This window comes from Albimonas sp. (assembly GCF_055129145.1).
Window position 1 is genome coordinate 1 of sequence record NZ_JBSRTQ010000009.1, and the last position, 53,904, is coordinate 53,904.

A 53,904-nucleotide genomic window follows, 5' to 3' on the forward strand; every position below is an offset into this window, starting at 1 on the left:
GATCGGCAAGATCATCGCCAAGGGCAAGCTGTACCAGCAGCGGCGCGAGGCGCGGCAGGCTCGGGCAGGGGCCGAGCGGCGGCCCGCAGCGTCCGGACACGCCCGCCATGCCCCTGCCCGCCCCGCGCCTCCCGCCCCCTCCGATGCCGCGCCTCCTGGCCTTTCTGGCGCTGGCCGCGCCGATCGCCCCCGTCGCGGCCAGGGATCTGTCCTGGGTGGTCGTGACAGGCGTGGAGGCGGGCGACGCCCTGACCGTGCGCGACGCGCCGCGCGGCGACGCCGCCGCCGTCGGCGCGATGGCGCCGGGGGCGCTCGTCGCCTCCACCGGCGAAACTGCGCAAAGCGCCGTCGAATGGACCCGCATCGCCTCGGGCGAGATGCAGGGCTGGGTGGCGAGCCGCTTCCTCGCCCCCGCCCGCTTCCGCATGCTGGAGGGCAGCGACATGCCCGTCGCCGGCATCTGCCATGGCTGGGAGCCGTTCTGGGACGTGCGCTGGCAGGACGGCATGATTTCGACGCGGACCATGACCAGCGAGGTCGAGGAGACCATGCCGATCACCGGCGTCCCCAAGGCGGAGGGCTGGACCCACGGCATGATCGAATCCCTCCGCCCGGACGGGACCCGCGTGCTGATCCGCTATGAGGAAGCTTCATGCGATGCCCTCCCGCTCGACGCCCCCGTGCTCGGACGCGGGTTCATGGTGGTGATCGCGGACGGTCGGACCAGCTGGCATTACGGATGCTGCCGGCCGCTGGAAGCGGCCCTGGCGACGGATTGACCCTACGTCGCAAGCCCCGGCGCGGAAACCGTTGCGGAAAGCGCCCCGGAGCCCTTGCGACTCCGTCCGCCCTTCGCTAATGCACGGGCTCCGAATTCACCTCGCCGAGATGAGGCGCCCGGCGTGGCGCCGAAGGAGACGCACGATGAAGGTCAAGAACTCGCTGCGGTCCCTGAAAGCGCGCCACGCGGACTGCCGCGTCGTGCGCCGCAAGGGCCGCGTTTACGTGATCAACAAGACCCAGCCCCGCTTCAAGGCGCGTCAGGGCTGAGCACGGCTGCCAGTCCCTTCCGGGGGCGGGTCGATGGATCTTGAAGGGGCCGCGTCCGATGGGGCGCGGCCCCTTTCGCTTGCCCGGTCCCTTTCGCTTGCAAGGGCGGCGACGCGGGGATGCCGCCGAACCGCCGGGAATCGCGCGGGCTTTCCCGGCCCGCCTTCACGTTTCGCCAACCCCGCCCCCTGCATCCTGCGTCTCGGCCGAAGGATGCAGGGGGGCTGCGGGATGAAGCTGTTCGCGATGTTCGATGTTGAGACATGGGCCGACCGGCTGCTCGACCGCCTGCTGGGCGAGCCCGCGCCGGGCCCCGAAGATGAGGCGGCCCTGCGCGGCTGAGCCGCGCACGAAAGCGCCCGCCGCCCGGTTCGGGGCGGCGGGCGTTTCAGGGGCCGCGGAGCCTTCAGCCGTAGGTCCGCACGTCCTCGATGACCTTGCCGTCGTTGGGCAGGCTGCCCGGGGCGACCAGTTCCACCGCACCCTTGAGCTTGAGCACCGCGGCGACGGTTTCGGAGACCCGGGCCGCGAACCCCTCGCCGGCCTCGGTCTCGACCAGCACCTTCATCACATCCTGCTCGCCATCCCGGCCCGCCACCACGCGGGCGCGAACGATCTCGGGGTGGCGCCTGACCAGGTCGGCCACCTGCTCGGGCCGCACGAACATGCCCTTGATCTTGGTGGTCTGGTCGGCGCGCCCCATCCAGCCCTTGATCCGCATGTTGGTGCGTCCGCAGGGCGAGACGCCTTCCAGCACCGCCGACATGTCCCCCGTCGCGAAGCGGATCAGCGGGTAGTCGCGGTTGAGCGTGGTGACCAGCACCTCGCCGACTTCGCCCGCCGGGACCGGATCGCCGGTGCCGGGGCGCACGATCTCCACGATCACGCCCTCGTCGACGATCATGCCCTCGACCGAGCCGTCGGGGCCCGGGCTCTCATAAGCGACATTGCCCAGATCGGCGGTGCCGTAGGACTGGTAGCAGGCGACGCCGCGCTCGGCGTATTCGGCCCGCAGGCTCGGAAACAGCGCCCCGCCCCCGACCGCGGCGCGCTTGAGCCGGGTCAGGTCCAGCCCCAGTTCGTCGCCCTTGTCGAGGATCACCTTCAGGAAATCGGGGGTGCCGGCATAGGCGGTGACCCCGCAATCGGCCATGGCGCGGGCCTGCAGTTCGGTCTGCCCGGTGCCTGCGGGCAGCACGGCGGCGCCGACCGCGGCGGCGCCGTTCTCGAACATCATGCCCGCGGGCGTCAGGTGGTAGGAGAAGCAGTTCTGCACCAGATCCCCCGCCCCGATGCCGATGGCGTTCAGGAACCGCCCCGCCCGCCACCAGTCGCGCGCGCCCCCGCCCGGCTCGTAGATCGGGCCGGGGGACTGAAAGACGTGACGGAAGCCCGCGGGGGCGAGCGTGGCGAAGCCGCCGAACGGGGGGGCGGCCTTCTGCTTTTCCGACAGCGTCGACTTGCGCAGCACCGGCAGGGCGGCGAGCGCCTCGGGCCCGGTGATCGCGTCGGGGTCCACGCCCTCCAGATGCGCCGCCATGGCGGGCGCGGCGGCGATGGCGTGGGCCACCAGCGCCGGCAGCGCCGATGCGAGGTCCGTGGCCCGCTGGTCGGCGGAGCGGGTTTCGAGGGCGTCGAAATAGCCTTCGGTCATGGCGTCTCTCCCGGTGGGGGCAAGATCTTCAGGGGGCGGGCGGCCCCCAGGGCGGTTCGGGGGCGAGCGGACGGCCCATGCGGAACATGCCGTCGGCCTCATGCCCGGTGCGCGCGAAGCCGAGGCCGAGATAGAGCCGCTCCGCCCGCACGTTGCCGTGCCTGACATTCAGCGTCATGTCTTGCGCCCAGGGCATCAGCGCCCTCGCGGCCGCTGCGGTCAGGCGGACCAGCGGGCGCGAAAGCCCCGTGCCGCGCCGGGCGGGGTCGGTGACCAGGTAGCCCAGATGCGCGGCCTCCCCGTTCGCCCGGATGCAGAAATGGGCGATGGGGACGCCGTCGGCCTCGGCATAGAGAAAGGCGAGGTCGGGCTGAGCCAGCAGCGCCGCCCACTCCGCGTCCACGAAGGGGAAGCGCGCCAGCGGATTGACCCGCAGCAGATCCTCTTCGTCGGTGAACCAGCCCGAAAACGGCGCCAGCGCCACCGGGCGGTTGCGCCGCCAGACCAGCCCCTCGGCCTCGCCGGAGACGGGCAGCTCGGCCGGAGGGGCCCCGGGATCGACCGCCATCGCCTCAGCTCAGCCAGCGCTTGCGGCGGCGGTAGGAGCGCACGTCGCGGAACGACTTGCGGCCCTGGTCGGACATGCCGAGGTAGAATTCCTTGACGTCCTGGTTCTCGGCCAGCGATTTCGCCTCGCCGTCCATCACCACCCGGCCGTTTTCGAGGATGTAGCCGTAATGGGCGTAACGGAGCGCCACGTTGGTGTTCTGCTCGGCCAGAAGGAAGGTCACGCCCTCCTTCTCGTTCACCGATCTGACGATCTCGAAGATCTGCTCGACCAGCTGCGGGGCGAGGCCCATCGAGGGCTCGTCCAGCAGCACCGTCTCGGGCCGGGACATCAGCGCGCGGCCGATGGCGCACATCTGCTGCTCGCCGCCCGAGGTGTAGCCGGCCTGGGAGGAGCGGCGTTCCTTCAGGCGGGGGAAATAGGCGTAGACCATCTCGAGATCCCGCTTCACGTCGGCGGAACTGTTCCGGGTATAGGCGCCGGTGAGGAGGTTCTCCTCCACCGTCAGATGCTCGAAGCAATGCCGGCCTTCCATCACCTGGATCAGGCCGCGCTTCACGCCCTCGGCCGGGTCCTGGGCGGAGATGTCGGCGCCCCGGTAAAGGATGCGGCCCTTGGTGACTTCGCCCCGTTCGGATTTCAGCAGGCCGGAGATCGCCTTCAGCGTGGTGGTCTTGCCGGCGCCGTTGCCGCCGAGGATGGCGGTGATGCCGCCCTTGGGCACGGTCAGCGACACGCCCTTCAGAACCAGAATGACGTGGTTGTAGATGACCTCGACATTGGAGACCTGCAGCAGCGGCTCCCCCTTGGCCGGATCGGCGGGGGTGGAGACGGGGGGCTCGGCGATGGCGGCTTCGGTCATCTGGCGTCGATGTCCCTTGCTGTCCGGGTCGCGCGCGGCGTGGCGCGCGGGGTCCGGCGAGAAAATCCGGGTCGGGGTGGGGGGGGGGCCGCGCGGGCCCCCGCCCCGTCTCATGAGGTCAAGATCACTCGCAGCTGCGCGGGGTGATGTTGTTCTCCTTGGCGAAGGCCATGGAGTCCTCTTCGATCAGCGGCTGCACGATCTCGTCGTCCGGCGCGATGAAGTCGGTGATCAGCGTCCACTTCTTCGCCTTCGCGTCCCATTGCTGGATCGCCGCGAGATGCGGGGAGCCGTGGTCGGCGCAGGTGGTGGCGATCGCCGGGGCGAAGTTGGGCAGACCCAGCTCGGCCCAACGCTCTTCGGTGATGGTCAGCGTCTCGAGCGCGTCGCGCATGTCGGAGGGCGTGATGTCGGCCTTGCCGGTGGCCGTCTGGGCGCTGCGGATCGCCTCGGCCAGCACGGCGCCGGTGTAGATGCCGCGGGCGTAGAGCACTTCGCCGACCTTGCTGCCGTCGCCGGCCGCCTTGCCCTTGTCCAGCACGTAGGACTTGATGTCCTCATAGATCGGGAAGTCGGTGCCCGAAGCGTGCCAGGTGGCCGCCTTGTAGCCGTCCGCGCCCTCGCCGACCGGGGTCACGTCGGCCTCGGAGCCGGAGAACCAGGTGCCGATGAAGTGGTCCATCGGGAAGCGGATGTTCGCGGCCTCCTGCACGGCGGCCTGGTTCATCACGCCCCAGCCCCACATGAAGACGTAGTCCGGACGCTCGCGGCGGATCTGAAGCCACTGCGACCGCTGCTCCTGGCCCGGGGCGTCGACCGCGATCAGCGTCAGCTCATAGCCGTGCTTCTTGCTCAGGTCCTCGAGCGTGCGGATCGGCTCCTTGCCATAGGCGGAGTTGTGGTAGAGCAGCGTGATCTTCTTGCCCTTGAGGTCGCCGCCCTCCTTGTCGAGCGCATGCTTGATCATCACCGAGGCCGCGTCCCAGTAGGTGCCCGGCGTGATGAAGATCCACTTGAAGACCTTGCCGTTGGCGGCCGAGGTGCGGCCGTAGCCCACCGACCAGACCGGGATCTCGTCGGCTTCGGCCTTGGGGATCAGCTGATAGGTGATGCCGGTCGACTGCGGGATGATGACCAGCGGCTTGTCGCCCTTCAGCGACTCGTAGCACTCCACGCCCTTCTGGGTGTTGTAGCCGGTCTCGCATTCGGGGAAGGCGATCTTCACGCCGCCGATGCCGCCGTCACGCTCGTTGAGCATGGTGAAGTAGTCGCTCATGCCGTCGGCGTAAGGGATGCCGGAGGGCGCGTAGGCGCCGGTGCGGTAGCTGAGCAGCGGAATGGTCAGATCGGCGAGCGCGGGGCCCGCGGTCATCATGGCGGTCGCGGCCATGGCGGCGATGGTGGACAGTCTCATTTCAAGCCTCCCTTGAGTCGTCCGGGTTCAGATGGTCTCGCCCGGTTGGATCCGGGCTCGGGTTTCTGGGGGCGCGCGGCCGGCCTCCCGCCGGCCACGCGCCCTGCGGCGTCCGCGTCAGTGCGGGAACGGCCAGAGCCGCAGCTTCTCCTTCGCCAGCCGCGCGAGCTGGGCGAGGCCGTGCGGCTCCACGATCAGGAACAGCACGATCAGCCCGCCGACGATGATGAATTCGAAATGGGTGGCGAGCGTGGTGTCCCAGCCGAACTGGCCGACCATCACGTTCTTCAGCAGCACCGGCATCATGATCATGAAGGCGGCGCCGGCGAAGCAACCGAAGATCGAGCCCAGGCCGCCGATGATGATCATGAACAGCACCAGGAACGACTGCTGGATGCCGAAGGCCTCGGTCGGCTCGGCGGCGCCGAGATAGACCGCGAAGAACAGCGCGCCGGCCACGCCCACGTAGAACGAACTGACCGCGAAGGCGATCAGCTTGGTCTTGAGCGGATGCACCCCGATGATCTCGGCGGCGATGTCCATGTCCCGGATCGCCATCCACTGCCGCCCGACCTTGCCGCGGGTCAGGTTGCGCATCAGCCAGGCCAGCAGCACCACGAAGGCGAGGCAGAAGAGATAGGACGCCCAGGCCGGCACCTCGGCCCCGGTGACCGGGATGCCGAAGACCGTGCGCTCGGGCGCGGTGATCTGGCCGGTGGCCGAATAGTTGAAGAACCACGGCGCCTTGTTGAACAGCCACACCAGAAAGAACTGCGCCGCGAGCGTCGCCACCGCGAGGTAAAACCCCTTGATGCGCAGGCTCGGCAGCCCGAAGGCCGCGCCGACCAGCGCGGTGATCCCCCCCGAGATCAGCACCACGAAGAAGATGTTGAGGTCCGGGAACGAGGTCATCAGCTTGTAGGACGCGTAGGCCCCCACCGCCATGAAGCCGCCGGTGCCCAGGCTCACCTGACCGCAATAGCCGGTCAGGATGTTGAGCCCCATCGCGGCGATGGAGAACACCAGGAACGGCACCATGATCGACTTGGCGTAGTAGCTGTCGATGACCAGCGGGATGATCCCCGCCGCCACGATCAGGATGGCGTAGTAGCGCCAGCGGTCGAAGGCGATGGGGAAGGTCTGGGCGTCGTCGACATATGTCGTCTTGAACTCGCCCGCTTCACGGTAAAGCATCTCAGACCCTCTCGATGATCTTGTCGCCGAACAGGCCCTGCGGCCTGAACACCAGGAAGACGAGCGCCAGCACGTAGGCGAACCAGTTCTCGGTGGCCCCCCCGACCAGCGGCCCCACGTAGAATTCGAACAGCTTTTCGCCGACCCCGATCATCATGCCCCCGACGATGGCGCCGGGGATCGAGGTGAACCCGCCCAGCATCAGCACCGGCAGCGCCTTGAGCGCGATCAGCGACAGCGAGAACTGGACGCCGGATTTCGCCCCCCACATCGACCCCGCGACCAGCGCCACGAGGCCGGCGATGGCCCAGGTCACCACCCAGATGTAGCGCAGCGAGATCCCGACCGAGAGCGCGGCCTGATGGTCGTCGGCCACCGCCCTGAGCGCCCGCCCGGTCTTGGTGTACTGGGAGAAGGCGGTCAGAACGATCACCAGCGCGATGGCGACGCAGGCCGCGATCACGTCGAGCGTGTCGACATACATCCCCCAGTAGCCGTCGTCGGACGCCCAGGTCCGGGTCATGTCCTCGACCCAGATCGATCCGCCCTGCGGCAGCCCGAGGTCCATGGTCTTGATGTCCGACCCCCACATCATGTCCCCGAACCCCTCGAGGAAATAGGCGAGCCCGATGGTGGCCATGAACAGGATGATCGGCTCTTGGTTCACCAGATGCTTGAGCACCACCCGTTCCACGAGGATGGCGAACAGAACCATCACCGCCAGCGCGCAGAGCGTGGCGAGGATCGCGGGCATGGTGAAGCCGAAATTGTGCACCTCTGTGCCGAACACGGCGTTGATCAGTTCCGCGAACGGGATCTGCCCGTTCTGGAAGCCGACCAGCGTCAGCGCGGCGAAGAGCGACATCACCCCCTGCGCGTAGTTGAAAATGCCCGAGGCCTTGAAGATCAGCACGAAGCCCAAGGCGACCAGCGAATAAAGCACGCCGGTCATCAGGCCGTTGATGATCACCTCGATGGTGTTGAGCAGTCCGATGCTCATGCCGCGGTCCCCTCCCTGTCAGGATCGCGTTGAAGAAGATCAGTCGTGAGAAACGCCGAGATAGGCGTCGATCACATCCTGGTTGGCGCGCACCTCTTCGGGGGTCCCGTCCCCGATCTTGCGCCCGTAGTCGAGCACCACCACCCGGTCCGCAATGTCCATGACCACGCCCATGTCATGTTCGATCAGCGCGATGGTGGTGCCGAATTCGTCGTTCACATCGAGGATGAAGCGGCACATGTCCTCCTTCTCCTCCACGTTCATGCCGGCCATCGGCTCGTCCAGCAGCAGCAGCTTGGGCTCCGCCGCCAGCGCCCGGCCGAGCTCGACCCGCTTCTGAAGACCGTAGGGCAGACGGCCGACCGGGGTCTTGCGGATCGCCTGGATCTCGAGGAAATCGATGATCTCCTCGACCCGGCGGCGATGCTCGACCTCTTCGCGCTCGGCCCCGCCCTTCCAGAAGGTGTGCTGCCAGAAGTTGGTCTTCATCAGGGTCATCCGACCCGTCATGATGTTGTCGAGCGTCGACATGCCCTTGAACAGCGCGATGTTCTGGAAGGTCCGCGCGATGCCCTGATGGGCGATCTGGTGCGGGCGCATCGGGCCGCGCTTCTCGCCGCGGAACCAGATCTCGCCTTCCTGCGGGTGGTAGAACCCGTTGATCACGTTGAGCATCGACGACTTGCCGGCGCCGTTCGGGCCGATGATGGCGCGGATCTCATGTTCGCGGATGTCGAAGGAGATGTCCTTGATCGCGGTCACGCCGCCGAAGCGCAGCGTGATGTTCTTCATCTCCATCACCACGTCGCCGACGCGGCGCGGATCGATCCCGTGAGCCTGCTCCTGCGCGGCGTAGGACGCGTCGTCCTTCGCCGCCTCGACGGCTTCGATGCTCATGCGGCCTCCCCCTGGCGCCCGCGCGGACGGCGGGCGCCGGCGCGTGTGTCAACTTTCATTCAGGCATTCCCCGACGCCGTCCGGCTCCTCCACCGCGGCGAAGAAGACGAAGCTGTCGTTCTGGCCGATCTCCATCACGATGGAGACCTGCACGCCCGGACGCACGTCGTCCCGGGTCTTGATCTTGCGGGCGTAGACGCGCGGACCGAACTGGCAGTCGATGTCGCGGAACTCGCGATTGGAGACGTTGTTGGCGATCCAGCTTTCGAACTTGTCGCGCAGCTCGGTGATGTTGAGGTTGACCGAGGTCCAGGTCTCGTCCGGGTAGCCGATGCGGCAGCCGCGGAAGGTCTCGCCCTTGATGGCGACGGTCATCGGGATCAGACGCAGCCAGCCGGCCGGGCTGGTCCAGACGTCGCCCTGGGACCGCAGATCGATGCGGTTGGCCTCTTCGGTCGACAGCTTGGTCAGTCCCTCGATCACCAGCGGCCTGGCGCTCATCACCGGCGTGGCGCAGCGGTCCATGGCGTAGCTGAACCACTCGTCCTCCACATTGCCGGCGCGGGCGGCGGCGGGGACGAAGAGGGCGCAGACCCCGACGAGGGCGAGCAGAAGGCCGGCGCGATGGACGGGACGTTGCGGGAACAGGGGCGATTGCGGCATCACGGAACTCCGAAGCCTGCGGAGACGCCCGACCGGGCGGCGCCGCGCATACGCGATCGTCCCCGCGCGGTCCCCGGCCCCCTGCCCCGGCGACGCCGCCGGGGTCGAGGGCCGGAGCCGCGACGGCGACGACTGAACAGGTTCGGAATACCGGATGCGACCGCCGGACTGAACCGGATTTTCAGCCGGACGCGCCCGACCGCCCGCGTTCCCGCTCGGGTCGCTTGCGGTCCCTCTGGCTGCCCGGCGGAGGCTCATTCGGCGGCGACCTGCGTCGCGGCCGGGAACACGCGCGCGTCCCGGATCTCCAGCGTGCCGTTGATCTGACCCTTGCGCCCGTCCTCGTAAGTCACCTCGACCGAGGCGTAGACCGACGGGCTGCCGTCATAAAGCGCCGCGATCAGGGCCGCGTAACGCTCCGCCACGAAGCGGCGACGGACTTTCCGGGTGCGGGTGATCTCGCCGTCGTCGGCATCCAGCTCCTTGTGCAGGACCAGGAAGCGCGAGATCTGGCAGCCCGACAGCATCGGGTCGGCGGCGAGGTCGGCGTTCACCTCCTCCACATGCTCCTGGAGCATGGCGTAGACCTGCGGATGCGCGGCCAGTTCCTGATAGGAGGCGTAGGAGACGGCGTTGCGTTCGGCCCAGTTGCCGACCGCGGTCATGTCGATGTTGATCATCGCGGCGCAAGTCTCGCGGTCGGCGCCGAACAGCACGACTTCGAGGATCGCCGGATAGAACTTCAGCTTGTTCTCGACGTATTTGGGCGCGTAGAGGCTGCCGTCGGCCATCTTGCCCACGTCCTTGGCCCGGTCGATGATCTTCAGATGGCCCGAGGCTTCCTCGATATAGCCGGCGTCGCCGGTGGCCACCCAACCGTCGGCGTCCTTGGTCTCGGCCGTCGCCTCGGGATTCCGGAAGTATTCCACGAAGGCGCCCGGCGAGCGGTAGAAGATCTCGCCCGACTCGGCGATGCGGATCTCCACCCCCGGCGCGGGCACGCCGACGGTGTCGGCGCGGACCTCGGCGTCGGGCTGGATGGTGATGAACACCGACGCCTCGGTCTGGCCGTAGAGCTGCTTGAGGTTGATGCCGAGCGACCGGTAGAACTGGAAGATCTCCGGCCCCACCGCCTCGCCGGCGGTGTAGCCGACCCGGATCCGGGAGAGCCCCAGCGCGTTCTTCAGCGGCCCGTAGATCAGGACCTCGCCCAGCGCGTATTTCAGCCTGTCCCCGCCCGAGACCGGCTTGCCGTCGAGGATGCGGGCCCCGACCTTGCGGGCGTGGTTCATGAAATAGTCGAACATCTTCTTCTTGAGCGCCCCGGCGTCCTCCATGCGGATCGAGACGTCGGTGAGCAGCGTCTCGAAGATCCGCGGCGGGGCGAAGTAATAGGTCGGTCCGATCTCCTTGAGGTCGGCCATCATCGTGTCCGGGCTCTCGGGGCAGTTCACGCAGAAGCCGGCGACATAAGCCTGGCCCATGGAGAAGATGAAGTCCCCGACCCAGGCCATCGGCAGATAGGCGAGCACCTCGTCCGCGTCCGACAGCTTGTCGAAAGCGACCGTGGCCCGCGCGGTCTTGACGATGTTGTCGTTGGACAGGACCACGCCCTTCGACCGCCCGGTGGTGCCGGAGGTGTAGAGCATCACGCAGGTGTCGGACCCGGTCTGGGCGGCGCAGATCGCGTCGATCCGAGGCCCGAGCGTCGCCGCGGCGGCGCGGCCGCGCGCCTCGATGGCGTCCATCGGGTGCAGGGCGGCGTGGTCGTATTTGCGCAGGCCGCGGGCGTCGAGATAGACGATCTCGCGCAGCAGCGAGACGCCCTCGCCGAGTTCCTTGGCGGCGAGCAGCTTGTCCACCTGCTCCTGATCCTCGACCACCGCGAAGGCGGCGCCGGAATGGCCAAGCACATAGGCGGTCTCTTCGGCCGAAGCGTCGGCGTAGACCGGCACCGGGATCGCGCCGCACATCTGGGTCGAGACCATCGACCAGTAAAGCTTGGGCCGGTTCTTGCCGATCACCACCACGCTTTCGCCGGGGGCGAGGCCGAGATCCATCAGCCCCATGGCGAGCGCCCGGGCCTCTGTGCGCAGCTCGGCCCAGGACCAGGTCTGCCAGATGCCGAACATCTTCTCGCGCGCGGCGGGGCGGGCGCCCCGGGCGGAGGCGTTGTGGTCGAGCAGCTTCGGAAACGTATCGAGCGCGCCATCGGGCGCGTGCGCGGTGCTCACCGGCGATGTCCTCCCTGCGGTCCGCGCCGGCTTGGCCCGCGCGGCAACCCCCTCGCGCCTTCGCGCGCAACCTGCGCGTTCCTTCGGTCTGCGTCCCGCCGGTCTCCCCCCGATGCGCCCGCCTCCCGCTGGGGAAGGTCGAGGCGTCGGGCCCGACGGTCGCGGCGTGGTCGCCGACGGCCGAATTCGAACGCTTGCGAATCTCTTAGACGATCGCTGCGTCACGCGCCAGAGGGCTGAGAGCCGCCCCGCATCGCCTTCGCGGCAAAGGCGAAACAGCCTCGGGGCTTTCCCGCGGGGCCCGTGCAGGCGCCCGATGCGCGAACGGCCCGCGAGCGTTCGCTCGCGGGCCGTCGTCGTCAAGGTCGGTCGGCGGAAGCGCGCCGGGGCGGGGGCCCGAAGCCCCTCCGCCGGCCTGCGAGGGTCGCGGTTATTCGGCCGCGCCCTCGATCGCCTTGGCCTGGGTCGCGGCGTCCGACGCGGTCGAGATCTCGATCCGGCGGGGACGCAGCGCCTCGGGGATCTCGCGCACGAGGTCCACATGCAGGAGGCCCGCTTCGGTGCGGGCGGCGACCGGGCGCACATGGTCGGCGAGCTGGAAGCGACGTTCGAACGCCCGCTCGGCGATGCCGCGATGCAGGAAGTGACGCTCGCCCTCGCCCTGCGGCTCGCGCTTGCCGGCGATCAGCAGCTGTCCGTCGCGGCTTTCGACCGTCAGGTCCTGCTCGCGAAAGCCCGCGACGGCGACGGTGATGCGATAGGTCGCCTCGCCGGTCTTCTCGATGTTGTAGGGGGGGTAGGCCGGCTGGGCGGTCTCGCCCGCCAGCGCCGCGTCCATGAGACCCGCAAGCCGGTCGAAACCGACGGTGGAGCGGTAGAGCGGCGAAAAGTCGAAATTGCGCATGGGGTGCATATCCTCTGCCAAGCGATATGTCCGGTCGGACCTTCCATCTGGACAGGCCCGGCGGCGGGTTCGCGGCCCCGACATTCGGCGGCCACGGCAGAGATCTGGGCGCCCGGCGTCCCCGGTTCAAGGGGGCGCCGGCCGGTCTCGTCGCCGGATCAGTCGGCCGCGACTTCCGGCGGGCGCGAGGATTTTCCGACGCCCGCGGTCATGCCCTGCACCTGCGGGGCCGACACGGTCTTTCGCGCCGCCGCCGGGCCGCCCGCGTCCGCCGACGCGCCGCCGGGCATCATCTCGCCGACCGAGCCCGGGCCGGACAGGAAATCGGGCATCCCGCCGTCGCCGCCGATGATCGAGGAGCCCGCCGCCGCGATCTTGCGCGCCACCGCCAGCGGCCCTTCGAGCGCGGAGAGCATGGTGGCGCCGACCGCGCCGGGGCTCGAGGCGTCGACGTTCAGCGGACCGCCGCCGTCCTTGCCGAGGTCGAACATTCCGAACGACGCCAGCAGGGCGATGCCCGCGCCGGGCATCAGCACGTATCGGCCGAGGATCTTGATAAGCATGGCGCTACTCCTGGTCTTCAACTCACGCGGGACGCGCGGGCATCCGGCGGGCGGGCCGCCGGACGGGTCATTCGCCGGGGGGCCGGACGCTCTTCCAGCTTCCCGGCCGCGTGGGCAGCAGGCCGGGGGCCTGGGCCTCCGGCCGCGGGGTTTCGACGCCACGGGTCCGAAGGATCTCCACCGGCGCGTCGCCGAAGCCGGGGGCGGCGGCGCGGCGCGGCGCGATCTCGGCCATTGCGCGCCGCAGACCGGGCAGCGTGTCGGACACCGCGGAGGCGTAGCTCAGACGCCGCCCCTTGGCCGAAATCACCCCGACCAGCCGCAGCGCCCCGTCCGGGCCGCGGGTCAGCACCGGCGAGCCCGACGACCCCGGATCCGCCTCGCAGTCGAGCTGCACCACGGGGCCATGCCGCTTCAGCACACGGCATGGCTCCTGCAGCGACAGCGCGCGGTCGCGGCCCTGGCCGTAGCTCAGCAGCGCCACCGCGTCGCCGGGCGAGGGCGCGTCGTCGGGCAGGTAATTGGGGAAATCGGAGACGAGCAGCGGCTGGTCGAGTTCGAGCATCGCCACATCGGCGGCGATGTCGGCGACGGTCGCCTCGGACCCGGTCCAGCGATAGCCCGGATGCGCCACGGCGCGGCGCACCTGGCGGACCGCCTGCTGGCCGTCGTCGCGCATCCCGGCGCGGAACCACATCGCGGCGCTGGGGCGGCGGCGGCCGGTCTCGTCATAGAGGCAATGGGCGGCGGTCAGCGCATGGCGGTCGTCGAAGAGCGTGGCCGTGCAATAGCCCGACCCGAAGTCGAGCCGCCCGACGCCGCGATATTCCATCTGCTCATGCGCGCTGAGCAGCCGGCGCGAGGCCGACAGGTCCGTCCCCTGCCCCGCCTGCTGGGCCACGGCGGGCGCGAAGCCCCAGGCGCAAGCGCAGGCGAGAACGGCGAGGAAGAGGCGGCGCGCGCTCATCGCCCGACCTCCGCTTCGGCCTTGCCGAGTTCGACCCGCAGCAGCGGCAGCAGCGGCGCGGCCTCCACCGCCAGCGCTGACCCGCGCCGGGCCGGGGGCGCGGCGTCCAGCGCCGCGACGATCACCGCGACAAGCTCCGGCCCGTCGGGCCCCTGGCGCAGCAGCGGCGCGCCGGAGACGCCGGGCGTCGCCTCGCAATCGGTGCGAATCATGCGCCGGCTGCGGTCGAGCACCTGGCAGCCGGTCTCGATCGACATCGCCTCGGGCCGGTCCTGGCCGTAGGAGATCACGGTCAGCCCGATGCCGTCGTCCAGGCGCGCCACCCGCATCGGGGTCGGCGCCGGGCCGGGCGTCGTCGGCGAAAGCTCCAGCATCTCCAGCCGGATCAGCGCCATGTCATTGGCCGGTCCCGGCGCGTCGAGATAGCCGGGCGCGAGCGCCAGGGCCGCGCCCCGCATCGCGGCGAGATACTGGCCGAGCCGATAGCCCGGCAGGAAGGTCAGCTGCGAAGCCCGCCACACCGCGCCGGTGCGCCGGTTGACCAGGCAATGCGCCGCGGTCAGCGCCAGGTCGGGGGCGATCAGCGTCGCGGTGCAACGCCCGGATCCGCCGATGTTCAGCCGCCCCACCGCGCCCCAGGCCGCCTGCGACGCCTCAGGCAGCAGAGTCCGCGCCTCGGTCCCCGCCCGCGAGGGCAGGACGAACACCAGGGCCATGCACAAGGCCAGAACACGGAACGCGATACACATGACTGCTGCATGAATGAATTTGCCGAGTCGGGCAACCCTGCGCCCGACTCATTCGTCCCAAAGTGGCGCATCTGCCCCAGGGGAAGCGGCGCGACAGGCGCGCTCGGGCGAACGTCCCGCGCGCTCAGGCGGGCGCGACCTCACGTGGCCGCCCGTCCGCCCCGAACCGCCCGGCGAGCGTCGGCGGCACCGGCCCGCCGGTCGCCCAGTCGAGCAGCTGCGCGGTGTGCACCACCGGCGCCCCGGCCGCCTCGCCGATCTGCATCATGCAGCCGATGTTCCCCGCCGCGATCACGTCGGGGGCGAGGGCGGCCAGCGTCGCCACCTTGCGCGCCTTCAGCTCGCCCGCGATGGCGGGCTGCATCAGGTTGTAGGTCCCGGCGGATCCGCAGCAGAGATGCGGGTCGCGCGGCTCGCGCACTTCGAACCCCGCCTCGCGCAGCAGGGACTTGGGGGCCTCCTTCACCTGCTGTCCGTGCTGGAGCGAGCAGGCGGAATGATAGGCGACTTTCAGCGGCGGCGCGGCGGGTCCGCCCTCGGGCAATTCCAGCCCGATCTCCTCCATCAGCTCCGAAATGTCGCGGGCGAGGCCGGCGACCCGCATCGCATCGGCGTGCATCGGATCGCCCTCGAACATGTGGCCGTAGTCCTTCACCGTGGTCCCGCAGCCCGAGGTGTTGATCACGATGGCGTCGAGCCCGTCGCCCTCGATCTCCCGCGTCCACGCCGCGATATTGGCGGCGGCGGAGCCATGCGACAGCGCGGTCTTGCCCATGTGATGGGTGAGCGCCCCGCAGCAGCCCATGCCCTTGGCCACCACCACCTCGCAGCCATGGCGGGTCATCAGGCGGATGGTGGCCGCGTTGATCTCGGGGTCGAGCGCGCGCTGGGCGCAGCCGGTCAGCAGGGCGACGCGGCGCCGGCGCGGCCCGGCGGAGGGGATGACGCCCGGCTGGTCCGCCGCCGACGGCCCCGCGACCCGGGCGGGCGCGATGGCGAGCATCGCCCGCAGCCGCGCCGGCATCAGGGCCGCCAGCGGCTTCGCCAGCCGCGCCCCCCTCATCGCCAGCCGGAACCGCCCCGGATAGGGCAGGATCCGCGCCAGCGCCGCGCGCAGAACCCGGTCGGCTAACGGGCGGCGATAGGTCTTTTCGATATGTTCGCGGGCATGGTCGACCAGGTGCATGTAGTTCACGCCCGACGGGCACGTGGTCATGCAGGCGAGACACGACAGGCAACGGTCGACATGGCGGACCACTTTTTCGTCGGCCGGGCGACCGGATTCCAGCATCTCCTTGATCAGGTAGATGCGCCCGCGCGGGGAATCCAGTTCGTCGCCCAGCACCTGATAGGTGGGGCAGGTGGCCGTGCAGAACCCGCAATGCACGCAGGCCCGCAGGATCTTGTTGGAATGCGCGATGGCCGGATCGCGCAGCTGGTCGGGGGTGAAGAGCGTCTGCATCTCAGCCTCGCATCCTTCCGGGGTTGAGCACGCGTCTGGGGTCGAACCTGGCCCGCAGCCCTTCGGAGAGCAGGGCGAGCGCCGGGGTCTCGGGCTGGAACGCGCCGGTCGCGGCGCGGTAAGGCGCGGCGGCGCGGATCAGCGAGGCGTGGCCCTTCAGCCGGGCCGCGGCGGCGCGGATGGCGGCGGCGGCCGCGTCGGTCTCGGGCGCGAGCAGCCACACCAGACCCCCGCCCCAGTCGTAGAGCGCGGCGTCGGGCGCGACCTCCGCCACGAAGCCCGGCGCGTCGGAGGGGCGGAGCGAGACCCTCCACACCGCGCCCGGCCGGTTGGCGAAGGCGGTCACGTCGCGCACCGCGCGCCAGGTGGCGGCGGTCGAGACCGGGTCGTCGTCGGTCTCCGCCGTCCCGAACCTTCCCAGCAGGCGGGCGAGACGCCCGGTGCGGTAGGCGACGGAGGGGCCCAGGCCCTCCACCCGGATCAGCGTGCGCGGATCGCCGCCCATGATCGTGGCCGGCAGATGCGCCGCGCCGGAGACGTCGTAGGGAGAACCCAGCGCCGCGGTCATCGCGCCCAGCGCCTCGGCGTCGGTCAGCCCGCGCAGGGTGAGGGTGGCCGCGGCCTCGGGCGCCGGCGCCAGCTTGAAGGCGAGCTCGGTCAGCACGCCCAGCGTCCCCCAGGATCCGGCCAGCAGCTTCACCAGGTCGTAGCCGGTGACGTTCTTCATCACCCGCCCGCCGTTCCGAAGAACCTGGCCGGTCCCGTCGACGAAGCGCACGCCCAGCAGCGCGTCCCGGCACGCCCCCGACTGCACCCGGCGGGGCCCCGAGACGTTGCAGGCCGTCACCCCCCCGATGGTCGGCTCGCCGCCGCCGCCGAGCAGCGGGCGATGGTCCATCGGCTCGAAGGCCAGCCGCTGCCTTTCGGCGGCGAGCAGCGCCTCGATCTCCGCCAGCGGCGTGCCGGCGCCGGCCACCAGCGTCAGCGCCCCCGGCTCGTAGAGCGTCACGCCCGAGAGGCCGGCGGTCGACAGCGTCGCCCCCGCCTGCACCGGCCGGCCCAGCGCCAGCCGCGAGCCGCCCCCCCGGATCTCCACCGGGGCGGTCAGGCCGGCGACGGCCTCGGCCAGTTCGGCCTCGCTCTGCGGTTCCAGCATTCTCTCTCCTTCGCCGGGCCTCACGGGACCCGACCTCGCAACCCGCGCCCGCCGGCGGTCACGCCGGCGCGCCTGCGGGGCTCCTCCTGCCTTCAGGAGGAGACGGGCCCCGCAGGCGCCCCCCCCCTCGGTTCCGGTTCAGACCGCGCGCCCGTTCCGCATGTCGAGCGGGAACACCTTGGCCGGGTTCAGCAGCCAGGCCGGGTCGAACACGTCCTTCATCGCCATCTGCGCCTCGAGATCGGCCTGCCCGTACTGCTTGCCCATCAGGTCGCGCTTCTCCACCCCCACCCCATGCTCGCCGGTCAGGCAGCCGCCCTGCTCGACGCACAGGATCAGGATCTCCGCGCCCAGCGCCTCGGCCTTGCGCAGCTCCTCGGGGTTGTTCGCATCGAACATGATCAGCGGGTGCAGGTTGCCGTCGCCCGCGTGGAACACGTTGGCCACCTTCAGCCCGTAATCCGCCGCCAGCTCCTCCATCCGCTTCAGGGTCTGCGGCAGGGCCGAGGTCGGGATGGTCCCGTCCATGCAGAGATAATCCGCCACCTGCCCCGTGGCGCCGAAGGCCGCCTTGCGCCCGGCCCAGATCGCCTTCGACTGCGCCTCCGACGCGCTTTCGCGCAGGGTGGTCGGGTTGTGGCGCTCCGCGATCGCCTTGATCCGCGAGAGCTGGTCGTCGATCTCGGTCTTCGAGCCCTCGACCTCCACGATCAGAAGGGCCTCGGCATCCATAGGGTAGCCGGCGCCGCAGAACGCCTCGGTCAGGTGGATGATCGGCTTGTCCATGAACTCGATCGCCACCGGCAGCACGCCGGCGCGGATGATGTCGGACACGCACCGGCCCGCGGTCACCGCCGAGTCGAAGGCGATCAGGATCGGCCGCGCGCCCTCGGGTTTCGGCAGGATGCGGAGCGTCGCCTCCGTCACCACGCCGAGCTGCCCTTCGGACCCGCAGATCAGGCCGAGCAGATCGTAGCCGGCGGCGTCCATCGCCGGGCCGCCGATCTCGATCACCTCGCCGGCCATGGTCACCATGGTCACGCCCAGCAGGTTGTTCGTCGTCACCCCGTATTTCAGGCAATGCGCTCCGCCGGAATTCATCGCGATGTTGCCCGCGATGGCGCAGGCGAGCTGGCTGGACGGGTCGGGCGCGTAGAACCAACCGTCCGCCTCCACCGCGCCCGTCACCGACAGGTTGGTTCGCCCGGTCTGCACCCGGATCAGGCGGTTGGCGTAATCCGTCTCCAGCACCGCGTTCATGCGGGCGACGCCCAGCACCACCGCGTCGGCGGTCGGCAGCGCCCCGCCGGTCAGCCCGGTGCCCGAGCCCCGGGGGATCACGGGGACTCCCTCGGCCGAGCAGATGCGCAGGATCGCGGCGACCTCCTCGGTGGTCCGCGGCAGGGTCACCGCCAGCGGCGGACAGGAATAGATCGAGAGCGCGTCGCAGTCGTAGGCCCGCGTCTGGCGCGGGTCGGAGATCAGGCCGTCCTCGGGCAGCGCCTCGGCCAGCCGGGCGACGATGGCGTCGCGGCGGGCGAGGATGTCGGGGTTGGCTGCGGGCATGTCCATATGGGTCGCCTCCCGTGGCGGATCCGGAGGAGGGCGAGCATGCGTCCGCTTCCCCGCTTTGCCAACCCGCGCCCTGCGCGGGGCGGAGCGGTATTCCGCAGGATGGCGCCCGCCCATCGCCACGACTGGGCAGAGGCGGCCTTCCGGGCTAGCATCGCTCCGCCCCCCGACCGTGGCGGCGCGCCCTGCGACAAGGAAGACGCCCGCATGGAAAACACGGCCGAGCTCCTGCCCCGTTTCTTCTCCTGGGCCGACATCGCGGCGCTGGCGATGTTCCTGCTGACCTGGAACGGCATGACCTGGCTGATCGAGCGCGACGGCGGCGCGCCCTCCGTCCAGCGGATCATGGCCGCGCATCGCACCCGCTGGATGCTGGTGATGCTGGAGCGGGAGACGCGGATCATGGACGCGGCCCTGCTCACCGCGCTGCGCGCCGGCGCCTCGTTCTTCGCCTCGGGCGCGATGATCGCCATCGGCGGCGTGGTGGCGATGATGGGTCAGTCCGAGCGCCTGCTCTCCGTCGCCCATGACCTGCGCCTCGACATGGCGATGACCCAGGCGGGGTGGGAGGCGAAGCTCCTGGTGCTGGCGCTGGTGCTGTCCTCCGCCTTCGCCAAGTTCGTCTGGGCGCATCGGCTCTTCGGCTATTGCGCGGTGCTGATGGGGGCGGTGGGGCCCGGCGGCTCGGGCGAGGCGCAGAACCGGATGCTGGCGCGCAAGGCCGCGGCGATCAACATCACCGCGGCGAAGAACTTCAACCGCGGCATCCGCACCGTCTATTTCGCCATCGCCATGCTGACCTGGCTGCTGGGGGCGGCGCCCTTCGCGCTGGCGACGCTGGCGACGCTCGCCACGCTCTACCGACGCGAATTCCGCTCCGCCTCGCGCGATGCGCTGCTGGCGGAGGGGGAGGCGCATCCCGCCCTGCCGCCCCTGCCCGACCCCGATCACCCCGAGCGCGTCGGCCGCTGATCCGCCCCGAGCGCTCGCCTAGTTGCGCGGCGGGCGGCTGCGATAGGTGGGCAGGCGCCAGCCGAACAGCAGGCTCCCCGCCCTCAGCGCCAGCGTGACCACGCCGCAGATCGCCAGCGCCTCGACCATCGCCGCGCCGAGCCCCAGCGCCGCCACCCCGGCCGCCGCGCCGACCAGGGCCGCGGTGACGTAGAGCTCGCCCTGCCGCAGCACCAGCGGCACCTCGTTGCAGACCACGTCGCGCATCAGCCCGCCGAAGCAGCCGGTCATCACCCCCATCACCACCGTCGCCGTCGGCCCCGCGCCCGAGGCCGTGGCCGCCGACACGCCCGCCGTCACCGCGACGGGAAGCGCCGCCGCGTCGAGCCAGTCGAGCGCCCGCCGGCGCGACGCGATCCATGGGGCCCATAGGAACATGATGGTCCCGCCGGCGGCGGCGACCGCGAGGTTCGCAGGATCGGCCACCCAGAACACCGGGCTGCGATCCAGGATCACGTCGCGCAAGGTGCCGCCGCCGACCGCGGTCAGCGTGGCGATGAAAAGAAACCCCACGGGATCGAGCTGCGCCCGGCTCGCCGCCAGCCCGCCCGACAGCGCGAACACGAAGACCGACGCGAAATCCAGCGCCTCGCCCGGGGTCACGCGGCCGCCTCCGGCCCCGCCCCCGCCCGGCTCACAGCAGGTCGCCGACGCCCGCGTCGCGCGCCCAGCCGGCGAGCGAGCCGCGCAGATTGACGTCGCCGCGCTTGATGCCGGCCTCGATCACGCCGCGCGCCTCGCGCAGGTCGACCGAGCGCAGCAGCCGCTTGACGGGGCCGATGGAGGCCGGGCGCATCGACAGCGTGCGCAGCCCCACGGCCGACAGCGCCAGCGCCTCCAGCGGACGGCCCGCATCCTCCCCGCAATAGCTGAGCGCGGTGCCATGCTCGTCGCAGCGGTCCACGATCATGCGGATGAAGCTGAGATAGGAGGCGTTGAAGGCGTCGTAGCGCCGCCGCACCCGCTCGTTCTCCCGGTCCGCGGCGAAGAAGAACTGCTTGAGGTCGTTGCCGCCGATCGAGATGAAATCGGCTTCGCGGAAGAAGTGGTCCGGCGCGAAGGCGAGGCTGGGCGTCTCCAGCATCGCCCCGATTTCCAGCCGCTGCGGCGCGGGGCGGCCGTTGCGGATATGCCGCTCCAGCTGCTCCAGCGTCATGGCGCGGGCCTGGGAGAATTCGGAGGCCTGGGCGACCATCGGGAACATGATGGCGAAGGACCGCCCCGCCGCCCCGCGCAGCAGGGACTGCAGCTGCATCTTCAGTATGTTGGGCCGGTCGAGGGAGATCCGGATCGCCCGCCAGCCCAGCGCCGGGTTCGGCTCCTCCAGCCGCTTCATGTAGGGCAGGACCTTGTCCGACCCGATGTCGAGCGTGCGGAACACCACGCGCTTGCCCTGCGCATTGGACAGCACCCGGTCGTAAAGCGCCGCCTGCTCGCCGCGCATCGGCACGCGGGAGCGGATCAGGAACTGAAGCTCGGTCCGGTAGAGCCCCACGCCCTCCGCCCCCGACCCCGCCAGCGAGGGCAGGTCGGTCAGAAGCCCGGCGTTCATGTGCAGCGCCACCCGGACCCCGTCGAGCGTCAGGGCGGGTTCGTCGCGCAGCGCCTGCCAGGCCTCCATCGCCTGGGCGCGCATGTCGAGCTTTTCGCGAAAGGCGCCCAGCACGGTCTCGTCGGGGCGCAGATGCACCGCGCCGACATCGCCGTCGACCAGAATGCGGTCGCCGTTGCGCGCCTCGAGCGTGATCCGCTCGGACTGGATCACCAGCGGAATCGCCAGCGCCCGGGCGACGATGGCGGCATGGGAGCCGATGGCTCCTTCCTCCAGCACCACGCCGGCGAGGCTGTTGCCGTAGTCCAGCAGCTCGCCGGGTCCGATGTTGCGCGCGACCAGCACCGCGCCCGGCGGCACGTCGCGCTGGCCGCGCTCGCCGGCCAGATGACGCATCAGCTTGTTGGCGAGGTCGTCGAGATCGTGCGCCCGTTCGCGCAGATAGGGATCGGCGATCCGCGACAGGCGGGCGCGCACCGCGGTCTGCTCGCGTTCCACCGCGACCTCCGCCGCGAGCCCCGAATCGACGGAAGCCAGCATCCGCCGGAGCCACCCCTTGTCATGGGCGAACATCCGGTAGGCTTCGAGCACGTCGCGATGTTCGCCGGCCGCCCCCAGCAGGTCGCCGGCCAGCAGGTCGTCGACCTCCCCGCGCAGCGCCTCCACCGCTTCGGTCAGGCGGCGGCGCTCCTCCTCCACGTCCTCGGCCACGGGGTTCGCCAGCATCACCCGGGGCTCGTGCAGATGCACCACGCCCTCGCAGGCGCCTTCCTGGGCGGAGACGCCGCGGGTGTAGAACGGCCGCACATGGGAGCCCGCGAGCTCCGCGTCGCCCTCGCCCAGGAAGGCGCCGAGCTCGGTCATCTCGGCCAGCAGCATCGCAACCACTTCGAGCCCGTGCACGTCGTCCTCGGTGTAATGGCGCGCTTCGCGGTTCTGCACCACGAGCACGCCCATCACTTCGCCCAGGCGCTGGATCGGCACGCCGAGGAAGGAGAGATAGACCTCCTCCCCCGTGCCCGGAATATACTGGAAGCCACGGGTGTTCTGGGCGTCGGCGGTCTTGATCGGCTCGGACCGGCTGGCGATCTGGCCGACGAGGCCCTGGCCGACCAGCAGGAAGGCCCGGTGCACCGAGTCGCGGTTGAGCCCCTCGGTCGCGCAGAGTTCCAGCTTGCGGTCGCCGCGGCGCAGGTAGATCGAGCACACCTCGGTCGACATCGACGACGCGATCAGCGTCACGATGGAGTCGAGCCGCTGCTGGCCGTCGCCGGCCTCGGCCATGACGCCGGACAGGCGCTTGAGCAGCAGGCGCGAGCCGCCGCCCGCGCCGCCGCCGGGCGCGTCCTGCGCCCGGGAGGCCGGAGCGCCGGCGCCTTCCGGCGCGGTCATGAGGTGGGCTCCGTCATCACGACGCCGGTCAGGCCGCGTGGAGTTCGAAGGCCGCGTGCAGGGCCTGCACCGCAAGCTCCATGTACTTGCGGTCGACCAGCACCGAGACCTTGATCTCGGACGTGGTGATCACCTTGATGTTCACCCCCTCGGAGGCCAGCGCCCGGAACATCCGCTGGGCGACGCCGGCATGGGACCGCATGCCGATGCCCACCACCGAGATCTTGGCGACCGCGTCGTCCACCACCATCTCTCGCCAGGCCACGTCGCCGGCGGCCGCGGCCCCTTCCAGCGCCTTGCGGGCCTTGGCCACGTCGTCGACGGGCAGCGAGAAGGTCATGTCGGTGCGCCCGTCGGCGGAGATGTTCTGCACGATCATGTCGACGATCACGCCGGCATCGGCCAGCGGGCCGAAGATGGCGGCGGCGACGCCGGGCCGGTCCTCGACCCCCAGCACGGTGATCTTGGCTTCGTCGCGCGAGAAGGCGACGCCCGAGACGATCCTCGATTCCATGATTTCATCCTCGTCGCAGACCAGCGTGCCCTCGTCGTCGGAGAAGGACGACCGCACCATGAGCCTTGTCTTGTAGCGCAAAGCGAGCTCGACCGAACGGGTCATCAGCACTTTCGCGCCCTGCGAGGCCAATTCCAGCATCTCCTCATAGGCGATGCGGTCGAGCTTGCGGGCGCGTTTCTCGATGCGGGGGTCGGTGGTGTAGACCCCGTCGACGTCGGTGTAGATGTCGCAACGCTCCGCCCCCAGCGCGGCGGCGAGCGCCACGGCGGTGGTGTCGGACCCGCCGCGGCCCAGCGTGGCGATGCGCCCGTCGGGGCCGATGCCCTGGAAACCGGCGATGACCGCATGCAGGCCTTCGGAGAATTTCTGCATCAGCGCTTCGGTGCCGATGGATTCGATGCGCGCGGCGCCATGGGCGTCGTTGGTGCGCAGCGGGATCTGCCAGCCCTGCCAGGACCGGGCGGGCACGCCCATCTCCTGCAGCGCAAGGGCCATGAGGCCGGAGGTCACCTGCTCGCCCGACGCCACCACCGCGTCGTATTCGCGGGCGTCGTAGAAACCGGTCGCGGCGCCGCCGGGGGGTGTGGACGCCTCGCGCACCCAGCCGACCAGTTCGTTGGTCTTGCCGGACATGGCGGAGACGACGACGGCCACGTCATAGCCGGCGTCGACCTCGCGCTTGACCTTGCGGGCGGCGTTGCGGATGCGGTCCAGGTCGGCGACGGACGTGCCGCCGAATTTCATCACGAGTATGGGCATGGCGACCGCCTTCCGAGACGCTCCGGTCTTGCGAATGTCGGGCGCGTCTTACGGGTTAGCCGCGGCGCGCGCAAGGCGCGCCGCGGGGGGCCGACCCGGGCGGACCCGGGGCGGGGTCGGGGCGACGGTCACGGCGTCGCCGGCCATGTCCGCCGAACCTCGCATCCCGAAGCCCGGTCGGCCTGGCGCTTCGGCCCCGACATCGCGGGCGGCGCGATCGCCCCGTCGACAGCGGCCGGCTGGGCGCGATGCCGCCCGGCGTCCGCGCCATGGCGGTCGACCCGAGGGCGCGATCCGCATGGTCCGCCTCGCGCCGGCCGCGGAGGGGGCGCCGGAGCGTCGTGCCGCCCTGCCCGCGCCCTGAACGGAAAAGGGGCCCCGGCCTGGTCGCCGGAGCCCCCTCGCGGTCGCGTCGCCCCGGCCTCAGTGGCCGAGGATCTGGCTCAGGAACAGGCGGGTGCGGTCGGAGCGGGGGTTGAGGAAGAATTCCTCCGGCTCGTTCTGCTCCACGATCTGACCCTGATCCATGAAGATCACCCGGTTGGCCACCTGCCGCGCGAAGCCCATCTCATGGGTCACGCAGAGCATGGTCATCCCCTCCTCCGCGAGGCTGATCATGGTGTCGAGCACCTCCTTGATCATCTCGGGGTCAAGCGCCGAGGTCGGCTCGTCGAAGAGCATGATCCTGGGCTTCATGCAGAGCGACCGCGCGATCGCCACGCGCTGCTGCTGACCGCCCGAGAGCTGGCCCGGATATTTGTGGGCCTGGTCGGGGATCTTCACCTTCTCGAGGAAATGCATCGCCGTCTCCTCCGCCTCGCGGCGGGGAGTCTTGCGCACCCAGATCGGGGCCAGCGTGCAGTTCTCGAGGATGGTCAGGTGCGGGAAGAGATTGAAGTGCTGGAAGCACATCCCGACTTCCTTGCGGATCGTGTCGATGTTCTTGAGATCCGAGGTCAGCTCGGTCCCGTCCACCACAATGCGGCCCTGCTGATGCTCCTCCAGCCGGTTGATGCAGCGGATCAGGGTCGACTTGCCGGACCCCGAAGGCCCGCAGATCACGATGCGCTCGCCGCGGTTGACGGTGAGGTTGATGTCGCGAAGCACGTGGAACTCGCCGTACCACTTGTTCATCTTGCTGATCTGGATCGCGACTTCGTCGCTGACATTCATCGCAAGGCGGGCGGATTCGGCGGACTCGGGGGCCGCGACGGATGCGTCGGTCATGATGTCTCTCCTGGTCCCGGCTCAGTGATGGTCGGTCTTCAGCTTCTTCTCCAGGTACATCGAGTACCGGGACATTCCGAAGCAGAACACGAAGAAGAAAAGGGCGACGAAGACGTAGAACTCCCAGACCAGACCGTTCCAGTTCGAGTCGGCCCGGATCGGGGTGATCATGCCCACGGGGTCCAGAAGCCCGATCACCGACACCAGCGTCGTGTCCTTGAACAGGCCGATGAAGGTGTTGACGATGCCCGGGATCGAGATCTTCAGCGCCTGCGGCAGGATGATCAGGCGCATCGACTTCCAGTAGTCGAGCCCGAGGCTGTCGGCCGCCTCGTACTGGCCCGACGGCAGGGCGGCGAGGCCGCCGCGGATCACCTCGGCCATGTAGGCCGACGAGAACAGCGTGGCCATGATGACGACGCGCAGGATCAGATCGAGCGCGGTGCCCGGCGGGAAGAAGTAGTTCAGCAGCGACGAGGCCACGAACAGCAGGGTGATCAGCGGCACCCCCCGGATGAACTCGATGAACACCACGCAGACGGTCTTGATGAAGAACAGGTCCGACTTGCGCCCCAGCGCCAGCAGGATCCCGAACGGCAGCGAGGCGACGATGCCGGTGACCCCGATGACCAGCGCCAGCAGGAAGCCGCCGATCTTGGAGCTTTCGACCGATTCCAGCCCCAGCCCGCCCCAGATCAGGAAATAGGCGACGAAGGGATAGGCGAGCGAGAACCACAGCATCTTGCGGGGCAGCTGCTTGAACAGCACCGGCGCGATGGCGACGAACATCAGCAGGAAGGCCAGCGTCGGGCGCCAGATCAGCTCGTCGGGGTAGAAGCCGAACAGGAACTGGTTGAAGCGCTCGTTGATCACCGCCCAGCAGGCGAAAGCCCCCTCAACGCCGCGGGCGGCGGCGATCTCGCGGCACTCGGTCCGCGAGCCGGCGGACCAGACCGCATCGATGAAGGCCCATTGCAGCACGGCGGGGACCGTCATGATGATGATGATGGCCGCCACCAGGGTCAGGAACCCGTTGAACAGGGACGAGAACATGTTCGCCCGTATCCATTTCACCGCCCCCCGCTCCCGCGCGGGGGGCGGGCTCGCGGGGATCTGGCTGCGCGCGACGAAGGCGACGGTGTTGGCGTGGGTGTCCGACATCACATGTCCCTCTTGACGCGGGTCAGGTAGGTGACGTTCGGCCGATCGCCGAGCACCAGATAGCCGATGGCGGCGAGCTGCAACGCCAGCCCGCCGACGACCACGACCACATGCGGCAGCATCGGCAGCAGGCCGCCGATATCCGCGCCGCTCAGCGCCGCGACCACCCAAAGCACCGCGGTCAGCGCCGCGAAGTCCGCCACCCGGAAATGCTTGAACAGCCCGGTCAGCAGCGTCGCCATGCAGGATGCGGTCAGGGCGAGGTAGCTGATCTGCTCGATCATCGACCAGTCCACATAGGTCTCGCGCACCTCCGGCACATGGGCGAGGAACAGCCAGTCGAGCAGACCCACCAGAATCGCCGCGTAGAGCAGCACCACCAGGTTGAGGAACCCCGCCACCCCGTAGTTAGTCTTGTGCGCGGCGTCGCCCTTCTTGAGGTTGTCCCAGGGGCCGGTCATCTTGTCGAACAGCTTGGTCAGGGTGAAGGTGGTGCCCGCGGCGGACGTCCGCTCCACCAGCTTCACCTGCTCGTTGTAGAGGTTCATCACCATCGAGATGGTGAGCGAGATGCACAGGTAGAACGCCATCAGCAGCAGCAGCGTCTCGAACTCGCGCCCGGTCTGGTTGAGCGTGATGCCCCCCAGCGTGCCGGTGGCGTCCATGTAGCCGACCGCGATGGCCAGCGACGAGTTCTTGGTGAGGTTCAGATACTGCGAGATCAGCGGCGGAATGATCACCCGCAGCGCCTGCGGCAGGATCACCAGCCGCATGGTGCGGTTGGCGCGCAGGCCGAGCGCGAAGGCGGCCTCGGACTGCCCCCCGCTGACCGACTGGATGCCGGCGCGGACGTTCTCGGCGATGAAGGCGCCGGTGTAGATCGACAGCGCCAGCCACAACGCGACCAGGCTGTTGCGCATGTAGATGCCGCCCTGGAAGTTGAAGCCCTGCAGCGTCGGCTCCTCCACCACCATCGGCGCGCCGGAGAACAGCGAGATCAGCAGGAACGCCGCCAGCGGCGGCAGGACCCACAGGGCGAGCCGCACGCGGCCGACCGGCAGGATGCGCCCGGTGTCCTGCTGGATCGCCTTGGCGCGGCGGCCGTACCAGATCGAGCCGACGATGCCGGCGACCAGCGCCAGGATCACCAGGGACGAGCCCGTGCCGAAGATCAGGCCGGGGACGTAGAAGCCGCGATTGGTCGCGACCACGCCGCTGTCCATCAGGCCGAAGAAGTCGAAGGGCTGCGCCTGGCGGGGCGAGGGCAGGTATTCGTCGAACACCGCCGACAGCAGCAGGATCTGGATCAGCACCGGGACGTTGCGCACGCCCTCGATGTAGACCGTCATCACCTTGGAGATCAGCCAGTTGTTCGACAGGCGCAGCACGCCCGCGACCACGCCGAGGATGGTGGCGGTGATGCAGCCCAGCACGGCGATCAGCAGCGTGTTCAGGATGCCCACCACCGCCGCGGTGGCGTGCGACGACCTCGACGTGTAGTCGATCAGCCGCTGATTGATGTCATAGGACGCCGGCTCCGACAGGAACCCGAAATCGAAGGTCTTGCCCAGCGCCGCGAGGTTCGCGATCACGTTGGACACGAGGTAGCTCACCCCGAGGATCACCAGCACCAGCGCGATGATCTGAATGGTCACCGACCGGTACCGCGTATCCGTCCAGAGCATCCCCAGCCGGAAATCCACGCGGGGCGCGTCCGTCATGGCCGCCATGGCCAGCTCCTTCACCTGTTGCGCGCCCGACCTCCCCAGGCCGCCGGTTGATCCGGTCGTGCCGCGGCGGGCGTCCGATTAAGCGAGAGGGGCGCGCCGTTTCCGGCGCGCCCCGTTTTCTCAGCCGGCGTTCAACGGAACGGCGGGGAGTACTGCAGACCGCCCTGGGTCCAGAGCGCGTTCAGGCCGCGCTCGAGCCCCACCTCGGTGTCGGCGCCGAGATACTTGGCGAAGATCTCGCCGTAGTTGCCCTCGGCCTTGATCACGTGGACGGCGAAGTCCTTGGGCAGGCCCAGCATCGCGCCGTACTCGCCCTCGGTGCCGAGCATCCGGTTGATCTCGGGGTTCTCGGTGCCCTTGGCCATCTCTTCGACGTTGTCCTTGGTCACGCCCAGTTCTTCGGCGATCAGCAGGACGTTGTAGGACCAGCGCACCACGTCGCCCCACTCATTGTCGCCATGGCGCACGACCGGGCCGAGCGGCTCCTTGGAGATGATCTCGGGCAGGATGATGTGGTCCTTCGGCGCTTCGAAGGTCGAACGCGAGGCGGCGAGCGCCGAGCTGTCGGTGGTGTACACGTCGCAGGCGCCGGCGAGATACTTCTGCTGGGCCTCGGCGTTGGTCTCGATCGGCACCGGCTCGTAGCTCATGCCGTTCACGCGGAAGTAGTCCGCCAGATTGAGCTCGGTGGTGGTGCCGGTCTGGATGCAGACCGTGGCGCCGTCGAGCTCCTTGGCGGAGGTCACGCCGAGCGCCTTGGGCACGAGAAAGCCCTGGCCGTCGTAGTAGTTCACGCCGGCGAAATCGAACTTCAGGTCGACGTCGCGGGAGAAGGTCCAGGTGGTGACGCGCGACAGCATGTCGATCTCGCCGGAGGCGAGCGCGGTGAAGCGGGTCTTGGCGGTGGTGGGCGTGAACTTCACCGCCTTCGGATCGCCGAAGACGGCGGCGGCGACGGCGCGGCAGACGGCGACGTCGAAGCCGGCCCATTCGCCGTTCGCATCGGTGAACTCGAAGCCGGCGACGCCGGTGGCGACGCCGCAGGTGAGGAAGCCCTTGGCCTTCACGTCGTCAAGCGTCGCGGCCGACGAGGCGCCCGCAGACAGCGCCACGGCGGCGGCGGCGGCGCCGATCAGGTGGTTGAGTTTCATAGGTGAATATACCTCTTCCTGTGGGGATCCGGAACCTGGCGTCCCGTTTGTTTCTCGTCCGTCGGCCCAAGCCCCGGACGTATGCGCGTGTTCCGCCTGAGCGGCAGCGGTCTCTCCGCCCATCACGAACAATGAACGCTGCCTTCACAGAAGGTCAAGCCCTGCCCACGCCTCCGTCACGCCTCAAAGCGGCGAGATGATGAAAGCCTGTTGTCGAGGCGCCTTACGCGCTCGGCGCCTTGGAAAACGGCGCAGGGCGAGTCCGGAATCGCGCCGCGCGGCGTATTGATTCCGTTCGCTGATTCGGCGAATATATTGACGCAGCGTCGCGATAAGTTGCGAAAACTTTACCGTTTGGGCACCTGGACAGATGCGGTTCCGCCGCCAGGGGCTCTCCCCTGGGGCGAGTCAGGCGACGCGCAGAAAGCCGGAGAGCGGCGCCCCATCCGGCATCCGCGCCTCGATCAGCCATGGCTCTCGCAGCATCTCGGACACTTCGGCGAGCGGGGGGCCTTCGCGGCAGGCGTCCAGCATCTCGAACACCGCGGTTTCGGGGCCGACCGCCATCAGTTCCACCGACCCGTCGGAGAGATTGCGCACATAGCCCCAGAGACCGAGCGACCACGCCGTCGAGCAGGCCCAGTCCCGATATCCCACGCGCTGGACCTTGCCACGGATGATGGCCCGCACGGCGATGTGGTTCATGGCGCAGTCCCCGGAATAGGCGTCGCGGCGTTTGCGAAATGGTAGCGCAGGCGCGCGCCGCGATACAGTCCCGAGCGCGCGCGACGCATGTCGCCTTGGTTCATGGCCCGGGGAGGGCGATCAGGCGCCGAAGGGAAGGCGGCGCAGCAGCCGGAACGGCGCGCCGTCGCCGGGGTCGCCGAAAAGCGCGACCTCGCGCACCGGCAGGGGGGCCGCGCAGAACGGCGCCACATGGGGGGCGAGCGCCGCGGCGGTGGCGGCGAGGTCCTCGGGCGCCAGCGCCGAAGACAGCGTCAGGTGAAAGCGGAACCCCTCGCCCACATAGGGATAGCCCCAGCGGGCCAGCATCGCCTCATGCTCCGGCGACAGCGGGTTCAGTCGGCGCCGCGCCAGCTCCGCCTCCGACGGCGGCGCGCGGAAGGCGTCCAGCGCCTCGACGCAGGTCATCGCCAGCGCCGCCATGTCGGGGGAGGGCGCGGAGAGGCGCAACGACGCGAACCGGCCCGAGGCATGCAGGCCCAGCGGCGGCGCTTCGAACGGCGCGATCCTCGCCGCCATGTCCTGCGCCGCCGCAAGCAGGCCGGCGGCGTCCGTGCCGTCCGCCAGCGCGAAAGGCGGCTTCAGGGTGCCGTGAAAACCGTAGCGGCGGGGCGAGGTGGTGAGGTCGAGCGCGTCCCCCGGCAGGCCCGCGACATCGGGGCGGGGCGGGATCTCTCCCGTCTCCGCGTCCCAGCCGAGCCAGGCCGAGCCGAAGCGCCAGAGGGGGGAGCCCGCCTCCGGCGCGTAGTAGATCGCGTAGCGCGCGAAACCCTCGATGCCGGTCATGGCTCCCCCCTCCGCTCGGGCCTCAGCCCGGATAGGCCACGGCTTCCTGCCGCTGCTGTCCCAGCCCTTCGACCCCCAGCTCCAGCACGTCGCCGGGGCGCAGGAAGCGCTGCGGCTTCATCCCCATGCCGACGCCGGACGGGGTGCCGGTGCAGATCAGGTCGCCCGGCATCAGCCGCATGAAGCGGCTCATGTAGGAGACGATCTCGGCCACCGAGAAGATCATGTCGGCGGTGTTGGAATCCTGGGCGGGCGCGCCGTTGAGCGTCAGCCACAGGCGCAGCGCCTGCGGGTCGGGGACCTCGTCCGCGGTCACCATCCACGGGCCGGTCGGGCCGAAGCCGGGGGCGGACTTGCCCTTGACCCACTGGCCGCCGCGCTCCTGCTGCCACTCGCGCTCCGACACGTCGTTGACCACGCAATAGCCGGCGACGCGGGAGAGCGCATCGGCCTCCGATACATGCTCGGTCTCCTGACCGATCACCACGCCGAGCTCGCATTCCCAGTCGGTCTTCACGCTGTCCTTGGGGATCACCAGCACGTCGTTCGGCCCGGCGAGGCAGGACGCGGCCTTGGTGAAGACGATCGGCTCCTTGGGATGAGGCATCCCGCTTTCGTCGGCGTGCAGGCCGTAATTCAGCCCGATGGCGTGGAAGGTCGGGACCCGGCCGAGGCAGGCGCCGATCCGGTCCGGGGCGACCGCGGGCAGGCTCTCGGGGTCGAGCGCGCGCAGCGTGTCGAGCGCGCCGGGGGTCAGCGCCTCTCCCGACAGGTCGGCGAGCCTGGCGCTCAGGTCCCTGACCCCGCCCTCGGCGTCGAGCATCCCCGGCTTCTCATGGCCCTTCGGGCCCCAGCGCAGCAGCTTCATCGCGATCTCCCTCTTGTCGCTCCCCGACGCCTTCCCGGCCCCGGATCAGCCGATATCGAACACCAGACAGGTGGTGGTGGCTGAGGCGTAGACCTTGCCCGCCGCGTCGACCAGCGTGCCGTCCGCGGTCGCGGTCTGGCGTCCCACATGACGGGCGACGCCCAGCGCGCGCAAGGTTCCGCTGTCCTCCCGCGCGCCGCGCAGGATGTTCACCTTGTATTCGAGCGTCAGGTAGCCCTTGCCCCTGGGCAGCCGCGTATGAATCGCGCAGCCCATGGCGCTGTCGAGCAGCACGCCATACCAGCCGCCATGCACCGAGCCGATGGGATTGTAGAGGTCGAAGGAGGTGTCGCCCTCGAAGGTCACCTCGCCCTCGCCCACCTCGGTCAGCCGGAAGTTCAGCAGGCGGGCGATGGGGGCGGCGGGGAACAGGCCGTCGCGGACCTTTTCAAGCATTTCACGCCCGGTCAGCGCCGCCATCTGGGCGGGCGTGGGCATGTCCGCGATGCTTCGGGGCCAGAACGGGGCGGGGCGGGGGTCGGTCATCTCGGGTCCTCGCGGCTGGACGGGTCGGGGTCCGGGTCAGGACAGCAGGTCGAGCAGCCGTCGGGCCTGCAGGAAATCGGCGCGTTTCAGCGCGGCCACTTCCGCGGCCTCCTCATCCTCGCCCCAATGCTCGGCCTGGAAGTCCTCGTCGAGCCGCGACAGCCGCCAGCCCGTCTCCGCGTCCAGCGCATCGTCCGAGACCGCGAGCCCCAGCACCAGCGAGCCCGAGAGCGTCACCAGGTCATGCAGGGCCGCCAGCCGGTAGGCGTCATGCGCCTCCACCGCCGCGGTCAGCGCGGCGAGCGCTTCGGGAGGTTGCGCCACATGCATCACGCCTTCGGCGCGGGTCAGGCGGGCGCCGTGGCGGGTCTCGGCCCAGTCGAGCCACGGATCCCATTGCGCCGCCTGCCGCTCGGCCAGCGGGCGGGGATGCGGGGCGCGGTAGCACAGAAGGTCGGAGCCGCCGTATTCCGCGATCATCGCCACCACCTCGGCCTTGTAGACGCCGAGCCGGTCGATGACGGTGTTGAGCGTGCGGGTCAGCGGCAGGGTCGCGGGATCAAGCCGGTCGCCTTGCGCGTTCCACTCCGCCGCCGTCGCCTCGCCCAGCGCGCGGGTGGGGGCGAGCAGCGGCGCGCCCCCCGGCGTGCGCAGGGGTTTCGAATCGAGCCGGATGGCGTAGCCGGCGCCGTCCGCGGCGGGCTCGGCGACGGCTTGGGTCCAGAAGCGCTTGGGCGCGGGTCCGCTGGCGGCCATGGTCAGCCCCTTCCTTCCAGCGCGGTCAGCGCCGCGTCGAGATCCTCGAAGCCATGGATCACCGCATGGGCCCCGGCGGCGCGCAGCCGCGCCTCGTCATGATAGCCCCAGGCGACGGCCAGCGCCGCGAAACCGGCGTTGCGTGCCATTTCCATGTCGTATTCGGTGTCGCCGATCATCACCGCATGCGCCGCCTCCGCCCCGGTCTCGTCCAGCGCGCGCAGCAGCATCGACGGATGGGGCTTGGAGGGGTGGTCGTCCGCGGTCTGCAGGGTCTGGAAGAACCCGCCCAGATCATGGGCGGCGAGCGCATGGTTCAGCCCGCGCCGCGCCTTGCCGGTGGCGACCCCCAGCAGCGTATCCGCCCGCGCGCCGAGCCGGGTCACCGCGTCGCGCGCGCCGGGATACAGGGGCGAGGCCGCCTCCCCCCCCGTCTCCGCCCGCATCGCCATGAACGCCCCGCGATAGGCGTCGCAGAGCCGGTCGATCGTCGCGGCGTCCTCGGACGGCGCGAGCCGGCGGAACGCCTCGGGCAGCGACAGTCCGATGATCGCGAGCGTGTCGGAGGGGGGAGGCGGCGCGCGATGCTCGGCCGCGAAAGCGCGGTCCATCGCGGCGAGGATCTGCGCCTGGCTGTCGATCAGGGTGCCGTCCATGTCGAAGACGACCAGTCGAAGAGGGCTTGCGGCGGTCACTGGCTCGGGCTCCGGCGGCGTCGGCGCGGCCCCGGCGGAGGGGGCGAGCCGGGGGTTTCGGGTAGCGCCCGGGGGCCGGGCTGTCCAGATGCGCAAGGGCGCGGGGGCGCCCCGGCCTTGCTACCGGTCCGGGTCGAACGGGTCCGCGGGGGCGTTGGCCACTTTCCAGCCGAAGGTGTCCCAGGTCCGGGCCATATGCTCGGGCAGCGGGGCGGCCACGGTGAGCATGCGCTTGGTATGCGGATGCTCGATGGTCAGGGACCGCGCGTGCAGGTGCAGCTTGCGGCTGATGATGCCGCCCAGCTGCGCGCCCCAGCCGTCGCCGTCATTGGTCAGGCCGGAGCCGCCGTATTTGCCGTCGCCGACCACCGGCGTGCCGAGCGCCCACATATGGGCGCGCAGCTGGTGGGTGCGCCCGGTGATCGGCGACAGCGCCACCCAGGCCGCGCGGGTGCCGACGGCTTCGAACACCTGGTATTCGGTCAGCGCGCGCTTTGCGCCCTCGGTCTTGGCCACTTCGTCGGGATGGACCAGGCGCATCTTCTCGCCCTCCCCGCCCGCGCCGCGGCCCGGGGCCTTCACCAGCCCCCAGCGGATCGCGCCCTGCTCGGGGTCGGGCACGCCCGAGGTCACCGCCCAGTAGATCTTGCGCGTGTTGCGGTGGCGGAAGCCCGCGGTCAGCGCCCGGGCCGCCGCCGGTGTGCGCGCCAGAACCAGCACGCCCGAGGTGTCGCGGTCGAGCCGGTGCACCAGCTTCGGCGCCTCGTCGAACCCGAATTTCAGCGCCTCCGACAGCCCGTCCACATGCCGCTCGGTCTGGCCCGAGCCGCCCTGGACGGCGAGGCCGGCGGGCTTGTTGAGCACGATCAGATGGTCGTCGCGATAGATCACCGCGTCGCGGATCATCGCGGCGTCGCCGGGCGCGATGCGGGCGCGGGCCTCGGCCCGCTCGGCCTCGCGCCGCGCCAGATATTCCGGGGTCTCGTCGGGCATCGGCGGCACGCGCACCACCTGCCCGACCGCAAGCCGGTCGGCGGCCTTGGCGCGCGCGCCGTCGATGCGCAGCTCGCCCTTGCGCAGCATCTTCTCGATGCGTCCCTGGGACAGCTGCGGGAACCGCTTGCGCACCCAACGGTCAAGCCGCTGGTCGGCGTCGTCGATCTGAATTTCGATGGTCTGCACGCCGGGCATGGTCAGGCCTCTCCGATGGCGGCGCGGGCGATGGCGAGCCCGGCCCAGAGCGCTATGATCGACACCGCCACCGAGCCAGCCATATAGGCCGTGGCGACGCCGAGCCGGCCGCGCTCGATCAGATACAGCGTGTCGAGCGAGAAGGCCGAGAAGGTGGTGAAGCCGCCGAGCAGCCCGGTCATCACCAGCGGCGCGAAGCGCGCCCAGGCGCCGGGCGCGCGTTCCATCAGCAGGACCGCGGCGACGCCCATGATGAGCGAACCGATGACGTTGACCCCGAACGTCCCCCAAGGAAACCCGTTCCCAAGCGTCCGTCCGGCCCAGCCGTAGAACAGGAATCGGAGCGTAGCGCCACAGGCGCCGCCGAGGGCGACGAGAATATAGGTCATGGCGGCCCTGATGCGCCGAAGCCGGCGGCGCGTCAAGCCGGGTTTCGGGCCGAGTTTCGGCTCCCACGGAGGCGCCACGCCCCCGGGGCATGCCGGGGTGGGCGAGCGGGAGGCTTGCCCCCAGGCAGGCTCGGGGGGCGGAGAGCGGGGAGCGCCCCGGTCAGGGGCTGTCCCCGCCCTGCCCGCCGCCGTCTCCGCGCCGCCGCGCCCTCAGTTTTTCGAAATACGCGACCCGCTTCGCCAGATCCCGCTCGAACCCCCGCTCCACCGGCTGATAAAGCGCCGGCCGCGCCATCCCGTCGGGGAAGTAGTTCTGCCCGGAGAACCCGTCCTCGGCATCGTGGTCGTAATCGTAGCCCGCCCCGTACCCCTGCTCTTTCATCAGCTTGGTCGGCGCATTCAGGATATGGGCCGGCGGCGGGGCCGAGCCGGTCTGTTTGGCCAGCGCCAGCGCGCCCTTCCAGCCCTTGTAGACGGCGTTGGATTTGGGGGCGAGCGCCAGGTGCACGATGGCCTCGGCCAGCGCCAGCTCCCCCTCCGGAGACCCCAGCCGCTCATAGGTCTCCCAGGCCGCGAGGCAGAGCCGCAGCGCATCGGGATCGGCGAGCCCGATATCCTCCGCCGCCATCCGTGTGATCCGCCGGGCGAGAAACCGCGGGTCCTCCCCCCCTTCGATCATCCGCGCCAGCCAGTAGAGCGCCGCATCCGGGTCAGACCCGCGCACCGATTTGTGCAGGGCCGAGATCAGGTTGTAATGCCCGTCCCCCGACTTGTCGTATTGCGCCGCCCGCCGGGTCAGCCGCCGCGACAGCGCCTCCCGGTCCACCGGCCCCGGCCCCATCCGGAACGCCTGCTCGGCGAGGTTCAAAAGCGCCCGCCCGTCGCCATCCGCCATCCCGACCAGCGCCTCGCGCGCGTCCGGCGTCAGCGGCAGCGGGCCTTCGGAGGCCTCGGCCCGCGCCAGCAGCCCCGCCATCGCCGCGTCGTCCAGCCGGTGCAGCACCAGCACCTGCGCGCGCGACAGCACGGCGGCGTTCAGCTCGAAGGACGGGTTTTCGGTGGTCGCGCCGACCAGCGTGATCACCCCCTGCTCCATATGCGGCAGGAACCCGTCCTGCTGGGCGCGGTTGAAGCGGTGGATCTCGTCGACGAAGAGCAGCGTGCCCGAGCCGTTGGCGAAGCGGATCCGCGCCGCCTCGAACACTTTTCTGAGCTCCGCCACGCCCGAGAATATCGCGGAGATCTGCACGAAGGCCCGGTCGGTCGCCTCGGCCAGCAGGCGCGCCATCGTGGTCTTGCCCACCCCCGGCGGGCCCCACAGGATCAAGGAGGGCAGATCGCGCGCCGCCACCATCTCGGCCAGCGGCCCGCCGGGGCCGAGCAGATGGTCCTGGCCGATCACCTCGTCGAGCGAGGTCGGGCGCAGCCGGTCGGCGAGCGGGCGCTTGCCGCCGCCGCCCTGCCCCGCCGCCGGCGGGTCGTCGTCGTCGCGCCCGCCGCCGAAGAGATCCGCGCTCATCGCCGGAACCGCAGGGCGCCGTGGCGGCCGTCGCGCTCGATCCGCACCTCCAGCGCGGCGGGGGCGCGGCGCGCCAGCCGGGCCAGCGCCCCGGCGCTCTCCACCGCCTGGCCGTTCACCGCCTGGATCACGTCGCCCACGCGAAAGCCCGAGCGCCCGGCCCCGGGCGCGACCTCGATCACCGCCACGCCTTCCGAGCCCAGCGGCAGGCCCAGTTCATGGCCCAAGGCCGGGTTCAGGTTGGCCACCGTCAGCCCGGCCAGCGGCGAGTCCCCGCCGATCATCTGCGGATCGCGCGCCGGGGTTTCGGGCGCCGCGACGAGGGTCAGCTCCGCCCTCCGCGCCTTGCCGCCCGAAAGATAGTCCACCTCCGCCACCTGGCCGAGCCCCAGGGCCGCCAGCCGGAATTCGAGCTCGGCCTGCGCCTCCACCGGCCGGCCGTCGATGGCGAGAATCACGTCGCCGCGCGCCAGCCCCGCCGCCGCGAAAGGCGACAGCGGATGGAGCTTCGCAATCACCAGCCCCTCGGGGTTCGCCATCCCCAGCGCCTCGGACATCGCCCCGTCGACCGCCTGTCCCGCAACACCCGACCAGGGCCGCGCCAGCGTGGTCCGTCCGGCCTCGGCCTGACGGACCACCTGGCGCACCAGAGCCGCCGGCACCGCGAAGCCGATGCCGATCGACCCGCCCGAACGGCTGAGGATCGCGGTGTTGATCCCCAGGAGCCGCCCTTGCATGTCGACCAGCGCGCCCCCCGAATTCCCCGGATTGATCGCCGCATCCGTCTGCAGGTAATACCCCGCCCCGCCGCCCGGCGCCGCGCGCGACCGCGCCAACGCCGAGACGATGCCCGAAGTCACCGTCTGCCCGACCCCGAACGGGTTGCCGATGGCGAGCACCAGGTCGCCGACCTCCACCCCCTCCGATTCCGGATCGCGCAGCTCCAGCGCCGGCAGGTCATGGGCGCCGACCAGCCGCAGCACCACCAGGTCGCTCTCGGGGTCCGACAGCATCACCTCCGCGTCGAATTCGCGGCGATCCGGCAGCACCGCCCGGATCTCTGTCGCGTCGCCGATCACGTGGTGGTTGGTCACCACCAGCCCGTCGCCGCGCACGATCACGCCGGAGCCGAGCGCGTTCTCCACCCGCCGCCCTCCCGGCATCGCCTGGCCGAAGAACCGCTCGAAGAACGGGTTGCCGGCGAACGGGTTGGGGCGGGAGGCGACGACGCGCCGGGCGTAGATGTTGACCACCGCCGGCGCCGCCGCCTTCACCACCGGCGCGTAGGAGAGCTGGACCTGCGCCATCGCCTCCGGCGCCACGCGGGGCGTCTCCGCCTGCGCCGGCGGCGGCGCGGCGCCCAGCATCGGGACCACGAGAGCCAGCGCGAGCGCGCGGCGGCGGATGGGGAATGGGGTCATCGGCGAAGCCTCCGTCAGGACCGGAACCTAGGCGCCGCGGCGGGCAAGCGAAAGGGCCGCCCCATTGCGGGGGCGGCCCTGATCGTCGCGGTCAGGATTTTCCGGCGGCCGAAGGGCCGGCGGCGGATCAATCCTCGGCCATCTCCAGCTCGGCGGCCACGCGGGCCTTGTCGCCGGCGCCCTTGGCGGCCGGATCGCGCTCGACCAGCTCGATGATCGCCATCGGCGCCATGTCGCCATAGCGGAAGCCGGCCTTGAGCACGCGGCAGTAACCGCCCGAGCGCTCCTTGTAGCGCGGCCCGAGAATGTCGAAGAGCTTCTTCACGGCGGCATCCTGGCGGATGTCGGCATGAGCCAGACGGCGGGCGTGCAGGTCGCCGCGCTTGCCGAGCGTGATCACCTTGTCGATGATGCGCTTCAGTTCCTTGGCCTTGGGCAGGGTCGTCTTGATCTGCTCATGTTCGATCAGCGAGCACACCATGTTCGCGAACATCGCCTTGCGATGCTCATGGGTGCGGTTCAGCTTGCGGTAACCATGTCCGTGACGCATGGGTCATTCCTTCTTCATGTTATGCTTTGTCCGGCCCCTCTCGTCGTCGGGGGGCCTCCTTGGGGCGTTCTGGCCCGGGTGGTCGGCGCGCATTACAGGAGGACGGCGGGGGCCGCAACCCCCCCGCCGTCCGGATCAGCTGCGCCGGCGGCGCAAGCGCGCCAGCCCGGCGAGGCCGATGACCAGCATCGGCGCGGCGGCGGGAAGCGGAACCGCCGACACGGGCGCTTCCGGCAGCGCCGCGGCGCCCGAGACGATCTCGAAGGTCTCGACCGAGGCGACGACCTTGTAGATCAGGCCGTCGATGATGCGGCTGTAGAAGAAATAGGACGTCGACGACGCCTCGGCGATGTCGAGGGACGCGGGCGGGTAGCCGTTGCCGTCCAGCATCGTCGGGCCGCCCGTGATGTAGACCGAGATGCCGGTGCTTTCGGGGAGACCTGCCGACACCGAAAGCGTGCTGCGGCTCGAGCTGTCGGAGACCTGGAAATAGCTCGACGTCACCGCCGACTCCGGCAGCACGAAGCCGCCGAACGTCGCCTCCAGCGACTCGGGGGCGCTGAAGTAGGTGCGGGAGGTCCCGGACCCGGACGATCCGGTCGGCTCGATCAGACCGATGACCGTCGCGGCGAAGTCGCCGACCTCGATGCCCTCGAAATGGTCGCCCGGATCGGGCACCGGGTCCCCGCCCGACGTGGCGACCTCCAGCGAGGTCACCGTGCCGGAGATGATCATCGAATAGAGCGGCGTGGCCGATGCGGAGGTCGCCGCCACGGCGAGGCCGATCGCCAGCGACAGAATACGTGGAAACATGGGAAACGCCTCGTCAAGCGGCGCAGCGGCCGAGCTTGGAACGCACAGGCCGACGCGCACATCGCGCCAGCTTTCCCAAGCTGCACGGCGCCCCAATTTCTTCAACTTTCATTCACAAGAATTAACCCCTCCGCCGCGAAACGCTGCGTTCGCAGCCTGGAAACGGCGAGGGGCGCCCCGTTTCCGGGGCGCCCCTGTCATCCTCGATCCGGTCCCCGGCGCCGTCAGGCGGCCCGGGCGGCGCGGCTCAGAACTGGTCTTCGTACTTGCGGGCCAGATCCTCGATGTTGTCCGGCGGCCAGTCCGGCACGTCCATTCCGAGGTGAAGGCCCATCTGCACGAGGACCTCCTTGATCTCGTTCAGCGACTTGCGGCCGAAGTTCGGGGTCCGGAGCATCTCCGCCTCGGTCTTCTGAACCAGGTCGCCGATATAGACGATGTTGTCGTTCTTCAGGCAGTTGGCCGAGCGGACCGACAGCTCCAGCTCGTCGACCTTCTTGAGCAGGACCGGCGGCGTGCCGGTGCCCAGCAGATCGTCGTCGTCGCCGCGCGAAGCCGACTCGGGCTCCTCGAAGTTGACGAACACCGAGAGCTGGTCCTGAAGGATGCGTGCGGCGTAGGCCACGGCGTCGTCCGGGGTGACCGAACCGTCGGTCTCCAGCGTCAGGGTCAGCTTGTCGTAGTCGAGCACCTGGCCCTCGCGGGTCGGCTCCACCTTGTAGCTGACCTTCTTGACCGGGCTGAACAGCGCATCGACCGGGATCAGGCCGATCGGCGCGTCCTCGGCCTTGTTGCGGTCGGCGGGGACGTAGCCCTTGCCGCTGTCCACGATCAGCTCGACATGGAAGCTCGCGCCTTCGTCGAGATGGCAGATCACGTGGTCGGGGTTCAGGACCTCGACGCCGGCGACCTCCTGGATCGACGCGGCCGTCACCAGGCCCGGCCCCTCGCCGCGCAGGGTGAGGCGCTTCGGCCCGTCGGTCTCGACCTTGACCGCGACGCCCTTGATGTTCAGGACGATGTCGGTCACGTCTTCGCGCACGCCGGCGACGGACGAGAACTCGTGCAGAACGCCGTCGATCTGAATCGAGGTCACCGCGCCGCCCTGGAGCGAGGACAGAAGGACGCGGCGCAGCGCGTTGCCGAGCGTGAGGCCGAAGCCCCGCTCAAGCGGCTCCGCCACGACGGTCGCCATGCGCTTGGGATCGGCGCCGGGGCGAATGTCGAGACCGGTGGGCCGGATGAGCTCCTGCCAGTTCTTATGGATCATGTTCGTCCTCCATTCGTGCCCGGGCGGGATCCGTTTCCGCGCCGTGCTTCCCGAGGAATTCTTGCTTGGGCCCGAAACGGCCTTAGGCCCGCGCGACGGGCGCGGGCCGAAAGCCTGCCAAATAGTCGCTGCGTCAGACGCGGCGACGCTTCGGCGGGCGGCAGCCGTTATGGGCGATCGGGGTCACGTCGCGAATGGAGGTGATGGTGAAACCCACCGCCTGCAGCGCCCGCAGCGCGCTCTCACGCCCGGAGCCGGGGCCCTGCACCTCGACTTCGAGCGTGCGCATCCCATGCTCCTGGGCCTTCTTGCCGGCGTCCTCGGCGGCGACCTGGGCGGCGTAGGGGGTCGATTTGCGCGACCCCTTGAAGCCCATGGCGCCCGACGAAGACCAGGCGATCGCGTTGCCCTGGGCGTCCGCGATAAGAACCTTGGTGTTGTTGAAAGAGGAGTTCACATGCGCCACACCGGACGAAATGTTCTTCCGCTCTTTCCGCTTAACGCGCTGCTTCTCGCGAGCCATCGAAGCTTCTCCTTACTTCTTCTTGCCGGCGATCGGCTTCGCCTTGCCCTTGCGGGTCCGGGCGTTGGTGTGGGTGCGCTGTCCGCGAACCGGAAGCTGGCGGCGATGCCGCAGGCCACGATAGCAGCCCAGATCCATCAGGCGTTTGATATTGACGGCGACCTCGCGGCGGAGGTCACCCTCGACCGCCAGGTTCCCGTCGATATACTCGCGGATGGCCAGGACTTCGGCGTCGGACAGCTCGTTGATGCGACGCGCGTCGGCGATGCCGACGGCGGAACAAATCTCCTTCGCGGAGCTCGGTCCGATACCGTGAATGTAGGTGAGAGCCACATGGGCCCTCTTGTTCGTCGGGATGTTCACGCCAGCAATGCGCGCCAAGGTCCGTCTCCGTCTCTCGTCCGGTCGTGCCCGGTGTTCCGTGATCCGTCCGCCCTTGCGGCGGGGCCGGCCGGGCTCATATTCCGTTCTCGGTCGTGACCGATGGGATCATGTCCCGCCGGCCATGGCGCCGGGCTGTGGAGCCCGGCGGAGCGTCCGCGCCGATTCTCCCGATCCGTGGACCGGAAGCGTCAGCGCGACTCTCCTGTGTTGGAGGCGCGGAGTATATGAAGGGTCCGGGGCGCGTCAACCCTTGGTCGACGACCTTTTCGGATTCCCTTCGGGCCTCACCCTTCCAACGCGTCTCTCAGCTGCGCCGCCACCTCGTCCGGGGCGGCCATGCCGTCCACGCGCGCGAGCATGCCCTTGGCCCAATAGTAACCGATCAGGGGCGAGGTGTCGCGATAATACGCCATCAGGCGCGTGCGCATGGATTCGGCGTTGTCGTCGGGGCGACGCTTGAAGCTGTCCACCGCCCCGCATTTGTCGCAAGTGTCCGCCTTGGCCGGCGGATGGGCGGTGTCGTGATAGACTTCGCCGCACACGCCGCAGGTGAAGCGGCCGGACACGCGGTCCACCAGCGCCTCGTCGTTCACCCGCATCTCCACCACGGCGCTGAGTTTCAGTCCGTCCTTCTCAAGCAGCTCCCCCAGCGCGTCGGCCTGGGCCAGCGTGCGAGGGAACCCGTCGAAGATCACGCCCTTGGCCGCGGCCCCGTTCTCGAGCTGCTCCTGGATCAGGCCGATGACGATCTCGTCCGTCACCAAGGCGCCGCGCGCCATGACGTCGGCGACGACCTTGCCCATCTCCGAGCCGGAGGCCTGCGCCTCCCTCAGCATGTCGCCGGTGGAGAGCTGGACCATGCCCCGCTCCTCGACCAGGCGACGCGCCTGGGTGCCCTTGCCCGCCCCTGGGGGCCCAAGCAGAATGATGTTCATCTCTTCTTCTTCCCCCGTCGTCCGAGCCGGGACTTTTCAATAAGTCCTTCATATTGATGCGCGAGCAGGTGGCTCTGTACCTGGGTCACGGTGTCCATGGTCACGGAGACCACGATCAGGAGCGAAGTGCCCCCGAAATAGAATGGAATCGCCAGCTCCGAGATCAGGATCTCCGGCATCACGCAGATCACCGCGAGATAGAGCGCGCCGACCGCCGTGAGCCGCGTGAGCACATAGTCGAAATAATCCGAGGTGCGCTTGCCCGGACGGATGCCCGGCACGTAGCCGCCGTTCTTCTTGAGATTGTCCGCCACCTCGTCCGGGTTGAACACCACGGACGTGTAGAAGAAGGCGAAGAACACGATCAGACCCACGAAGGCGAGCAGGTAGAGCGGCTGTCCGCGGCCCAGATAGGCCCCCACATAGCTCATCCAGCCCGACGCCCCGCCATCCGCCGAGAAGCCGGCCACGGTGGCGGGCAGCAGCAGCAGCGACGACGCGAAGATCGGCGGGATCACGCCGGCGGTGTTGACCTTGAGCGGCAGGAACGAGTTCTCGCCCCCGTACATCCGCTGGCCGACCTGACGCTTGGGGTATTGCACGAGGATGCGCCGCTGGGCGCGCTCGATATAGACCACGGCCGCGATCACCAGGACCGCGCCGACCATCACGCCGAGAATCACCGCCGCGGGCAGCTGCCCGGTGCGGCCGAGCTCGAAGAGCTGGGCCATCGCGGTGGGCAGATGGGCGACGATGCCAACGTAGATGATCAGCGAGATGCCGTTGCCGATGCCGCGCGCGGTGATCTGCTCGCCCAGCCACATCAGGAACATGGTGCCCCCGACCAGGGTGATCACCGTGGAGGCGCGGAAGAACCAGCCGGGATCGAGCGCCAGGCCCTGCCCCTCCAGCCCGACCGCGATGCCATACGCCTGGAAGGCCGCCAGGATCACCGTGCCGTAGCGGGTGTACTGGTTCATCTTCCGCCGCCCGGCCTCGCCGTCCTTCTTCAGGGCTTCGAGCTGGGGCACCATGGAGCTCATCAGCTGCATGATGATCGAGGCGGAGATGTACGGCATGATGCCGAGGGCGAAGATCGCCATGCGGCTTACGGCGCCGCCGGCGAACATGTTGAAGACGCCCAGAATGCCGGACTGGGTCTGTTCGACGAATCGCGCGAGCTGGATCGGATCGATGCCGGGCATGGGGATGTAGGTCCCCAGCCGGTAGATCACGAGCAGCCCCAGCGCGAACAGAATCCGGTTCTGAAGCTCCTTGGCCTTGCCGAAGGTGCTCCAGCTCAGGTTCTGGGCCATCTGCTCGGCGGCGGACGCCATGGCGCTCTCCCTGAAACGATCAAAGCGACGCCGCCGGGGGACGAGCCCCGCGGCGGCGTCGCGCGTTAATTAATCGACGGGCGGGATGCCCGCAATGTCATTCCGCGGTCTCGGTCGACGCAGGCTCGGCCGCAGGCGAGAGCACCGTGATCTTGCCGCCGGCCGCCTCGACGGCCGCGATGGCCGATTTCGACGCGCCGGTGACCTCGATGGAGAGGCCCTTGGGGCAGTCGCCGCGGCCCAGAAGGCGGATGCCGTCCAGCTTGCGGCGCACCAGGCCCGAGGCGACCAGGGCGGCCTCGTCGATCGGCTTGGAACCGTCGAGCTTCCCGGCCTCGATGAACTTGACCAGAACGTCGAAGTTCACCACCGAGAAATCCTTGCGGAAGATGTTGGTGAAGCCGCGCTTGGGCAGGCGACGATAGAGGGGCATCTGCCCGCCTTCGTAGCCGTTGATCGCGACGCCCGAACGGGACTTCTGACCCTTGATGCCCCGACCGGCGGTCTTGCCCTTGCCGGAGCCGGGGCCGCGGCCGACGCGCTTCTTCTTGCGCGTGGCGCCGGGATTGTCGCGAAGTTCATGAAGCTGCATGACGCTTTTCCTTTTCGTCGGACCCACGCCGCGGCGTCATCCGCGGGGGCCATCGACCTGACGGGAAAAGGGGCCGCATTGAAGCGGCCCCTTCTTTTGGGTGCGAGCGGGCGGTTCAGCCGCGCTCTTCGACGATCTTCGCGAGATGCGGGATCGACTCGACCATGCCGCGCACGGAGGGCGTGTCCTCGAGCTCGCGGGTCTTGTGCATCTTGTTCAGCCCGAGACCCACGAGGGTCGCGCGCTGCTTGGCGGGGCGGCGGATCGGCGAACCGATCTGCTTCACGACGATGGTTTTGGCCATTTCGCTCTCCCTCACGCTTCCGCCGCTTCGGCATCAGCCGGAGCGTTGTCGCGCTTGGGCAGAATGTCGGAGACCTTCTTGCCCCGGCGCGCCGCCACGTGACGGGGCGAAGACTCTTCCTTCAGCCCGTCGATGGTCGCGCGGATCATGTTGTAGGGGTTCTGGGACCCGATGGACTTCGCCACCACGTCCTGAACGCCCAGCATCTCGAACACGGCGCGCATCGGACCGCCGGCGATGATGCCGGTGCCCTGCGGCGCGGTCCGCATCACCACCTTGCCGGCGCCGTGATGGCCCCGGACGTCGTGATGCAGCGTCCGACCTTCCCGCAGGGGCACCCGGATCAGGCCGCGCTTGGCCTGCTCGGTCGCCTTGCGGATCGCCTCGGGGACTTCGCGGGCCTTGCCCTTGCCGAAGCCCACGCGGCCCTTCTGGTCGCCCACGACCACCAGAGCCGCAAAGCCGAAGCGCTTGCCACCCTTGACGGTCTTGGAGACGCGGTTGATGGCGACGAGCCGATCCTGGAATTCCGGATCCTCGTCGCGCTCGCGACGGCGTCCACCGCCGCGGTTGTCTTCCCTGGCCATGATCGCCTCCTCAGAACTTCAGGCCGCCTTCACGGGCGGCGTCGGCGAGCGCCTTGACCTTCCCGTGAAAGAGGTAGCCGCCGCGGTCGAACACGACCTCCTCGACGCCGGCGGCTTTCGCACGCTCGGCGATCGCGGAACCGATCTTGGCCGCGGCTTCCTTGTTGTTCTTCCCGATCACGCCCAGGGCGGACTCGAGGCTCGACGCGGAGCAGAGCGTCTTGCCCTGCAGATCGTCGATCACCTGGACCGAGATATTCTTGTTCGAACGGTGCACCGACAGGCGGAGCTTGCCGTTCGAAACTTTCCGCAGACGGCTGCGCACACGCTGGCGGCGCCGCTGGAACAGTTCACGCTTGGTCAAAGCCATTACGACGCCTCCTTTACTTCTTCTTGCCTTCCTTGCGGAAGATATATTCGCCCTTGTAGCGAATGCCTTTGCCCTTGTAGGGCTCCGGCGCGCGCCACTCACGGATATTCGCGGCGACCTGCCCGACCTTCTGCTGGTCGATGCCGGTGATCGCGATTTCGGTCGGCTTGGCGCAGACGATGTCGATCCCCTCGGGGATCTGGTATTCGACATCATGCGAATAGCCGAGCGCGAGCTTCAGAACCTTGCCCTGGACCGCGGCGCGATAGCCGACGCCCTGGATCTCGAGCTCTTTCTTGAAGCCTTCGGTGACGCCCGTGACCAGGTTCTGAACCTGGGTGCGGGACATCCCCCACTGCTGGCGCGAGCGCTTGGAGAGACCGCGGGGTTTCACCGAAACCGCGTTGTCCTCCAGCTTCACGTCCACGTCGTCCGTGGCGGTGAAGGAGCGGACGCCCTTCGGGCCTTTGACCTCGACGGTCTGGCCCGAAATGGTCGCCGTCACGCCGCTGGGAAGCTCGATCGGCTTCTTTCCGATGCGGGACATTACTGCGCCCTCCTCAGAACACGGTGCACAGGACTTCGCCACCGACATTGTCGGCGCGAGCCTGCGCATCGGACATGACGCCCCGGGGGGTCGAGACGATGGCGACGCCCAGGCCCTGACGGACCGAGGGCAGCTCGCTCACGCCCGAATACACCCGACGGCCCGGCGTGGAGACGCGCTTGATCTCCTTGATCACCGGCAGGCCGTCGAAATACTTCAGGCTGATCTCGAATTCCGGAAGGCCGCGGGGGCCTTCGGAGGGCTCGTAGCCGCGGATGTAGCCTTCGGACTGGAGAACCTCCAGAACCCGGGCGCGCATCTTCGAGGCCGGCGTGCGGACGGTCGACTTGAACCGCATCTGCGCGTTGCGGATGCGGGTCAGCATATCGCCGATGGGATCGTTCACAGACATGCGTCGCTCCTCACCAGCTCGACTTCACCATGCCCGGGATCTGGCCGATGGAGGCGTAATCCCGGAGCGCGATGCGCGACATCTTCAGCTTGCGATAATAGGCGCGCGGACGGCCCGTCACTTCGCAGCGGTTGTGCAGGCGGGTCGCGGAAGAGTTCCGCGGCAGCTTCGCCAGCTTCATGGACAGCTTCACCCGATCCGAGAGCTTCAGCTCGGGATCGCGGATCTGCTCTTTCAGGGCGGCGCGACGAGCGGCATACTGGTCGACCAGTTTCTGCCGCTTCTTTTCGCGCTCGATCATGCTCACTTTGGCCATATCGAAATCCTTCCGCGCGATCAGTTCGTGAAGGGCATGTTGAAAAGCTTCAACAGCGCCTTGGCTTCCGCGTCCGTGCGCGCGGTGGTCGCGATCACGATGTCCATGCCCCAGATCTGGTCGATCTTGTCATAGGCGATCTCGGGGAACACCAGGTGCTCCTTCAGACCCATCGCGTAATTGCCCCGGCCGTCGAAGGCGGTGGCCTTGACGCCCCGGAAGTCGCGCACGCGCGGCAGAGCCACGGTGATCAGACGGTCCAGGAAATCATACATCCGGTCCCGGCGCAGCGTGACCTTGACGCCGAGCGGCATCTCCTCACGCACCTTGAAGCCGGCGATCGACTTCTTGGCCTTGGTGATGACGGGCTTCTGGCCGGCGATGGCCATCATGTCGTCATGCGCGGACTTGATCTTCTTCGAGTCGGAAACGGCCTCGCCGACGCCCATGTTCAGGACAACCTTGTCCAGACGCGGGATCATCATCTCGTTCTTGTAACCGAACTCTTCCTTCATCGCCGGACGCACCACATCGTGGTAGTGGGCCCGAAGGCGCGGCGAATACGCGGCGGCGTCAAGCATCGACGATCTCCCCGGACTTCTTGGCGAAGCGCACTTTCTTGCCGTCGACCGTCTTGAAGCCGACGCGGGTCGGCCCGCCGGTCTTGGGGTCGATCAGCGCCAGGTTCGACAGGTCGATGGTCGCTTCCTTGGAGATGCGGCCGCCCTGCGCCTGCGCCGTCTGGCGCTGGTGACGAACCACCATGTTGATGCCCTGCACGAAGGCCTTGCCCTCGGTCGGCATCACGCGAAGGATCTCGCCTTCGTTGCCCTTGTCGCGGCCCGCGATGACCACGACGCGGTCGCCCTTCTTGAGCTTCGCAGCCATCAGAGGACCTCCGGCGCCAGCGAGATGATCTTCATGAAGTTCTTGGCGCGCAGCTCACGGACCACCGGCCCGAAGATGCGGGTGCCGATCGGCTCGCCGTTGTTGTTCAGCAGCACCGCGGCGTTGTCGTCGAAGCGGATGGCGGTGCCATCGGCGCGACGCACTTCCTTGGCGGTGCGGACGACGACGGCCTTGCGGACCTCGCCCTTCTTCACACGGCCCCGCGGAATGGCCTCCTTGACGGAGACCACGATGATGTCGCCGACCGAAGCGTATTTCCGCTTCGCGCCGCCGAGCACCTTGATGCACTGAACCCGACGCGCGCCGCTGTTGTCAGCGACCGTCAGGTTGGTCTGCATCTGGATCATGGCAGGTTCTCCCGACCTGCGGAGACGACGCTCTCGGCGCGCCCCGCGGTTTCGACGTAAGCCCGGATGGCGTGGTCAGCGAGGCTCACGCCTCGTCGAGCACGACCTCCCAGGTTTTGCTCTTGGACTTCGGCGGGCATTCGCGAATGCGCACCGTCTCGCCCGGCTTGCAGACGTTGTTCTCGTCATGGGCATGGTAGCGCTTGGACGAACGGACGGTCTTCTTCATCAGCGGATGGGTGAAGCGACGCTCCACCAGCACCGTGATGCTCTTGTCGTTCTTGTCCGAAACGACGGTGCCCTGAAGAATGCGGCTCGGCATATGTTCAGGCCTCCTGGGCGGCCGCGGCCGCCTTCTGGTTCAGAATGGTGTGGACCCGCGCCACATCGCGACGGACGTCGCGCATGCGGGCGGTGTTCTCGTTCTGGCCGGTGGCGGCCCGGAAGCGGAGGTTGAACGCCTCCTTCTTCAGCGCGGCGAGCTCCTCGCGCAGCTGATCGGGCGTCTTCTCGCGCAGATCGGCGGCTTTCATCAGCCCACGTCCTCTTTCTCGCGTTCCCAGGGTCGGCATTCCGAACCCGTCGGCATGGCGCCGACCGCGGCGCCCCTGCTACCAAAATCTCGGGGCCGGTCTAACCCGGCCCCGGATCCATTCTCTACGTCGTGACATTCGCGCGACGCCGATGACGGCGGCCCGGTTCCCCGGGCCCCTTGGTCACCAGTCTTCGCGCTGAACGAATCGGCACTTGATGGGCAGCTTCATGGCCGCCAATCGGAGGGCCTCCCGTGCCACAGGTTCGGTCACCCCGTCAATCTCGAACATGACGCGGCCCGGCTTCACCTTCGCGGCCCAGTACTCGACCGAGCCCTTGCCCTTGCCCATGCGCACCTCGGTGGGCTTCTGGGTGACGGGCACGTCGGGGAAGATCCGGATCCACACGCGACCCTGCCGCTTCATGTGGCGGGTCATCGCGCGTCGGGCGGCCTCGATCTGGCGCGCGGTGATGCGCTCCGGCTCGATGGCCTTCAGCCCGAAGGCCCCGAAATTGAGATCGGTTCCGCCCTTGGCCAGACCGTGGATACGGCCCTTGTGCTGCTTGCGGAACTTCGTGCGCTTCGGCGACAGCATTTCAGTTGCTCCTCAGCTCAGGCTCAATTGCGGGAAGGACGCGAGGCGCCTTCCTGCATTTCCTGCTGCCGGCGATCCCGCGCCTGCGGATCGTGGTCCATGACCTCGCCCTTGAAGATCCAGGTCTTGATCCCGATGATCCCGTAGGCGGTCTTGGCTTCCACGTGGGCGTAGTCGATGTCGGCCCGCATGGTGTGCAGGGGCACGCGGCCCTCGCGATACCATTCGGTCCGCGCGATCTCGGCGCCGCCCAGACGGCCGGCGGCGTTGATGCGGATCCCGAGGGCGCCCATGCGCATGGCGCTCTGCACCGCGCGCTTGATCGCCCGGCGGAAGGCCACGCGACGCTCGAGCTGCTGGGCGATGTTCTCGCCGACCAGCTGCGCGTCGATCTCGGGCTTGCGGACCTCGAGGATGTTCAGGTGCAGCTCGGAGGCGGTCAGCTTGGCCACTTCCTTGCGCAGCTTCTCGATGTCCGCGCCCTTCTTGCCGATGATCACGCCGGGACGCGCCGTGTAGATCGTCACCCGGCACTTGCGGTGCGGACGCTCGATCACGATGCGGCTGATGCCGGCGTTGGCGCAGGTCTTGCGAATGAACTCGCGGATCCGGAGATCCTCGTGGAGCAGCGCCCCGTAGTCCTTGTTGTTCGCGAACCAGCGGCTGTCCCAGGTCCGGTTGATCTGGAGCCGGAACCCGATCGGATTGACCTTGTTACCCATCAGGCGTTCTCCTCGACCTGCTCGACCGGCTCGACCGGGGCAGCCACGGCTTCGACCTGACGCACCTTGATGGTGATCTGGCTGAACGGCTTCTCGATCTTGCCGAACCGGCCCCGGGCGCGCGGACGACCGCGCTTGAGGACCAGGTTCTTGCCGACATAGGCTTCGGCGACGATCAGCTCGTCGACATCCAGCCCGTGGTTGTTCTCGGCGTTCGCGATGGCCGACTGAAGCGTCTTGCGCACGTCCTGCGCGATCCGCTTCTTCGAGAAGGCCAGCTCGTTGAGCGCGCGCGCCACCGGCTTCTTGCGGATCAGGCCCGCAACAAGGTTGAGCTTGCGCGGCGACGTGCGCAGCTGCTTGCTGATCGCCATCGCCTCGTTATCCGCGCGGCGGTTGGAAGACTTGGTCATCGCCCTTACCTCCGCTTGGCTTTTTTATCGGCCGCATGGCCGTAATAGGTCCGGGTCGGCGAGAACTCGCCGAATTTGTGACCGATCATGTCCTCGGTGACGTTCACCGGGATATGCTTCTGACCATTGTAGACGCCGAACGTCAGACCGACGAACTGCGGCAGAATGGTGGACCGGCGCGACCAGATCTTGATCACTTCGGCTCGGGTCGACTGGCTCGCCTTCTCCGCCTTTTTCAAGACGTAGGAGTCGACGAACGGGCCTTTCCAGACGGAACGTGCCATCTATTCGTCCCTCCTCAGCGGCCGCTCTTGCGGGCGTGCCGCGAGCGGATGATGTATTTCTGCGTGGACTTGTTCTTACGAGTCCGGGTGCCCTTGGTATCCTTGCCCCAGGGCGTGACCGGAGTCCGGCCGCCCGAGGTGCGGCCTTCGCCGCCGCCATGGGGGTGATCGATGGGGTTCATCGCCACGCCGCGCACCGAGGGGCGCTTGCCCTGGTGACGGGTCCGGCCGGCCTTGCCGAAGTTCTGGTTCGAGTGGTCCGCGTTCGACACGGCGCCGATCGTGGCCATGCACTCCTGACGGACCATGCGCAGTTCGCCCGACGACAGCCGGATCTGCGCGTAGCCGCCATCGCGACCCACGAACTGGGCGTAGGCGCCGGCGGAACGGGCGATCTGCCCGCCCTTGCCCGCCTTCAGCTCGATGTTGTGCACGATCGAGCCGACGGGAATGCCGGAGAACGGCATCGAGTTGCCCGGCTTCACATCGACCTTGGCGCCCGCGACGACCTTGTCGCCGATCGCCAGCCGCTGGGGAGCCAGAATGTAGGCCTGCTCGCCGTCCTCATACTGGATGAGGGCGATGAACGCGGTGCGGTTGGGATCGTATTCGATCCGCTGCACTTCGGCCGAGATGTCCCACTTCCGCCGCTTGAAGTCGACGATGCGGTAGAGCCGCTTGGCCCCGCCGCCGATCCGCCGAGCGGTGATGCGTCCGGTGTTGTTACGTCCGCCCTTCTTCGTGAGGCCCTGGGTGAGCTTCTTGAGAGGGCGACCCTTGAACAGCTCCGAACGGTCGATCAGAACCAGCCCGCGCTGGCCCGGCGTCGTGGGATTATAGGATTTCAACGCCATCTTGCTGTCTTCCGTTGCCGTCCAGGTCCGAACCGCGGTTCGGGGTCCCGGGGAATTGAGTCAGCGCGATGACCGGGCTCAGAGCCCGGTCGTCACGTCGATCGTGTTGCCGTCCTGAAGGGTCACATACGCCTTCTTGACGTCCTTGCGGCGGCCGGGCTTGCCCTTGAACTTCTTGACCTTGCCCTTGGTCACGGAGGTGTTCACCGCCTTGACCTTGACGCCGAACAGCGTCTCCACCGCTTCCTTGATCTTCGGCTTGGTGGTGTCCATCGCCACCTCGAAGACCACCGCGTTCTGCTCCGAAGCCATCGTCGCCTTTTCGGTGATGATCGGCTTGCGGATGATGTCGTAGAGTTCCGGCTTCACGCTCATTTCAGTCGAGCCTCCAGGGCTTCAACGCCGGCGCGCGTCAGCACCAGCATGTCCCGCCGCAGGATGTCGTAGACGTTCGCGCCCTGCGAGGGAAGCACGTCCACGTCGGCGATGTTCTGCGCGGCCAGACGGAAGTTCGACTGGATCTCCGCGCCGTCGAGCACCAGGGCCTTCTTCAGCCCCAGCTTTTCGAAGCCGGACTGCAGGACCTTGGTCTTGGCCTGGTCGAGCTCCGCCTTCTCGATCACGATCAGCTTGCCGTCCTTGGCTTTCGCCGAGAGCGCCAGCTTCAGACCGAGCTTGCGGACCTTCTTGGGCAGGTCATGCGCATGGGAGCGCACGACCGGACCCTTGGCGTTGCCGCCGTGGCGGAACTGGGTCACGCCCTTGTCGCCATGACGCGCGCCGCCGGTGCCCTTCTGACGATAGATCTTCTTCGTCGAGTAGGAGACCTCGCCGCGGGTCTTGGTCTTGTGCGTCCCCGCCTGGCGCTTGGCGAGCTGCCAGCGCACGACGCGGTGCAGGATGTCGGCGCGCGGCTCGAGGCCGAAGATCGCGTCGGAGAGTTCGATCTCCCCCGAGGCGCCCGCGTCGAGAGTAACGACTTCGGTCTTCATTTGTCGTCGCCTCCTTCCGGGGCATCGCCGGCGGCGTCGCTCGACGCTTCGGCTTCGTTCAGCGCAGCGTCCTGCGCCGCGGCTTCCGCGGCGAGACGCTCGGCCTCGGCGGCTTCGGCTTCCGCGGCGGCGGCGGCGGCGGCGGCTTCGGCGGCCTTGGCGGCCTCCGCGGCGGCCGAACGCAGGGCGGCCGGCAGGATCACGTTATCCGGCGTGACCTTCTTGACCGCGTCGCGGATGGTGACCCAACCGCCGCGCGAGCCCGGAACCGCGCCCTTGACCATGACCAGGCCGCGATCGGCGTCGGTCTTGACCACCTGCAGGTTCTGCACGGTCACGCGGGCGGAGCCCATGTGGCCGGCCATCTTCTTGCCCTTGAACACCTTGCCGGGGTCCTGGCACTGGCCGGTCGAGCCATGCGAGCGGTGCGAAACCGACACGCCGTGCGACGCGCGAAGCCCGCCGAAGTTGTGCCGCTTCATGGCGCCCGCGAAGCCCTTGCCGATCGAGGTGCCGGCGACGTCGACGAACTGACCCGCGAAGTAGTGGTCGGCCGTGATCTCTTCGCCGACCCCGATCAGATTCTCGGGGGCGACGCGGAACTCGGCCAGCTTGCGCTTGGGCGCCACCGACGCCTTGGCGAAGTGGCCCCGCATCGGCTGGGACACATTCTTGGCCTTGGCCTCGCCCGCGCCGAGCTGGACGGCGGAGTAGCCGTCCTTGTCGGACGTGCGCTGGGCCACGACCTGGACATTCTGCATGTGAAGCACGGTGACAGGGATCTGCCGGCCGTCTTCCATGAAAAGCCGGGTCATGCCCAGCTTCTTCGCGATAACTCCGGAGCGCATAATTCGTCTCCTCAGAGCTTGATTTCGACGTCGACGCCGGCGGCGAGGTCGAGCTTCATCAGCGCGTCCACCGTCTGCGGCGTCGGGTCCACGATGTCGAGCAGCCGCTTGTGGGTGCGGATCTCGAACTGCTCGCGGGAC

63 protein-coding genes and 1 pseudogene (1 of these 64 only partly in view) are annotated in these 53,904 nt (G+C 69.1%); 3 read left to right on the forward strand and 61 right to left on the reverse strand.

The window, feature by feature from the left end; translation table 11 throughout:
- The first annotated feature begins 143 nt into the window (after positions 1-143).
- Positions 144-779 carry a hypothetical protein gene (locus ACTB72_RS02730; protein ID WP_463035449.1) on the forward strand — a complete coding sequence of 212 codons (636 nt, stop codon included), beginning with the start codon at positions 144-146 and terminating at the stop codon, positions 777-779.
- A gap of 145 nt (positions 780-924) precedes the next feature.
- The gene (gene ykgO / locus ACTB72_RS02735; protein ID WP_463035450.1) at positions 925-1,050 is read left to right on the forward strand and encodes a type B 50S ribosomal protein L36; all 126 of its coding nucleotides are present in this window, start codon (positions 925-927) and stop codon (positions 1,048-1,050) included.
- Between the two features lie 406 nt (positions 1,051-1,456).
- Here the strand turns inward: ykgO and ACTB72_RS02740 are convergent, their stop codons facing one another.
- From ACTB72_RS02740 to ACTB72_RS02815, 16 genes are all read right to left on the reverse strand, one after another.
- Positions 1,457-2,704, reverse strand: a complete 1,248-nt coding sequence (locus ACTB72_RS02740) for a phenylacetate--CoA ligase family protein (protein WP_463035451.1) — start codon at positions 2,702-2,704, stop codon at positions 1,457-1,459.
- A gap of 28 nt (positions 2,705-2,732) precedes the next feature.
- Entirely contained in the window at positions 2,733-3,272 is a 540-nt protein-coding gene (locus ACTB72_RS02745) for a GNAT family N-acetyltransferase (protein WP_463035452.1), read from the reverse strand.
- Positions 3,273-3,276: 4 nt separating this feature from the next.
- Positions 3,277-4,134, reverse strand: a complete 858-nt coding sequence (locus tag ACTB72_RS02750; protein ID WP_463035453.1) for an ABC transporter ATP-binding protein — start codon at positions 4,132-4,134, stop codon at positions 3,277-3,279.
- Between the two features lie 124 nt (positions 4,135-4,258).
- On the reverse strand, positions 4,259-5,548 hold the full coding sequence (locus tag ACTB72_RS02755; RefSeq protein WP_463035454.1) for an ABC transporter substrate-binding protein: 1,290 nt from the start codon (positions 5,546-5,548) through the stop codon (positions 4,259-4,261).
- 117 nt (positions 5,549-5,665) lie between these two features.
- Positions 5,666-6,742 (reverse strand): branched-chain amino acid ABC transporter permease, encoded by a 1,077-nt coding sequence (locus tag ACTB72_RS02760; RefSeq protein WP_463035455.1) that lies wholly within the window; start codon positions 6,740-6,742, stop codon positions 5,666-5,668.
- 1 nt (position 6,743) lies between these two features.
- Positions 6,744-7,742 (reverse strand): branched-chain amino acid ABC transporter permease, encoded by a 999-nt coding sequence (locus ACTB72_RS02765; protein ID WP_463035456.1) that lies wholly within the window; start codon positions 7,740-7,742, stop codon positions 6,744-6,746.
- Between the two features lie 39 nt (positions 7,743-7,781).
- Positions 7,782-8,540: an ABC transporter ATP-binding protein gene (locus ACTB72_RS02770; RefSeq protein WP_463035536.1), complete on the reverse strand. Its 759-nt coding sequence runs from the start codon at positions 8,538-8,540 to the stop codon at positions 7,782-7,784.
- A gap of 147 nt (positions 8,541-8,687) precedes the next feature.
- Complete coding sequence (locus ACTB72_RS02775; RefSeq protein WP_463035457.1) at positions 8,688-9,302, reverse strand: hypothetical protein; 615 nt, start codon at positions 9,300-9,302, stop codon at positions 8,688-8,690.
- Positions 9,303-9,556: 254 nt separating this feature from the next.
- Positions 9,557-11,536: an AMP-binding protein gene (locus ACTB72_RS02780; protein WP_463035458.1), complete on the reverse strand. Its 1,980-nt coding sequence runs from the start codon at positions 11,534-11,536 to the stop codon at positions 9,557-9,559.
- Positions 11,537-11,966: 430 nt separating this feature from the next.
- The gene (locus ACTB72_RS02785; protein ID WP_463035459.1) at positions 11,967-12,440 is read right to left on the reverse strand and encodes an Hsp20 family protein; all 474 of its coding nucleotides are present in this window, start codon (positions 12,438-12,440) and stop codon (positions 11,967-11,969) included.
- Between the two features lie 158 nt (positions 12,441-12,598).
- On the reverse strand, positions 12,599-13,003 hold the full coding sequence (locus tag ACTB72_RS02790; RefSeq protein ID WP_463035460.1) for a hypothetical protein: 405 nt from the start codon (positions 13,001-13,003) through the stop codon (positions 12,599-12,601).
- A gap of 67 nt (positions 13,004-13,070) precedes the next feature.
- Positions 13,071-13,970, reverse strand: coding sequence for a trypsin-like serine peptidase (locus tag ACTB72_RS02795; protein ID WP_463035461.1), 900 nt, complete (start codon positions 13,968-13,970; stop codon positions 13,071-13,073).
- Positions 13,967-14,719 (reverse strand): trypsin-like serine peptidase, encoded by a 753-nt coding sequence (locus tag ACTB72_RS02800; RefSeq protein ID WP_463035462.1) that lies wholly within the window; start codon positions 14,717-14,719, stop codon positions 13,967-13,969. Before ACTB72_RS02800 ends, ACTB72_RS02795 begins: the two co-directional genes overlap by 4 nt.
- 124 nt (positions 14,720-14,843) lie before the next feature.
- Positions 14,844-16,181: a glycolate oxidase subunit GlcF gene (gene glcF / locus ACTB72_RS02805; protein WP_463035463.1), complete on the reverse strand. Its 1,338-nt coding sequence runs from the start codon at positions 16,179-16,181 to the stop codon at positions 14,844-14,846.
- Position 16,182: 1 nt separating this feature from the next.
- Positions 16,183-17,334 (reverse strand): FAD-binding protein, encoded by a 1,152-nt coding sequence (locus ACTB72_RS02810; protein ID WP_463035537.1) that lies wholly within the window; start codon positions 17,332-17,334, stop codon positions 16,183-16,185.
- Positions 17,335-17,475: 141 nt separating this feature from the next.
- Positions 17,476-18,909, reverse strand: a complete 1,434-nt coding sequence (locus ACTB72_RS02815) for an FAD-linked oxidase C-terminal domain-containing protein (protein WP_463035464.1) — start codon at positions 18,907-18,909, stop codon at positions 17,476-17,478.
- Positions 18,910-19,116: 207 nt separating this feature from the next.
- Here ACTB72_RS02815 and ACTB72_RS02820 point away from each other — a divergent pair, with 207 nt between their 5' ends.
- Positions 19,117-19,881, forward strand: a complete 765-nt coding sequence (locus ACTB72_RS02820; protein WP_463035465.1) for a DUF599 domain-containing protein — start codon at positions 19,117-19,119, stop codon at positions 19,879-19,881.
- An 18-nt stretch (positions 19,882-19,899) separates the two neighbouring features.
- On the opposite strand, the gene ACTB72_RS02825 is transcribed toward ACTB72_RS02820, so the two are convergent.
- The 45 genes and pseudogenes from ACTB72_RS02825 to rpsJ all read right to left on the reverse strand — a co-directional run.
- A complete protein-coding gene (locus ACTB72_RS02825; RefSeq protein WP_463035466.1) occupies positions 19,900-20,523 on the reverse strand; it encodes a trimeric intracellular cation channel family protein in 624 nt (207 codons plus the stop codon).
- A 31-nt stretch (positions 20,524-20,554) separates the two neighbouring features.
- On the reverse strand, positions 20,555-22,756 hold the full coding sequence (gene ptsP, locus ACTB72_RS02830) for a phosphoenolpyruvate--protein phosphotransferase (protein WP_463035538.1): 2,202 nt from the start codon (positions 22,754-22,756) through the stop codon (positions 20,555-20,557).
- Positions 22,757-22,892: 136 nt separating this feature from the next.
- A complete protein-coding gene (locus ACTB72_RS02835; RefSeq protein WP_463035467.1) occupies positions 22,893-24,140 on the reverse strand; it encodes an aspartate kinase in 1,248 nt (415 codons plus the stop codon).
- A gap of 423 nt (positions 24,141-24,563) precedes the next feature.
- Positions 24,564-25,367, reverse strand: a complete 804-nt coding sequence (locus tag ACTB72_RS02840) for an amino acid ABC transporter ATP-binding protein (RefSeq protein WP_463035468.1) — start codon at positions 25,365-25,367, stop codon at positions 24,564-24,566.
- Between the two features lie 21 nt (positions 25,368-25,388).
- Positions 25,389-26,528, reverse strand: a complete 1,140-nt coding sequence (locus tag ACTB72_RS02845; RefSeq protein ID WP_463035469.1) for an amino acid ABC transporter permease — start codon at positions 26,526-26,528, stop codon at positions 25,389-25,391.
- A 509-nt stretch (positions 26,529-27,037) separates the two neighbouring features.
- Positions 27,038-28,258 (reverse strand): annotated as a pseudogene (locus ACTB72_RS02850) (amino acid ABC transporter permease); the annotation flags it as partial.
- A 131-nt stretch (positions 28,259-28,389) separates the two neighbouring features.
- Positions 28,390-29,409 carry an amino acid ABC transporter substrate-binding protein gene (locus ACTB72_RS02855; RefSeq protein WP_463035470.1) on the reverse strand — a complete coding sequence of 340 codons (1,020 nt, stop codon included), beginning with the start codon at positions 29,407-29,409 and terminating at the stop codon, positions 28,390-28,392.
- Between the two features lie 408 nt (positions 29,410-29,817).
- Complete coding sequence (locus ACTB72_RS02860; protein WP_463035471.1) at positions 29,818-30,114, reverse strand: acylphosphatase; 297 nt, start codon at positions 30,112-30,114, stop codon at positions 29,818-29,820.
- A 120-nt stretch (positions 30,115-30,234) separates the two neighbouring features.
- Entirely contained in the window at positions 30,235-30,939 is a 705-nt protein-coding gene (locus ACTB72_RS02865; RefSeq protein WP_463035472.1) for a DUF1045 domain-containing protein, read from the reverse strand.
- A gap of 22 nt (positions 30,940-30,961) precedes the next feature.
- Positions 30,962-31,807: a fumarylacetoacetate hydrolase family protein gene (locus tag ACTB72_RS02870; protein ID WP_463035473.1), complete on the reverse strand. Its 846-nt coding sequence runs from the start codon at positions 31,805-31,807 to the stop codon at positions 30,962-30,964.
- Positions 31,808-31,852: 45 nt separating this feature from the next.
- A complete protein-coding gene (locus tag ACTB72_RS02875; RefSeq protein ID WP_463035474.1) occupies positions 31,853-32,353 on the reverse strand; it encodes a PaaI family thioesterase in 501 nt (166 codons plus the stop codon).
- 36 nt (positions 32,354-32,389) lie between these two features.
- Positions 32,390-33,109 (reverse strand): ATP12 family chaperone protein, encoded by a 720-nt coding sequence (locus tag ACTB72_RS02880; RefSeq protein WP_463035475.1) that lies wholly within the window; start codon positions 33,107-33,109, stop codon positions 32,390-32,392.
- 2 nt (positions 33,110-33,111) lie between these two features.
- Positions 33,112-33,804 (reverse strand): HAD-IA family hydrolase, encoded by a 693-nt coding sequence (locus ACTB72_RS02885; protein ID WP_463035476.1) that lies wholly within the window; start codon positions 33,802-33,804, stop codon positions 33,112-33,114.
- Between the two features lie 120 nt (positions 33,805-33,924).
- Positions 33,925-34,995, reverse strand: a complete 1,071-nt coding sequence (locus ACTB72_RS02890) for an RluA family pseudouridine synthase (RefSeq protein ID WP_463035477.1) — start codon at positions 34,993-34,995, stop codon at positions 33,925-33,927.
- Positions 34,996-34,997: 2 nt separating this feature from the next.
- Positions 34,998-35,384: a fluoride efflux transporter CrcB gene (crcB, locus tag ACTB72_RS02895; protein ID WP_463035478.1), complete on the reverse strand. Its 387-nt coding sequence runs from the start codon at positions 35,382-35,384 to the stop codon at positions 34,998-35,000.
- 160 nt (positions 35,385-35,544) lie between these two features.
- The gene (locus tag ACTB72_RS02900) at positions 35,545-36,903 is read right to left on the reverse strand and encodes a replication-associated recombination protein A (RefSeq protein WP_463035479.1); all 1,359 of its coding nucleotides are present in this window, start codon (positions 36,901-36,903) and stop codon (positions 35,545-35,547) included.
- Positions 36,900-38,324 carry a trypsin-like peptidase domain-containing protein gene (locus tag ACTB72_RS02905; RefSeq protein ID WP_463035480.1) on the reverse strand — a complete coding sequence of 475 codons (1,425 nt, stop codon included), beginning with the start codon at positions 38,322-38,324 and terminating at the stop codon, positions 36,900-36,902. Before ACTB72_RS02905 ends, ACTB72_RS02900 begins: the two co-directional genes overlap by 4 nt.
- A gap of 127 nt (positions 38,325-38,451) precedes the next feature.
- Positions 38,452-38,874, reverse strand: coding sequence for a 50S ribosomal protein L17 (rplQ, locus tag ACTB72_RS02910; RefSeq protein ID WP_463035481.1), 423 nt, complete (start codon positions 38,872-38,874; stop codon positions 38,452-38,454).
- Positions 38,875-39,009: 135 nt separating this feature from the next.
- On the reverse strand, positions 39,010-39,687 hold the full coding sequence (locus tag ACTB72_RS02915) for a VPLPA-CTERM sorting domain-containing protein (protein ID WP_463035482.1): 678 nt from the start codon (positions 39,685-39,687) through the stop codon (positions 39,010-39,012).
- Positions 39,688-39,934: 247 nt separating this feature from the next.
- Complete coding sequence (locus tag ACTB72_RS02920) at positions 39,935-40,957, reverse strand: DNA-directed RNA polymerase subunit alpha (RefSeq protein ID WP_463035483.1); 1,023 nt, start codon at positions 40,955-40,957, stop codon at positions 39,935-39,937.
- 133 nt (positions 40,958-41,090) lie between these two features.
- Positions 41,091-41,480, reverse strand: coding sequence for a 30S ribosomal protein S11 (gene rpsK, locus ACTB72_RS02925; RefSeq protein WP_463035484.1), 390 nt, complete (start codon positions 41,478-41,480; stop codon positions 41,091-41,093).
- A 12-nt stretch (positions 41,481-41,492) separates the two neighbouring features.
- On the reverse strand, positions 41,493-41,861 hold the full coding sequence (rpsM, locus tag ACTB72_RS02930) for a 30S ribosomal protein S13 (RefSeq protein ID WP_463035485.1): 369 nt from the start codon (positions 41,859-41,861) through the stop codon (positions 41,493-41,495).
- A gap of 287 nt (positions 41,862-42,148) precedes the next feature.
- A complete protein-coding gene (locus ACTB72_RS02935; protein WP_463035486.1) occupies positions 42,149-42,799 on the reverse strand; it encodes an adenylate kinase in 651 nt (216 codons plus the stop codon).
- Positions 42,796-44,136 carry a preprotein translocase subunit SecY gene (secY, locus tag ACTB72_RS02940; RefSeq protein WP_463035487.1) on the reverse strand — a complete coding sequence of 447 codons (1,341 nt, stop codon included), beginning with the start codon at positions 44,134-44,136 and terminating at the stop codon, positions 42,796-42,798. Before secY ends, ACTB72_RS02935 begins: the two co-directional genes overlap by 4 nt.
- Positions 44,137-44,233: 97 nt before the next feature.
- Entirely contained in the window at positions 44,234-44,728 is a 495-nt protein-coding gene (gene rplO, locus ACTB72_RS02945; protein ID WP_463035488.1) for a 50S ribosomal protein L15, read from the reverse strand.
- Positions 44,729-44,843: 115 nt separating this feature from the next.
- Positions 44,844-45,032 (reverse strand): 50S ribosomal protein L30, encoded by a 189-nt coding sequence (rpmD, locus tag ACTB72_RS02950; RefSeq protein ID WP_463035489.1) that lies wholly within the window; start codon positions 45,030-45,032, stop codon positions 44,844-44,846.
- An 11-nt stretch (positions 45,033-45,043) separates the two neighbouring features.
- Positions 45,044-45,619 carry a 30S ribosomal protein S5 gene (rpsE, locus tag ACTB72_RS02955; protein WP_463035490.1) on the reverse strand — a complete coding sequence of 192 codons (576 nt, stop codon included), beginning with the start codon at positions 45,617-45,619 and terminating at the stop codon, positions 45,044-45,046.
- Between the two features lie 10 nt (positions 45,620-45,629).
- The gene (gene rplR, locus ACTB72_RS02960; protein WP_463035491.1) at positions 45,630-45,989 is read right to left on the reverse strand and encodes a 50S ribosomal protein L18; all 360 of its coding nucleotides are present in this window, start codon (positions 45,987-45,989) and stop codon (positions 45,630-45,632) included.
- Between the two features lie 13 nt (positions 45,990-46,002).
- Positions 46,003-46,536, reverse strand: coding sequence for a 50S ribosomal protein L6 (gene rplF / locus ACTB72_RS02965; RefSeq protein WP_463035492.1), 534 nt, complete (start codon positions 46,534-46,536; stop codon positions 46,003-46,005).
- A gap of 13 nt (positions 46,537-46,549) precedes the next feature.
- Complete coding sequence (gene rpsH / locus ACTB72_RS02970; protein ID WP_463035493.1) at positions 46,550-46,948, reverse strand: 30S ribosomal protein S8; 399 nt, start codon at positions 46,946-46,948, stop codon at positions 46,550-46,552.
- Between the two features lie 10 nt (positions 46,949-46,958).
- Complete coding sequence (rpsN, locus tag ACTB72_RS02975; protein WP_463035494.1) at positions 46,959-47,264, reverse strand: 30S ribosomal protein S14; 306 nt, start codon at positions 47,262-47,264, stop codon at positions 46,959-46,961.
- Between the two features lie 20 nt (positions 47,265-47,284).
- Positions 47,285-47,845 carry a 50S ribosomal protein L5 gene (gene rplE / locus ACTB72_RS02980; protein ID WP_463035495.1) on the reverse strand — a complete coding sequence of 187 codons (561 nt, stop codon included), beginning with the start codon at positions 47,843-47,845 and terminating at the stop codon, positions 47,285-47,287.
- The gene (gene rplX / locus ACTB72_RS02985) at positions 47,838-48,152 is read right to left on the reverse strand and encodes a 50S ribosomal protein L24 (RefSeq protein WP_463035496.1); all 315 of its coding nucleotides are present in this window, start codon (positions 48,150-48,152) and stop codon (positions 47,838-47,840) included. Before rplX ends, rplE begins: the two co-directional genes overlap by 8 nt.
- A complete protein-coding gene (gene rplN / locus ACTB72_RS02990) occupies positions 48,152-48,520 on the reverse strand; it encodes a 50S ribosomal protein L14 (RefSeq protein WP_463035497.1) in 369 nt (122 codons plus the stop codon). Before rplN ends, rplX begins: the two co-directional genes overlap by 1 nt.
- Positions 48,521-48,605: 85 nt before the next feature.
- Positions 48,606-48,842 carry a 30S ribosomal protein S17 gene (gene rpsQ, locus ACTB72_RS02995; RefSeq protein WP_463035498.1) on the reverse strand — a complete coding sequence of 79 codons (237 nt, stop codon included), beginning with the start codon at positions 48,840-48,842 and terminating at the stop codon, positions 48,606-48,608.
- 4 nt (positions 48,843-48,846) lie between these two features.
- The gene (rpmC, locus tag ACTB72_RS03000) at positions 48,847-49,053 is read right to left on the reverse strand and encodes a 50S ribosomal protein L29 (protein WP_463035499.1); all 207 of its coding nucleotides are present in this window, start codon (positions 49,051-49,053) and stop codon (positions 48,847-48,849) included.
- Positions 49,054-49,236: 183 nt separating this feature from the next.
- The gene (gene rplP / locus ACTB72_RS03005; RefSeq protein WP_463035500.1) at positions 49,237-49,650 is read right to left on the reverse strand and encodes a 50S ribosomal protein L16; all 414 of its coding nucleotides are present in this window, start codon (positions 49,648-49,650) and stop codon (positions 49,237-49,239) included.
- 23 nt (positions 49,651-49,673) lie between these two features.
- Positions 49,674-50,372: a 30S ribosomal protein S3 gene (gene rpsC, locus ACTB72_RS03010; RefSeq protein WP_463035501.1), complete on the reverse strand. Its 699-nt coding sequence runs from the start codon at positions 50,370-50,372 to the stop codon at positions 49,674-49,676.
- Positions 50,372-50,785: a 50S ribosomal protein L22 gene (rplV, locus tag ACTB72_RS03015; RefSeq protein ID WP_463035502.1), complete on the reverse strand. Its 414-nt coding sequence runs from the start codon at positions 50,783-50,785 to the stop codon at positions 50,372-50,374. The genes rpsC and rplV overlap by 1 nt, the downstream gene beginning before the upstream one ends.
- Positions 50,786-50,790: 5 nt before the next feature.
- On the reverse strand, positions 50,791-51,069 hold the full coding sequence (gene rpsS, locus ACTB72_RS03020) for a 30S ribosomal protein S19 (RefSeq protein ID WP_092683993.1): 279 nt from the start codon (positions 51,067-51,069) through the stop codon (positions 50,791-50,793).
- 14 nt (positions 51,070-51,083) lie between these two features.
- Complete coding sequence (gene rplB, locus ACTB72_RS03025) at positions 51,084-51,923, reverse strand: 50S ribosomal protein L2 (RefSeq protein WP_463035503.1); 840 nt, start codon at positions 51,921-51,923, stop codon at positions 51,084-51,086.
- Positions 51,924-52,001: 78 nt separating this feature from the next.
- Complete coding sequence (locus ACTB72_RS03030) at positions 52,002-52,298, reverse strand: 50S ribosomal protein L23 (RefSeq protein WP_463035504.1); 297 nt, start codon at positions 52,296-52,298, stop codon at positions 52,002-52,004.
- On the reverse strand, positions 52,295-52,915 hold the full coding sequence (gene rplD, locus ACTB72_RS03035; RefSeq protein WP_463035505.1) for a 50S ribosomal protein L4: 621 nt from the start codon (positions 52,913-52,915) through the stop codon (positions 52,295-52,297). The genes ACTB72_RS03030 and rplD overlap by 4 nt, the downstream gene beginning before the upstream one ends.
- Positions 52,912-53,766: a 50S ribosomal protein L3 gene (gene rplC, locus ACTB72_RS03040; protein WP_463035539.1), complete on the reverse strand. Its 855-nt coding sequence runs from the start codon at positions 53,764-53,766 to the stop codon at positions 52,912-52,914. Before rplC ends, rplD begins: the two co-directional genes overlap by 4 nt.
- 8 nt (positions 53,767-53,774) lie before the next feature.
- On the reverse strand, positions 53,775-53,904 hold the 3' end of the coding sequence (gene rpsJ, locus ACTB72_RS03045) for a 30S ribosomal protein S10 (RefSeq protein WP_092684003.1). Its footprint extends 179 nt past the window's final position; only the last 130 of its 309 coding nucleotides appear in the window; the start codon falls outside the window, past its right edge — the gene reads right to left on this strand; the stop codon is at positions 53,775-53,777.

Coding starts and splice junctions, on each gene's coding strand:
- ACTB72_RS02730 (WP_463035449.1), top strand. CDS start 144: ATGCCGCGCCTCCTGGCCTTTCTGGCGCTGGCCGCGCCGATCGCCCCC.
- ykgO (WP_463035450.1), top strand. CDS start 925: ATGAAGGTCAAGAACTCGCTGCGGTCCCTGAAAGCGCGCCACGCGGAC.
- ACTB72_RS02740 (WP_463035451.1), bottom strand. CDS start 2,704: ATGACCGAAGGCTATTTCGACGCCCTCGAAACCCGCTCCGCCGACCAG.
- ACTB72_RS02745 (WP_463035452.1), bottom strand. CDS start 3,272: ATGGCGGTCGATCCCGGGGCCCCTCCGGCCGAGCTGCCCGTCTCCGGC.
- ACTB72_RS02750 (WP_463035453.1), bottom strand. CDS start 4,134: ATGACCGAAGCCGCCATCGCCGAGCCCCCCGTCTCCACCCCCGCCGAT.
- ACTB72_RS02755 (WP_463035454.1), bottom strand. CDS start 5,548: ATGAGACTGTCCACCATCGCCGCCATGGCCGCGACCGCCATGATGACC.
- ACTB72_RS02760 (WP_463035455.1), bottom strand. CDS start 6,742: ATGCTTTACCGTGAAGCGGGCGAGTTCAAGACGACATATGTCGACGAC.
- ACTB72_RS02765 (WP_463035456.1), bottom strand. CDS start 7,742: ATGAGCATCGGACTGCTCAACACCATCGAGGTGATCATCAACGGCCTG.
- ACTB72_RS02770 (WP_463035536.1), bottom strand. CDS start 8,540: ATGGAGATGAAGAACATCACGCTGCGCTTCGGCGGCGTGACCGCGATC.
- ACTB72_RS02775 (WP_463035457.1), bottom strand. CDS start 9,302: ATGCCGCAATCGCCCCTGTTCCCGCAACGTCCCGTCCATCGCGCCGGC.
- ACTB72_RS02785 (WP_463035459.1), bottom strand. CDS start 12,440: ATGCGCAATTTCGACTTTTCGCCGCTCTACCGCTCCACCGTCGGTTTC.
- ACTB72_RS02790 (WP_463035460.1), bottom strand. CDS start 13,003: ATGCTTATCAAGATCCTCGGCCGATACGTGCTGATGCCCGGCGCGGGC.
- ACTB72_RS02795 (WP_463035461.1), bottom strand. CDS start 13,970: ATGAGCGCGCGCCGCCTCTTCCTCGCCGTTCTCGCCTGCGCTTGCGCC.
- ACTB72_RS02800 (WP_463035462.1), bottom strand. CDS start 14,719: ATGTGTATCGCGTTCCGTGTTCTGGCCTTGTGCATGGCCCTGGTGTTC.
- glcF (WP_463035463.1), bottom strand. CDS start 16,181: ATGCAGACGCTCTTCACCCCCGACCAGCTGCGCGATCCGGCCATCGCG.
- ACTB72_RS02815 (WP_463035464.1), bottom strand. CDS start 18,909: ATGGACATGCCCGCAGCCAACCCCGACATCCTCGCCCGCCGCGACGCC.
- ACTB72_RS02820 (WP_463035465.1), top strand. CDS start 19,117: ATGGAAAACACGGCCGAGCTCCTGCCCCGTTTCTTCTCCTGGGCCGAC.
- ptsP (WP_463035538.1), bottom strand. CDS start 22,756: ATGGCCGAGGCCGGCGACGGCCAGCAGCGGCTCGACTCCATCGTGACG.
- ACTB72_RS02835 (WP_463035467.1), bottom strand. CDS start 24,140: ATGCCCATACTCGTGATGAAATTCGGCGGCACGTCCGTCGCCGACCTG.
- ACTB72_RS02840 (WP_463035468.1), bottom strand. CDS start 25,367: ATGACCGACGCATCCGTCGCGGCCCCCGAGTCCGCCGAATCCGCCCGC.
- ACTB72_RS02845 (WP_463035469.1), bottom strand. CDS start 26,528: ATGTCGGACACCCACGCCAACACCGTCGCCTTCGTCGCGCGCAGCCAG.
- ACTB72_RS02855 (WP_463035470.1), bottom strand. CDS start 29,409: ATGAAACTCAACCACCTGATCGGCGCCGCCGCCGCCGCCGTGGCGCTG.
- ACTB72_RS02860 (WP_463035471.1), bottom strand. CDS start 30,114: ATGAACCACATCGCCGTGCGGGCCATCATCCGTGGCAAGGTCCAGCGC.
- ACTB72_RS02865 (WP_463035472.1), bottom strand. CDS start 30,939: ATGACCGGCATCGAGGGTTTCGCGCGCTACGCGATCTACTACGCGCCG.
- ACTB72_RS02870 (WP_463035473.1), bottom strand. CDS start 31,807: ATGAAGCTGCTGCGCTGGGGCCCGAAGGGCCATGAGAAGCCGGGGATG.
- ACTB72_RS02875 (WP_463035474.1), bottom strand. CDS start 32,353: ATGACCGACCCCCGCCCCGCCCCGTTCTGGCCCCGAAGCATCGCGGAC.
- ACTB72_RS02880 (WP_463035475.1), bottom strand. CDS start 33,109: ATGGCCGCCAGCGGACCCGCGCCCAAGCGCTTCTGGACCCAAGCCGTC.
- ACTB72_RS02890 (WP_463035477.1), bottom strand. CDS start 34,995: ATGCCCGGCGTGCAGACCATCGAAATTCAGATCGACGACGCCGACCAG.
- crcB (WP_463035478.1), bottom strand. CDS start 35,384: ATGACCTATATTCTCGTCGCCCTCGGCGGCGCCTGTGGCGCTACGCTC.
- ACTB72_RS02900 (WP_463035479.1), bottom strand. CDS start 36,903: ATGAGCGCGGATCTCTTCGGCGGCGGGCGCGACGACGACGACCCGCCG.
- ACTB72_RS02905 (WP_463035480.1), bottom strand. CDS start 38,324: ATGACCCCATTCCCCATCCGCCGCCGCGCGCTCGCGCTGGCTCTCGTG.
- rplQ (WP_463035481.1), bottom strand. CDS start 38,874: ATGCGTCACGGACATGGTTACCGCAAGCTGAACCGCACCCATGAGCAT.
- ACTB72_RS02915 (WP_463035482.1), bottom strand. CDS start 39,687: ATGTTTCCACGTATTCTGTCGCTGGCGATCGGCCTCGCCGTGGCGGCG.
- ACTB72_RS02920 (WP_463035483.1), bottom strand. CDS start 40,957: ATGATCCATAAGAACTGGCAGGAGCTCATCCGGCCCACCGGTCTCGAC.
- rpsK (WP_463035484.1), bottom strand. CDS start 41,480: ATGGCTCGCGAGAAGCAGCGCGTTAAGCGGAAAGAGCGGAAGAACATT.
- ACTB72_RS02935 (WP_463035486.1), bottom strand. CDS start 42,799: ATGAACATCATTCTGCTTGGGCCCCCAGGGGCGGGCAAGGGCACCCAG.
- secY (WP_463035487.1), bottom strand. CDS start 44,136: ATGGCGTCCGCCGCCGAGCAGATGGCCCAGAACCTGAGCTGGAGCACC.
- rplO (WP_463035488.1), bottom strand. CDS start 44,728: ATGCAGCTTCATGAACTTCGCGACAATCCCGGCGCCACGCGCAAGAAG.
- rpmD (WP_463035489.1), bottom strand. CDS start 45,032: ATGGCCAAAACCATCGTCGTGAAGCAGATCGGTTCGCCGATCCGCCGC.
- rpsE (WP_463035490.1), bottom strand. CDS start 45,619: ATGGCCAGGGAAGACAACCGCGGCGGTGGACGCCGTCGCGAGCGCGAC.
- rplR (WP_463035491.1), bottom strand. CDS start 45,989: ATGGCTTTGACCAAGCGTGAACTGTTCCAGCGGCGCCGCCAGCGTGTG.
- rplF (WP_463035492.1), bottom strand. CDS start 46,536: ATGTCCCGCATCGGAAAGAAGCCGATCGAGCTTCCCAGCGGCGTGACG.
- rpsH (WP_463035493.1), bottom strand. CDS start 46,948: ATGTCTGTGAACGATCCCATCGGCGATATGCTGACCCGCATCCGCAAC.
- rpsN (WP_463035494.1), bottom strand. CDS start 47,264: ATGGCCAAAGTGAGCATGATCGAGCGCGAAAAGAAGCGGCAGAAACTG.
- rplE (WP_463035495.1), bottom strand. CDS start 47,845: ATGCTTGACGCCGCCGCGTATTCGCCGCGCCTTCGGGCCCACTACCAC.
- rplX (WP_463035496.1), bottom strand. CDS start 48,152: ATGGCTGCGAAGCTCAAGAAGGGCGACCGCGTCGTGGTCATCGCGGGC.
- rplN (WP_463035497.1), bottom strand. CDS start 48,520: ATGATCCAGATGCAGACCAACCTGACGGTCGCTGACAACAGCGGCGCG.
- rpsQ (WP_463035498.1), bottom strand. CDS start 48,842: ATGCCGAGCCGCATTCTTCAGGGCACCGTCGTTTCGGACAAGAACGAC.
- rpmC (WP_463035499.1), bottom strand. CDS start 49,053: ATGAAAGCCGCCGATCTGCGCGAGAAGACGCCCGATCAGCTGCGCGAG.
- rplP (WP_463035500.1), bottom strand. CDS start 49,650: ATGCTGTCGCCGAAGCGCACGAAGTTCCGCAAGCAGCACAAGGGCCGT.
- rpsC (WP_463035501.1), bottom strand. CDS start 50,372: ATGGGTAACAAGGTCAATCCGATCGGGTTCCGGCTCCAGATCAACCGG.
- rplV (WP_463035502.1), bottom strand. CDS start 50,785: ATGACCAAGTCTTCCAACCGCCGCGCGGATAACGAGGCGATGGCGATC.
- rpsS (WP_092683993.1), bottom strand. CDS start 51,069: ATGGCACGTTCCGTCTGGAAAGGCCCGTTCGTCGACTCCTACGTCTTG.
- rplB (WP_463035503.1), bottom strand. CDS start 51,923: ATGGCGTTGAAATCCTATAATCCCACGACGCCGGGCCAGCGCGGGCTG.
- ACTB72_RS03030 (WP_463035504.1), bottom strand. CDS start 52,298: ATGAGCGTGAAGCCGGAACTCTACGACATCATCCGCAAGCCGATCATC.
- rplD (WP_463035505.1), bottom strand. CDS start 52,915: ATGAAGACCGAAGTCGTTACTCTCGACGCGGGCGCCTCGGGGGAGATC.